Source organism: Allobosea sp. 05T422_2 (genome assembly GCF_056396265.1).
The window spans coordinates 1-40999 of record NZ_JBFTLD010000029.1; the positions used below are offsets into that span (position 1 = coordinate 1).

Genomic DNA, 40999 nt, shown 5'->3' on the forward strand with positions numbered 1-40999 from the left:
CCTTCGGCGTCCGCCCCGAGCATATCGCGGTCGGCGGCGAGGCGGGCGAAGTGCTCGGAGAGGTCAAGGTCCAGCTCGTCGAGCATCTCGGCGGCGGGACCGTGCTTTACGCCACCACGGCGGGAGGCGAGAATCTGACGATCTCGGCCGCCGGGCAATTGCGCGTCCGGCACGGCGAGAATGTGCCGCTGCGCATCGACCCGTCGATCTGCCACGTCTTCGACAGCCAGGGCATGGCGCTGCGCAGCTGAGCGAGGCGGCCGAGCCCGAGCTTCACACGCGCCGAGGACGAGAGGGAGATGGGCGTCGGCATCCACTGCTTCGGGGCAGGGCGTTTCAATGCGCGGCCGCTGCACCGCCGCCTTGGCCCTTCCTGGCGAACAGGACCACGATCGCGGCGAGGACCAGGATGATGCCGATGACGGCGAAGGTGTCGCTGAAGCCGAGCACCAGGGCCTGGCGCTTGACCGTCTTGCCGAGCGCGATGACCGCCTGCTGCTGCGCCGCCGCATGGTCGGAGATGCCATGCGCCATGAAGTAGTTCGTCATCTGGTCGAGGCGGGTGCGGACCTCCTCGCGGAAGGGCGTGACCGCCTGGCCGATGATGTTGGAGTGGAACTGCTCGCGCTTGGTGATGATCGTGCCGAGCACCGCGGTGCCGACCGCGCCACCGAGATTGCGCAGCATGTTGAACAAGCCCGACGCATTGGCGGCGTCCTTCGGCTGGATGCTCATCATCGCGATCGCCGTCAGCGGCGTGATCACCATGGACTGGCCGACGGCGCGCACGACATTGGGCCAGAACAGCTGGTCGCCGGAATAGTCGAGCGACATGTGGATGTTCATGAAGCAGGAGGCCGCAAACAGCGAGATGCCGACGAAGGTGATGTAGCGCACGTCGAAACGCTTCATCAGCATCGGGACGAGCGGGATCAGCAGGAGCTGCGGCAGGCCGGTCCAGGCCAGCACCTTGCCGATCTGCTCGGCATTATAGCCCTGCACCTGGCCGAGATATTGCGGCAGCACATAGACCGAGCCGAACAGGCCGAAGCCGACGAGGACATTGGCGATCGTGCCGACGGTGAAATTGCGGTTCTTCAGCAAGGAGAGGTCGACGAGGGGCTTCTTCACCCGGAGCTCGATCCAGATGAAGGCCGCCAGGAACACGACCGCGATCGCGGTGAGGCGGATGATGAAACTCGACTGGAACCAGTCCTCCTTGTTGCCTTCCTCGAGCAGGGTCTGCAGCGCCGACAGGCCGATCGCCATCGTGGCGATGCCCGCCCAGTCGCCTTCGCGCAATAGCCCGAGCTGCATGGGCTGGTTTTCCAGCGTGAAGGCGAGGGCGATCACCATCGCGATGCTCGGGATGGTGTTGATGAAGAAGATGGTCTGCCAGCCGTAATTCTCGGTCAGGTAGCCGCCGATGGTCGGGCCGATGGCGGGCGCGAAGGTCACGGCCAGCGCGAACATCGCCAGGCCCATCGGCTGCTGCGACTTCGGCAGGCGCGTCACCACCATGGTGAAGGCCATGGGGATCAGGACGCCGCCGGCAAATCCCTGCAGGCCGCGCAGCGCGATCATCTGGCCAAGTGTGGTGGCGAAGGCGCAGGCCATGGAGAACAGCGCGAAGGCGACCGTGCTCCAGATCATGTAGCGCTTGAACGAGAACACCCGGCTGAGAAAGCTCGTCAGCGGGATGACGATGATCTCGCCGATCAGGTAGGAGGTCGAGATCCAGGCGCCGTTGTCGACGCCGGTCCCGATGCCGCCCTCGATGTCGAGCAGCGAGGCATTGGTGATCTGGATGTTGAGGATCGCCATGAAGGCGCCGATCGCGCCGGCGATGATCGCGATCCAGGTGGAGAGGCTGGCCTTGTCCTGCGCGGGAAGAGCCTGCGGGAGGACGGCGGCAGTCGGCGTTTGGTTCGGCATGACCCAGCTCCTTGCAAGCCAGGCGCGCGTGCCGGAAGCATGCTCCTCAAGACCGGGGCGCGGCCTTGCGACATGCTCAGGATCGGCTAGCGCGCGTCCGCCACGACATCGGCGTTCGAGACCTTGGTGTTGATCGTCGGCACGACCGACATGCCCGGGCGCAGATCGCCCGCCAGGCCATGGCCGGCGTCGAGCACGATCTTAACCGGAACGCGCTGGACGACCTTGGTGAAGTTGCCGGTCGCGTTGTCCGGGGGCAGCAAGGCGAATTCCTGGCCGCTGGCCGGCGCGATGCTGTCGACATGGCCCTCGACCTTGACGCCCGGGAACATGTCGACCTCGACCTCGACCGCCTGGCCGGGCTTCACCCCGGTGAGCTGCGTCTCCTTGAAGTTCGCGACGATATAGGTGCCGGCGAGCGGCACGACCGCCATGAGCTGCGTGCCGGCCTGCACGTACTGGCCGATGCGCAGCGTGCGGTTGCCGACGACGCCGTCGACCGGGGCGGTGATCTCGGCATAGGACAGGTTGAGTTCGGCCTGGCGCTGCACGGCCTCGTCACGCGCGACGGTCGCCCGTGCCTGGGCGAGATCGGCCTTGATCAGGTCTACCTGCTTCTGCGCTGCGGCGAGCGCTGCCGTGTCGCGGTCGGTTGCGGCGCGGGCAGCCGCGATCTTGGCAACGGCGGCCTGCGCGTTCTGCACGGAGCCGTAGCCGGTCCTGGCCAGGTTCGTGTAGCGGTCATTGTCCTGCTCGGCGAAGGTCTGGTTGGCCTTGTCGACCTCGACGGTCGCCCGGGCRGTGTCGATCAGCGATTGCTGGGCGTCGAGCTGGGCCTGCTTGCTGGCGACGGCGGCGTGGGCAGCCGCGACCTCGGCCTTGGCCTGGTCCAGCGCGACGCGGAGGTCGCGGTCGTCGATCCGGGCGAGGACCTGGCCGGCCTTCACCGGCTCGTTGTCGCGCACCAGCACCGCTCCGATATAGCCCGAGATCTTGGGGGCGATCGTGGTGCTGTCCGCCTTGACATAGGCGTCGTCGGTCGAGACCTCGAAACGGCCGGTCGTCCAGTAATCATGGCCCCAGGAACCGGCGCCAAGCAGAGCGGCCAGCGCGACGCCAGCAAGCGCCGCCTGGCGCAGCCTKCGCTTCGGCTGAACGGGTGCTGCGGGGGAGGCTGCCGCTTCGGCCAGCTTCTCCGCGACGATCCCCGGCACTGCCTCGTTGGCGGGGATGGCGCGTTCGGCGGAAATCCGGTCCTGATGGGTGCTCATCGCTTCAACTCCTGCAGGGCTGGGCGATCAGCCGTTCCTGCAATATGGAAACTTGATGTTTTCTAAAATAGTCGCTACCTTTCCTGTGTCAACGATAATTTGGAAAACCGTCATGGTACAAATTCACGAAACGGTGAAGCGCTGCCGCGGACGGCCACAGACCCGGCCCGACGAGGAGACGATGCGCCTGATCGTCGAGGCTGCGGACCGTGAGTTCCAGTCGAACGGCTATGCCGGCACGAATATCAAGGCGGTGGCGGACCGGGCCGGCGTCTCGACCAAGACGCTCTACAAGCTCGTGCCGACCAAGGCCKGGCTCTTCGAGGCGACGATCCGCCTTCGCATCAGCCGCTTCCTGCTCGATCTGGACGACGAGGTCGGCGAGGAACTCGACCCGCGCGAGGCGCTGGAACGCATCCTGTTCGCCTTCGGCGTGCTGACGCTGAGCGCCGAGACGATCGCCATCAACCGGCTCGTCATCGGCGAGTGCGGGCGCTTCCCCGAGGTCGCGCGCGCTTTTTACCAACTGGCGATCGTGCCGGTGAACGGCGTCATCGAGGCCTGGCTGACGCAGCAGAAGGACAAGGGCACGCTTCGCATCGACGATGTCCATATCGCGTCGGGCATGCTGCGCGGCATGATGATCATGGAGCCGCAGCGCACCGCGATGATGGGGCAGCGCGCCGCACCGCATCGCGACGAGATCGCACTTCGCGCCCGGCAATGCGCCGAGGTCTTCTATAACGGCTGCAGGATGTGAGGCGCCKAGATCTGACGGAGAGGGGGGCTTGGCCGGGCCTGCCTGCCGGTCCCTGGACACAGAGTGCGCATGAGCGGCCGCGCGTCGCTCATTCCGTCGAGTCGAAGTCGTCCTCCCCGCCATTCAGCATCGCGGCCAGTGTGCGCAGGCCGGTATCGAGCTGATCCATCGTCGGGGAGGCCAGCGCCAGCCTGACGGCGTTGGGCGCATGGCCGGGGCTGACGGCGAAGGTCGAGGACGGCGTCAACGCGATGTCGCGCCTGGCTGCCGCCGCGACGAAGGCCTGCGAGCGCCAATGCGCCGGCAAGGTCAGCCAGAGATGATAGCATTTTCCGTTGGTCCGGATGTCGAAGCCGGAGAGACGGTCGGCCGCCAATCTCTGGCGCGCCCGCGCGTCGAGGCGCTTCAGTCTCGCAAGCGCGGCAACGGTGCCGTCGCCCAGCATCCGCTGCGCCGCCGCAAACGCAAATCCCGAGGCGGTCCAGCCGCCCGCGCGCACCGAGGCCGCCACGCTTTCCCGCAGGCGCGGGGGCGACGCGATGAAGCCAAGCGTCAGGCCGGGCGCGACCTTCTTGGAGAGGCTGTCGATGACGATGCAGGACGCGGGCGCCAACGCGGCAAGCGGTGGCTGATCGTCGAGGAAGCCGTAGACATTGTCCTCGATGACCGGAAGCGCGAGTTCCTCGACAACGCGCAGGAGATCGGCTCTGCGCGCCGCATTCATCGTCATGCCCAGCGGATTCTGGACCGCCGGCTGAACATAGATGGCCGAGAGCTGGGCCTCGCGATGCGCCGTTTGCACCGCGTCGGGCCGCAGGCCGTCTTCGTCCATCGCCAGCGGCACCAGCGAAATCCCGAGCCGGGCGGCGATGCTCTTGATGAAGGGGTAGGTCAAGGCCTCCACGCCGCAGCGGCCGCCCGCTGGAACGACCGCAGCGAGCGCTGCGGCAAGGCTCTGGCGGCCATTGCCGGTGAACACGAGCTGTTCGGGCGAGGCGGACCATGCGCCCTGCGACAGATACGTGGCTGCGACGCCTCTCACCGCCGGCGTCCMGATGCTGGTCGCCTGTCGCAACGCGGCATCCAGCGCGGCAGGATTGTCCAGGCCGCCCAGGCTCTTGGCGATCAGCGCGGTCTGGTCGGGAAGGATCGGGTAATTGAACTCGAGGTCGATCCGGCTGCCATGCGGCTCGCCTGGCGCCGCCACGCCACGCCTGGCATCGCCTGAGATGAAGGTGCCCCTGCCGACTTCGCCGACGACGAGGCCGCGGCGCAACAGCTCGGCATAGACGCGGCTCGCCGTCGAGACGGCGATCGCGCGGTCATAGGCGAAGCTGCGCTGCGGCGGCAGGCGGTCGCCCGGCTTGAGCGTGCCGTCGGCGATCTCCGCGGCGATCGCGTCGGCGAGCTTCAGATAATCGGATTTCGACATTATTGCACCGAGGTCAATGTTTCGATTGCTCGGAGCATTATGTCGGATCATTTTGTCCGCATCAACATGATTGAACCGGGAGCCGCGACGTCTTCGGGACTCAAAGCAGCAGGTGGCCCGCTCGGCGAGCGCTTGCGGCTGTGGTGTCGCCTTGCCCGGATCGAGCATTGGGAGACAGGACATGTCTGCAATTCCTTCAATCTCACCTTCCGTGACGCCCATTCCTGCAACCTTCGCCCGGCATGCGGTCGCAGGGACGCCCGGCGCACCGTTCCGGCTGCTCGGCGCCTCTTACCGCTGGATCGCGGGCTATTTCGTCCGCCGCGACGCGATTGCATGGCTTCGCGAATGTGATGACGCGGCATTGCGGGATATCGGCCTGGCGCGGAGCGAGATCGAAGACGCGGTCCGCGGCCTCGTCAGCCCTTCCGGTGGAGCGAGGAGGGGATGATGGCCTCCTCGGCCGCGATGGGCCCTTGCGCAGGCGGAGGCCGGCACGCGTCCTCCATGGAGGCCGCCACATGGACCTGACCTGGGCCACAATCCTGGTCGCCTTTGCCGGCGTCTTCCTGATTGGCTTCATGCGGGGAGCTTTTGGCGGCGGCTTCGCCATCATCGGCATTCCGCTGTTGTCCCTCGTGATGGACCCGGTCACCGCCGGCGGGCTGCTCGCGCCCCTGTTCATCGCGATGGAYCTCTATGCGCTGCGCTACTTCAAGCCCTCGACCTGGTCGAAGCCGGATCTCGTGCTGCTCCTGCCGGGGCTCGTGATCGGCATCGGGGCGGGCTTTCTGCTGTTCCGCTCTCTTGACCACCGGACCGTCACGCTCGCGATGGGGGTGATCACCCTGATCTTCGTCGGCCTCTGGCTTGTCGGAGGCGCTGAGGTGACGACCCGGCCGCGTTCGACGCCGAAGGCGATCACGGCCGGTCTCGCCTCGGGTGTCACGACCATGGTCGCCCATTCCGGCGGACCGCCGCTGGCGATGTATCTGCTGCCGCTCGGCCTCGGCAAGGAGATCTATGCGGGCACCACGAGCCTGTTCTTCACGGTCGGCAACGCGACCAAGCTGGTGCCGTGGCTGCTGCTGGTGAAGCCGAGCGCCCATGTCTGGACCTTGATGGCGCTTTGCCTGCTCGCCATTCCCATGGGCGTCGGGCTGGGCTGGCGGCTGCACGGCGCGCTCGACCAGCGCCAGATCTATCGCGCCTGCTACGCGCTGCTGGTCGTGACGGCGCTGAAATTGCTCTGGGACGGCATTTCTGGATTTTGGGGCTGAGCGCGACTGTCTGCACCTCGCGCTTTCACGGGGCCAGGCCGATGGCTGCCGCAGCCTTGCGGTAGCGCATCTGGGTATCCGCTTCGAACCTGAACGTAGTCAGGAAATCGTCGAGCCGGTAACCCGGGTTGAGGGCATGGATGCGTGCGACGTGGGTGCGCGCCTCCTCGATACGGCCGGCAAKCGCGAGGCAATGCGCGGCGATGGCCAGGATGTGCACATGCGCATTGGGGCGCGCGGCCGCCTTCACGCCCCAATGCGCCGCCTCCGCGAAGGCGCCCAGCCTGACCAGCGCCATCGCACGCGTGCCCAGAATGCCAAACAGCAAGGGATCATGCGGGCTCAGCAGACGGGAGTGGTCGGACGCCGCGATCGCGGTTTCGGGATCCCCCGCCTGGCAGTGGACGAAGGCGAGAGCGTAATGCCCGAGCGCGAAATTCGGGCTGAGCGCCACGGACCGTTCCAGCGCGCCGATGGCTTCGGCTTGATCGCCGGCGAGCCACATGGCTCGTCCCATCGACCAATGGGCGGCGGGATTCTGCTCGTCGATCAACAGGCTCTGTTCGGYGGTTTCGATGGCCCGTCGGACTTCGTCATTCCGTTCGCCCCAGCGCTGGAAGGCCCTTTGCCAATGCGTGAAGGACAGGCCGGCCTGGGCGCGCGAAAAGGTCGGATCGAGCTGCGCCGAGCGGCGGAAGAACGCCGCGGCCTGCTCATTTTCCGCGGCGGTGAAGCGGTACATGTGCCAGAGCCCGCGATGATAGGCTTCCCACGCGTCGAGCGACTCCGGAGGTCTCAGGATCGCGCGATTGCGCTCCGCGGTCTCGATTTCGGAAGCGATCGCCGAAACGATGCCGTTGCCGATCTCGTCGAGCACGGCGAGMCGATCGAGCGAAGAGGCCTCGAACCGGTCCGTCCAGACGATATGCGCACTCGCCGCCTCGACGACTTCGATGACGGCGGTGGTGGCGCGCTCGTGCCGCTCCAGCAGCCCGGTGACGACATAGCGGACGCCCAGCCGCTCGCCGATCTCGCGATATCCCAGCTGCTCCGGCGCAATCGCGAAGACCGAGCCGCGCGCGATGACGAAGAGCCCACGCAGGCGCGCCAGGCGGCTGATCACGTCATGTGTCAGGGCGTTGCCGAGATCGCTGGGGCCGATGCCGTTCGCGCTCACTTCCTGGAGCGGCATGATCGCAACGGAAATCCGGTGCTGCGCCGAAGGCTCTGTCGTCTCATGGCCGGCGGCCTCGGCGGCGACGGACGCGGGCGTMGTCCTCAACTCCCTCCAGGCGGCCGCGATGGGGGCAAAATCGATGCCGTCGGCCGCGAAACTCCTGGCGGTCCTCTCGAGGTGCCGGGTGCAGTCGTCGATCAGGCGCCGATCGTAGAGTTCGGCCAGGAACCGGGCGTGCGCGCCGATATCGAACGGCGAAAGCTCGATCCATCTGCGGGCCGCGGCCCAGCCTGCTGGCGTTCCCCTCGCTGTCCTGCGCGCCGTCTCGGCCACCAATGCGATTTCGAACGAGCGGAACTCGCTCCGGCGGCTCGCCACCCAGTGTTCGAACTCGATGCTCTGGGCGAGCTCGGTGCCTTCCAGGAATTCTTGCTCCGCCGCGGCAGTGAGCGACTGCAGCTCCGTGTCGCCAAGCCGCCCGAAGCCGGCTTCGGCAGCCGCAAGCAGGCGCAGGACATCGACATCGCAGCCCGCGAGATCGAGCGCGATGCCGTCATCGCAGGCTAAGACGCGACGATGAGCGGGGTCGTCGACCAGCGCTCGCAGCTTGCTGAGGCACCATCTCAGCTCGCCGCGCGGATCGTCGGGGACCTGCCATAACAGGCTGCAGAGGCGCTCGCGGGGAACCGGACGCGAAGCCAGCGCGAGATAGGCAAGCAGCGCCCGCACCTTGCGCGAGGGCGGAAGCGTCTCGGCCGCACCGGCGCGCAGGAGCTTCAGCGGACCGAGGAGCCGGAGCTCGAGCTCGGGCCTTGAAAAATCGGCATCGGAACCCTGCGATTCCATGCGCACTCCAACGGTGGCTCCCACGCGGAGTACCCCACCGCCATCCTAGCATCCCCTGACTATCCGCACAGCCGGAAGCTGCGGCGGCTGGGATGGCCACCGCCGGAAGTCAGTCATGAAGGAGGGAAACCATGCCTTCGATGGACATTTCGAGGACGACGCAAGGTCGGGGCCGCCTGTTCGAAACCGTGCTCGACACGATTGGCGACACCCCGGCCATCCGCATCAACAATCTCGGCGTCGATCACGCCACGATCTATGTGAAGGCCGAATTCTTCAATCCGGCCGCCTCGGTCAAGGACAGGCTGGCGGTGGCCATCATCGAGGAGGCCGAGCGCAGCGGCGCCTTGCGGCCCGGGCAGACGGTCGTCGAGGCGACCAGCGGCAATACCGGCATCGGGCTCGCCATGGTCTGTGCGCAGAAGGGCTATCCGCTCGTCGTCACCATGGCGGATAGTTTTTCGGTCGAACGTCGGCTGCTGATGCGGATGCTCGGCGCGAAGGTCGTGCTGACGCCGCGGGCGCAAAAGGGGTTCGGCATGTATCTGAAGGCCGTCGAACTGGCCGAGAAGAATGGCTGGTTCCTTGCCCGGCAGTTCGAGACCAAGGCCAATGCCGCCATCCACGAGGCCACCACAGGCCGCGAGATCGTCGGCGATTTCGCCGGCTCACGCCTCGACTATTTCGTCACCGGCTACGGTACCGGCGGTACGGTGGTCGGCGTGTCGCGCGTGCTCAGGCGGGAACGTCCGGAGACGAAGATCGTCCTGAGCGAGCCGGCGAATGCGCGGCTGATCGGCAGCGGCCAGAGCCAGCAGCGTGGTGCGGGAGGCGCGCCATCGGCTAGCCATCCCGCCTTCGAGCCGCATCCGATCCAGGGCTGGACGCCGGATTTCATCCCCGATGTGCTGCAGGAGGCGATCGACGAGCATTACTATGACGACGTGGTTCCGATTGCCGGACCGAAGGCGATCGAGTGGGCCCGGCTGCTGGCGCAAAAGGAAGGGATCTTCACCGGCATCTCGGGGGGAGCGAGTTTTGGCGTCGCCCGGGAGGTCGCTGCTACGGCGCCGGCGGGCTCCGTCATCCTGTGCATGCTGCCCGACACCGGCGAGCGCTACCTCTCGACCCCGATGTTCGACGCGATCGAACCCGGGATGGACGCGGACGAACTGGCATTGTCGCAATCGACGCCCGGTTTCCAGATCGCTGCCGAATAGCGCGGAGGAGACAGTCATGGACGCGCGTGTGGGACCATTGATGCAGACGGATCCCGACGGATATGGCGGGGAGGAAACGCTCGATCCGCAGGAATGGGACGCGGTTGCCGCGCTGGCGCATCGCGTCGTCGACGACGCGGTCCGCCATCTCAGGGATCTGCGCGAACGGCCGGTCTGGCGGCCGATGCCGGGCGAGGTCGAGGCGCTGTTCCGCGCCCCCGTGCCCGATCAGCCCAGGCCGATCGAGCAGGTCTACGGCCTGGTGCGCGACAGCGTGCTGGCCTATCCGATGGGCAATATCCATCCCCGCTTCTGGTCGTGGTTCATGGGGGCGGGCAATTTCTCCGGTGCGCTCGGCGACTTCATCGCCGCCGTTCAGGGCTCGAACCTGGGCGGCGGGAGCCATGCTGCTGCCCGGCTCGACCAGCAGGTCGTCGGCTGGCTGCGCGATATGGTCGGCCTGCCGTCTTCGGCCAGCGGCACTCTTGTCAGCGGCGGCTCGGTGGCGAACCTGATCGGGCTGACCGTCGCGCGCAACACGGCGGCGGGGATCGATCTGCGCGAGCACGGGGTCGCCGCGCTGGATCTGCCCTTGCGCTATTATGCATCCGATCAGGTCCATTCCTGCCACCGCAAGACCGTCGAGGCACTCGGGCTCGGCAACAAGGCCTTGCGCCGGATTCCGACCGGCCCCAGCTGCCGGATCGACCTGGATGCGCTGCAGGCCGCGATCGCGCAGGACCGCGCCGAGGGCTTTCATCCCGCCTGCATCATCGGCACGGCCGGCACCGTCAATTCCGGTGCTGTCGACGATCTGGCGGCGCTCGCCGACATCGCGGCCGATGAAAACATCTKGTTCCATGTCGACGGCTGCATTGGCGCCCTGCTGACGATCGCACCGAAGAACGCCTGGCGGGTGAGGGGTATCGAGCGCGCCGATTCCGTGGCGCTCGATCCGCACAAATGGCTCCACGCTCCGTTCGAGGTCGGCTGCGCTCTGATCCGTGACCGGGCAAGCCACAGGAACAGCTTTGCCGTCTCCCCGGAATATCTGCAGACCACTACGCGGGGCATCGCGTCTGGGGACTGGCTATACGAATATGGGCTGCAGACGACGCGCGGTTTCAGCGCCCTCAAGGTCTGGATGGCGCTGATGGAGCACGGCGTTGCGAAATTCGGCCGCCTGATCGACCAGAACATCGCGCAGGCCGCCTATCTCGCCGAGCTGATCCGGTCGCAGCCGGCCCTGGAGCTGGTTGCCCAGCCGGAGATCAATATCGTCTGCTTTCGTGTCGCTCCGGAGGGCCGTGACGAGGAGCGCGTCAAGCAGATCAATGTCGAGATCATGCTTCGCCTCCAGGAGACCGGCATTGCTGCCCTGTCCGACACGACGCTCCGGGGGCGGCACTGCCTGCGCGTGGCGATCTGCAATCACAGGACGAGGCTGGAGGATCTGGATCAGCTTGTGGCCGCCGTGCTGAACCTTCGAACGGGTATGGCAGAGCAGGCAGCCTGAGGGGCTGAGGTCAACGTCTCGCCCCCGCGAGCACTGTTGCACGGCGAAACGGGTTGAATCCTGCCGCAGTCGGTCCATGCTAGTCTCAGTTTTCGGGTCGGAAGTACATCACGGAAGGAAAACGTGCATGTCCACGAACCTCGATCAGATCCGCGACCAGCAGCGCGACACCTGGGATCGTTTTTCCGCCGGCTGGAAGACATGGGATCGCCTGGTCCTGAGTTGGCTTGCTCCCTTCGGTGCGGCGATGATCAGACAGGCCGATCTCCATGACGATTCCCATGTCCTGGATGTGGCTGCCGGCACCGGCGAGCCGGGGCTCTCGGCGGCGGCGCTGGTCCCGCGGGGGCGCGTGACCGTGACCGACCTCTCGCAAGCCATGCTGGCGGTAGCGGCAGAGAACGCTGCGCGTCGCGGCCTGCGGAATTTCGACACCAGACCGTGCGATGCCGGTGCGTTGCCCTTCGACGATGCGAGCTTCGACGCCGTACTCTGCCGCTTTGGCTTCATGTTCTTCCCCGACATCGATGCAGCGGCGCGCGAGTTCGCACGCGTGGCTAAGCCGAACGCTCGCATTTGCGCCGCCGTGTGGAGCGCCCCGGAGAAGAATCCCTGGGCAACGACCATCATGGGCACGATTGCGCGTCATGTTGAGATGCCGCCACCGCCACCGGGTTCGCCAGGCCTGTTTCGCTGCGCGCCGGAGGGCCTGATGCGTTCCGCCTTTGCCGCAGCGGGCTTGCACGACATCACCGAAGAGGAGGTGTCGGCCGAGATGGTTCACGAGACGCCGGAGCAATACTGGCAGTTCATGAACGACATCGCCGCCCCGGTCGTTGCCGGGCTCGCCAAGGCCGATGCTGAGACGGCGGAGCGGATCCGCAGCGAAGTCCTCGACCTGGCGCGCCAGTCCATCCGGGACGGCAAACTGCGCCTGATGTCGACTGCAAGGGTGATCGTCGGCTCGCGCTAGGACCCGGCGCGTGCGTTCACGACCAAGGCATCGGCGCGTGGCTGTCATTGGGGCGGGTCTGCGCCGGGGCGCGTGCGGACCGTCGCTATCGTCCCGACCAGGGCCAGGACGCCGGGAATGGGCCCCAAGCGAACGCCATTCCCGTGCTGTCGAGGAGAGGGATCGTGATCAGGCTGGGCGCGAAGGCGTCTCTGCGGCCGGCCAAAGCCGACGGCCTGGTCCTGCACTCGGCCCCGGCATGGTCATCGACACGGGCTCAGGCAGCGCCAGGCTCTGGAACCGATCCGCCAACCCGCCGAAGGGCTCGTCGCGCCGAGCCCTTCTCCATGCCCCGCCTGCGATCGTCAGGCGGCGTGGCTGCGGCGCGGCAGCTTCCAGTCCGGGCGGGCGAAATGGCAGGTGTACCCCCCGGGCTGGCGCTCGAGATAATCCTGGTGTTCCGGCTCGGCCTCCCAGAAGTCGGAGACCGGCACCAGTTCGGTGACGACTTTTCCCGGCCACAGGCCCGAGGCATCGACATCGGCGATCGTCTCCTCCGCCACTTTCCTTTGCTCTTCGGACCCGTAGAGGATCATCGAGCGATAGCTCAGGCCCATATCGTTGCCCTGCCGGTTCTTCGTGGTCGGGTCGTGAATCTGGAAGAAGAATTCGAGCATATCCCTGAAACTCGTCTTCTCCGGGTCGAAGACGATCTCGATCGCCTCGGCGTGGGTGCCATGATTGCGATAGGTCGCATTCGGCACGTCGCCGCCGGAATAGCCGACCCGGGTGGAAATGACGCCGGGGCGACGCCGGATCAGATCCTGCATCCCCCAAAAGCAGCCACCAGCCAGCACGGCCCGTTCAGTTGCGCCAGTCATTGCTCTTCTCCTTCTTCAGCCGATCGCATGCGAAACAGTGCTTCGTCTGGCAAGTAATCGCCAAGGGGGGTGATCGCCAGGGGGCGATCGCCATGGCTTTATCGCCAGAGATGACGTGCAAGGAGGGCGTGTCGATGGCCGTGCGCGTCCAGGTAAGGCAAATTCACGTCACGCTACGCGACCTGCTTCAGGGCCTGCTCCAAGTCGGCGATGAGGTCGGCGGGCTCCTCCAGGCCGACATTCAGCCGGACGATCCGGCCATCATAGCCGCGCTGGGTCCGCGGTAGCGGCGGGTAGGCCATCGCCAGGCTATGCGTGCCGCCCCAGCTGAAGCCCAGCGGAACAGGCGCAGCGCCTCGACGACATCTGTGACGCGCTGCGTATCCCAGCCCGGCTCGAACACCACCGAGAACACGCTCGCCGAGCCGGTGAAATCGCGCCGCCAGATCTCGTGCCCCGGACAGTCCGGCAGGGCCGGGTGGAGCACGAGCGCGACCTCGGGGCGCGCCTTGAGCCAGTGGGCGATCTCCAGCGTCGTCCTCTCCAGGCGGTCGAGGCGAACGGCCAGCGTCTCCAGACCGCGCAGGGCAAGCGCGCAATCGTCCGGTGATACCGCCATGCCGAGCAGGCGGTGTGTCGCGCCGATCCGCTCCTGCGCCTCCGCCGTCCCGACCGAGACGGTGCCGAGCAGGATGTCGCTATGGCCGCCGACATATTTGGTCAGCGCCTGCATGCTGACATCGACCCCATGCGCGAAGGCATCGAACAACACGCCCGCCGCATAGGTGTTGTCGAGCGCCACAGGTACGCCCGCCGCATGCGCTGTGGCGACGATGGCCGGCACGTCCTGCACCTCCATGGTGATCGTGCCGGGGCTCTCGCACCAGATCAGCCGCGTGTTTCGCCGGATCAGCGCAGCGATGCCGGAGCCGATCAGCGGATCATAGGTCTCGACCGTGATGCCGAGCCCGGCCAGCAGCTCATCGGCGAGTTCGCGGTTGGGCCCATAGGCGGTCTCGGGCAGGAGGGCGTGATCGCCCGCACGGCAGAAGGCGAGATAGATCAGCGCGATCGCCGCCTGGCCGCCCGGCACGACGAAGCTCGCGCGCGCGCCTTCGAGGTCGGCGATGCGCAGCGCGAGTTCGCGCGTCGTCGGCGTGCCGTAGAGGCCGTAGGAGTAGCCTTCGCCGCGCCAGTCGTCGCGAGCCTCGGCGACGCGCTCGAACAGCACGGTCGAGCCGCGATGAATGGCGGGGACGAGGGCGCGAAAATCCTGCGATGCGGCCACCCTGGGGTGCACGAGCTTGGTCCGCCAATGCCGGGCGGGATTGTCGTCGGTCATTGCGCCTCACCGAATCGCCGGGGTCGACAGCCCCCTGAGCCAGCAAGGGTGGGGGCCGCTCCCCGCCGCTGTCAAAGGGGACGGGGCGATCGCTAGGGGGCTCCGACACAACTTATCGCTGCATCGGGATCGAAATCGCCCTTCGCGCGTTAAACCTCTGCGCCACCAAGCGAGCGCGAGGAGTAGACGATGACGACGATGAGGCAGACAGCCGTTTCTTTCGCGGCCCTTCTGATGCTGGCATCACCCGCCTTGGCGCAGTCGCCGCCGCTCGGGCCTTCGACCGGCACTGTTCGCATCGAGCAGGTTTCCGCCGGTTTCATCGCCTCGGGCGAGGCGGGCGGCGGCACCTTGCGCTTTCAGGGCCGCTCCTATCCGATCTCGGTCGGCGGCCTTGGCATCGGCTCCATCGGCGCATCGCGCACGGTCGCAACCGGGACGGTCTACGGGCTGCGCAAAGTGTCTGATTTCGCCGGCGCTTATGTCCAGCTGAAGGAAGGCTGGGCGGTTGGCAGGCAGGGCGGCGGCAATGTCTATCTGCGCAACGACAAGGGCGTGACCCTGCGATTGGCGACGCGCCGGCAAGGGCTTCAGCTTTCGCTCGGCGCAGATGGCGTGCTGATCGGCTTCAAGCAGTAGAAGACCATCCGGCAACCAGTTCACCGGACCGGATCTCGCATCCGGTCCGACCCTTGCGTAGCAAGGGAGGCAGTTTCCGTCCAAAAGTAGAGGGATCAGGAATCCATCTGATCTCGGCTGCTCACGACGCGTCCGACTGGCTCGCCCGGACATTCCCCCTTGCGTCTGCGCCATGCGCCGGTCAGCGGGCTGATGTTTTAAGATAGTCTTCGACCCGGCTCAGCAACAGCGCGCAGCGTTGGAGCGTTGCTTCCGTGTCTCCAAGGTTCTCGCGGTCGAGCACCGCGAACTCCCTGATCATCGATCCCGGCGGGAATTGCTGCCAGCTGAGGTCAATGTGATACCAATCCTCGCCGACCGGCAGGCCGTTCCAGAAATGGGTTTCGTCACTTTCGCCCGTCCACACCATTCCCTTGATGATTTCCGTTTGCGGGTAATAGTGCTGCACGACCCGTGAGGTTGGGTAACACTGACCAAGGGCGGGATTGCCGGGCTTCACAGCCGCCTTGTACGAGGTTCGTCCGTCCCAGGACGCCTCTAAAGCCTCGCGAAGGCGCAACATTCGGTCCTGGAGCTTGGTCTGGTTCGGCATGGCGACTCCCATGGGTTCCGGCATCGGATCCTGCTGAGGTTCAAGCTCGCTCCGATGGATCTTGCGTCGCACGCGACCAGTCACGCTCTCAGTCCCGATGGCGCCTCACCCTCGCGCAACGCGGCTTCGTCACTCGCAACAGGAAGCGCGCGGAACAGGGCCGCGATCATGTGGACGAAGAAATCGCACATGCGCGGGTMGCCCGATTGCGCACGGCCTTCGGAGAGCCGTTCGACCCGGCGGTCGGCGACATGCATCAGGAGCGCTCCGAGCGCATATTCATAGCCCCAGACCATTGTCTCGCGTGAGCGGCCGGGCAGGGCCTGCATCATCGCATCGATCAGGCTATGCGCCAGACGGTCATAGACGCGCTCGATGATCGCGCTCGCCTCCGGCCCTGGATCCCAGGCGGTGCGGGCGACCAGCAACGAGAATGCGTCTGCGCCGGCTTCCCGCAGGCGAATGACCGGCTCAGCCCAGGCCCGGACCAGATCCTCGACCGCATGGGGATTGGCGCCGGAGATATCGACCGCGGCAATCCTGTCGATGCGCTCGGTGACGTAGCCGCTGCGATGCGCGAAGACCGCGGAGAACAGGTCCTCCTTGCGCCCAAAGTGATAGCCGACAAGGGCAAGCGGCACCTTGGCCGCGCCCGCGATGTCGCGGACCGAAACGCCGGAATAGCCACGTTCGGCGAACAGGGCCTCGGCCGCGCTGAGGATCGCGAGCCGCCGATCTTGCGCCGCCTCGGCCTTCCGCGAACGTTTTGCCTCGCCCGGTCCGGTCATGCCGCCCGCTCCATCAGCACTCCTCGTCGATGATCTTGTACGATCGTCCAAGATATCCTATCCCATTCCCGACGCCGGCAAGCCCGGCATGCGGCTGGCGGCGATGAACCTGATCGATCTGTCCATTCCCCTAGAAAACGACGTACCGGCCGATCCGCCCTTCCAGAAGGTCAGGATCGACTACCGCCATCACGGTGAGACGGCGACGGAAATCGCCGCTGCCTTTCCGGGTCTGCGCCCCGAACAGCTTCCGGACGGCCAGGGCTGGGCGGTTGAGCAGGTCAATATCTCGACCCATAACGGCACCCATGTCGATGCCCCCTGGCATTATCATCCGACGATGGATGGCGGCGTGCGGGCCGCGACGATCGATGAATTGCCGCTCGACTGGTTCATCAGGCCGGGCGTGAAGCTCGATTTTCGCGATATGCCGGACGGGCATGTCGTGACGCCGGACGAAATCGACGCCGAACTCCGGCGCATCGGCCATCGCCTGCAGCCCTTCGAGATCGTCGTCGCCAACACCCGCGCCGGCCAGCGCTATGGCGAGGCCGACTATATCCATTCCGGCTGCGGTTTTGGGCGAGCGGCCACGCTGCATCTCGTCCGGCAGGGCATCCGCGTCGTCGGCACCGATGGCTGGAGCTGGGATGCTCCGTTCAGCCATACCGCGCGCCGCTTCGCCGAGACCGGCGACGCCTCGCTGATCTGGGAAGGCCACAAGGCCGGCCGGGAGGCGGGCTACTGCCAGATCGAGAAGCTGCACAATCTGGAAGCGMTGCCGCCGACGGGATTCACCATCTCCTGCCTGCCGGTGAAGGTGAAGGGCGGCTCGGCCGGCTGGACCCGGGCTGTCGCCATTCTGAACGCATGACATCGCAGGCATAGGTCGAAACACAACGGCCGATCCCGGGGAGGGGCATATGGGCAAGGTCATCATMACCTGTGCGGTCACGGGCGGCATTCATACGCCGACCATGTCCGAGCACCTGCCGATCACGCCGGGCGAGATCGCCCAGCAGGCGATCGAGGCGGCGGAGGCCGGCGCCGCCATCCTGCATCTGCATGCGCGCGATCCCAGGGATGGGCGGCCGACGCCCAATCCGGCCGTGTTCATGGAGTTCCTGCCGCGGATCAAGCAGGCGACCGATGCGGTGATCAACATCACCACGGGCGGCGGTCTCAACATGACCGTCGAGGAGCGTCTTGCCGCGCCGCTGCAGGCCGCGCCCGAGATGTGCTCGCTCAACATGGGCTCGATGAACTTTGCGCTGCATCCGCTCGCCAAGCGCTACAGCAACTGGAAACATGGCTGGGAAGAGCCCTATCTCTCCGGCACGAAGGATTTCATCTTCCGCAACACCTTCGCCGATATCGAGCGGATCTATAAGCTGCTCGGCGAGGGGCACGGCACCAAGTTCGAGCATGAATGCTACGATGTGGGCCATCTCTACAACCTCGCCCATTGCCTCGATCAGGGCTGGTTCAAGCCTCCGGTCTTCCTGCAGCTGATCTTCGGGATTCTCGGCGGCATCGGCGCCGACATGGACAATCTGATGTTCATGAAGCGTACGGCCGACAAGCTGTTCGGCAAGGACTATCAGTGGTCCGTGCTGGCCGCGGGCCGCCACCAGATGCCGTTCTGCACGCAGGCCGCGATGATKGGCGGCAATGTCCGCGTCGGCCTCGAGGACAGCCTGTTCATCGGCCGCGGGCAGCTCGCCCGCAGCAATGCCGAGCAGGTCGCCAAGATCCGGCGCATTGTCGAGGAACTCGGAATGGAGATCGCGACGCCGGCGGAAGCACGCGCCACGCTCGGGCTGAAGGGCGGCGACCAGGTGAACTTCTGAGGCGCGCCATGGCGGGGACATCCAATCCGATCGACGGCTTCACGGTCGATCCAGCGGCGATCAGCTATGTCGGCGAGTGCCTGCAGCGCCCGGAATGCATCCTGGCCGAGCGCGACGGCACGCTCTGGTCAGCCGATGCGCGCGGCGGTGTCGTGCGCATCGTCCCGAACGGGCACCAGCGGCTGATCGTGCAGCAGGCGAGCCGCGGCTTTGCCGAGGCCGGAAACGACGAGGACCGCTTCGTCGCCGGCACCTTGCCGAACGGGCTGGCCTTTGCCCGCAATGGCGACATCCTGATCTCGAATTTCGGGACCGACCGGCTCGAGATCATGACCCGGGACGGGCAGACGCGCGTCCTGATCGACAACATCGGCGGCGAGCCGATCGGCAAGGTCAATTTCGTGCTGCGCGACAGCCGGGACCGGATCTGGTTGACGATCTCGACCCGGACGAAGAACTGGATGAAGGCGATGAGCCCCGCGATCCGGGACGGCTATGTCGCGCTCTATGATGGCGGGCGCCTGCGCGTCGTCGCCGACGGCTTCCATTTCACCAACGAGATCAGGCTCGATGCCGCCGAGGAGTGGCTCTATGTCGTCGAGACCTGCGGCCGCCGCGTGACGCGGCTGCGTGTCGGCGGGGATGGCAGCCTTTCGCAGCGAGAGACATTCGGCCCCAGCGATCATGGCGCCTTCATCGACGGCATCGCCTTCGACGCCCACGGCAATCTCTGGGGCACCCATGTCATGACCGACCGCATTTTTGCGATCACGCCCGACGGCGACCTGCGCATCCTGCTCGACGATGATCGCGGCAGCGCGGCGGGCAGGGCGCTGATGGCGGCCTTCGCCCGCGACGAGGCGACGCCCGAGCTGATGCTCGCCTGTGGCGGCRGCATCGCCCCCTGGTTCGCCAGCATCACCTTTGGCGGTCCCGATCTGCGCACCGCCTATATCGGCAGCCTGAKGGGCACGCGCATTCCGACATTCCGGTCACCTGTTGCCGGATTGCCGCTGGCTCATTGGCACGGGAACGATCGACCCGCCTGACGGTCGACGGATTGGGAGGATTTGGAATGCGGATCAAGTTCGTAGCAGCGACGGTCGCGCTGGCGCTCGGGTGGCCGGGTCTCGCGGCCAAGGCGGAGATCTCCGACGGAGTCGTCAAGATCGGCGTCCTCACCGACATGTCCGGCGTCTATTCCGACATCACCGGCAAGGGATCGGTGCTGGCGACAAGGATGGCGATCGATGATTGCCTTGCGGCCGAATGCGCCGGCATGACGATCGAAACCGTCTCGGCCGATCATCAGAACAAGGCCGATGTCGCCTCCGTGATCGCGCGCGAATGGATCGACCAGCAGAAGGTCGATGTCCTCGCCGACATGTCGAACGCCTCGCTCCAGCTCGCCTTGCCGCCGCTGCTGAAGGAGAAGAACCGGGTCGGCCTGTTTCCGGGCGGCACGGCGCGGCTGACCGGTGACGCCTGCCAGCCCGATCATATCGTGCAATGGATGTGGGACACCTATGTCCAGGTCTCCGGGGTCGCGAATGCGCTGACGAAGCCCGGCTCGAAATGGTATCTGGTGACGGCGAATTATGCGCTGGGACACCAGCTCGAAGCCGATACCAAGACCCTGGTGACGGCCAAGGGCGGGAACTATCTCGGCTCGGTCCGGCATGCCTTTCCCGCAACCGAATTATCGTCGCAGCTCCTGACCGCGCAAGGCTCGGGCGCCGACATCATCGCGCTGGCCAATGCCGGTGGCGACACGATCGCCGGGATCAAGACGGCGCGGGACTTTGGCGTCGGCCAGGGCGCCCAGAAGCTGGTCGCCTTCTTCATGACCGTGATGGATGTGAAGAGCGTCGGCCTCCAGGGCGCGCAGGGCACCGTGCTGACGGAAGGCTTCTACTGGAACCTGGATGATCGGACGCGCGCCTTCTCCGAGCGCTTCAAGGCGAAGAACGGCACCGTTCCCTCGGCCATCCATGCCGGAATCTATTCGGCGGTCCGGCATTATCTCAAGGCGGTCGCAGCCGCGAAATCGGACGATGCCAAGACGGTCATCGCCAAGATGCGCGAGATCCCGATCGAGGACGATGTCGTGCGCAACGCGAAGCTGCGCGAGGACGGACGCATGGTCCATGACTTCTACGTCTTCCAGGTGAAGAAGCCGGAGGAGTCGAAGGGCGACTGGGACTTCTACAACCTCGTCGCGACCATCCCCGGAGACCAGGCCTTCCGCTCGCTCGCAGACGGCGCCTGCCCGGCTCTCAAGAAATAGAGAGGCGTCGCCGATGGTCTGGGGTTGGGGATGTCATCGCCCTGGCCTCCAGGCCAGCAGCGACGCCGCCGCGCGCGCCGCCGGTTTCGTGGAGACCGGGACGGGGTGTTTGGTGACGCTGGAGTCGGCGCCTGTACCACCTTCCGGCTCATCGCCATCTATGTCATGATCACCATCATTGACTTCGCGCATTGCTTCGACATGACGCAATGGAGCCGGCGGCTCGAGCGGAGGCTGCATGTCGCTCCTTGATCTGAATGACGTGGTCAAGCGCTACGGCCAGCACACGGTCTTGAATGGCGTGTCGCTCACCGTCGCGAAGGGGGAGATCATCGCCGTCATCGGCCGCTCGGGCTCGGGCAAGAGCACCTTGCTGCGCTGCGTGAACGGGCTGGAGCCTATCCAGGGCGGCACCATCTCCTTCAACGGCACCGTGGTCAACGATCCCGGCACGGATCTGCGCAAGCTGCGCCTGCATGTCGGCATCGTGTTCCAGAGCTTCAATCTCTTCCCGCATCTCAGCGCCGAGGAGAACATCACGCTAGCGCCCAATGTGGTGAAGGGGGTGCCGCTGGCCGAGGCACGGCGCCTGGCCGAAACCGTGCTGCGAAAGGTGGGACTGGCCGAGAAGATCGATCCCTATCCCGATCAGCTCTCCGGCGGTCAGCAGCAATGTCTGGCCATCGCGCGTTCGCTGGCGATGTTGCCGCAACTCATCCTGTTCGACGATCCGGAGCTGGTCGGCGAGGTGCCGAAACTGCTGGAGGAGATGGTGCGCGACGGCATGACCATCATGCTGGTGACCCACGACATCGGCTTTGCCTGCAAGGTCGCCAACCGCGTGGCGTTCATGCACCAGGGCCTGATCTGGGAGGAAGGTCCCGCGGCCGCGACACTCGCCCGGCCTCGCACGCCAGAGCTCGAGACGTTTCTAAGCGCAGTCCTATTGCATTGAGCTCACCGCCGGCAGGAGCAAATTAAGCGGGTCGAACGTCGGCTTAAGGGGGGCAGCTGCTGGCGAGGGCGGAGATCGAGGGGCATGAGGATGCATGTCAGTCGGGAACCGCGGGCCTTAGCGAGCGAGTTTCGCGACCGACCGCGCCGGGCCTCACATCGTTCCCAGCAGGGCGGTAGCGGCCAGCAGCGCCCCGGTCAGGATGTTCGCCAGGAACAGCCCGAAATTCACGTCGGGGCGGGMAAGGTCGATCCGCCAGGTCTGCCAGGCCAGATGCGCGGCGATCAGCAGCATGCCGATGGCGTAGGGCAGCGACATGCCCAGCAGCCAGCCACCAAGCGACCAGGCTGCAAGCGTCAGCGCATAGAACAGCCCAACCCACGCCTTGCCGTGCCGCCCGAACAGGATCGCCGTCGATTTCAGCCCGAGGCGGCTATMGTCCTTTACGTCGACATAGGCATAGACGGTATCGTAGCCGATCTGCCAGGCGATGGCCCCGGCCCACATCAGCACCGCGCCGGGCGGGATTTGTCCCGCGACCTCGGCCCATGCCATGAGCATGCCCCAATTGAAGGCCGCGCCCAGGACGGCTTGCGGCCAATGGGTGAAACGCTTGCAAAGCGGGTAGATGAACACGAGCGGGAGTACGCAGAGCGCGACCAGAGCTGTGTATGGGGCAAGGCCAAGCAGCAGCGCAGCCGCCAGCGCGAGCTGGACGCCCAGAAAGACGAAGGCTTGTCGCGTGCCGATCTGCCCGCTTGCCAACGGCCTGAAGCGGGTTCGCTCGACATGGCCGTCAAAGTTCCGATCGGCGATATCGTTGATGGTGGAGCCGGCGCTTCGCATCAGCAACGCACCGAGCAAGAAGATGGCCAGGAGCCCGAGGTCGGGAACGCCATGGGAGGCCTGGATCAAGGCGGCCCAACAGGGGAACAACGTGAGCCATATGCCCACGGGGCGATCGAGCCGCGCCAGCCGCGTATAGGGCCGCCATGCGGCCGGCAGCCGGCGGTCGACCCAATCGCCCTGATGGATGTCGCTTAAGTCCGGACGGCTTGCCGTTGTCATGACCAGATCTATGTCCTGTCGCGAACTTCCGATGAACGCGACAGTCTTGTCCGCGATTCCAGCACCATCGCAGAGTGGAATTTGTGCGCCAAGGATCGGCGTCGGCACCGGGGGCGACGCGGCGCGCCATCCGCTTCCGACAAGCGCTCCAGCAGCATGTCGCCTATCTCCGGCGGCGCCTGTCATATCCTGAGAAGAAGCGGTCGATGGTCCGAGACCTCGGGATGCTCGACCACCGTGAATTCGATCACGTCGATGCTGCTGCGCACGAGCATATAGTCGGCGTAGCGACTGGCCTTCTTGTAGTGCGAGGTTCGGGTGTCGGTGCATCCGGTCGCCGTGACGAGGTCGTGCAAGCCGATCTCGGCCAGGATGTCGAACGTCCGGCTGCCAGGTTCGACATTGAAATCGCCGCAGACGACCAGGCGCTCCCCCGGCGGCGCGACATTCGCGATCAACCGCGCGAAGCGCGTCGCCTGCTCCAGGCGCTCTTGTGTGTCCAGCTTGCCCGCGAGGTCGCGAAGCCCATGCATATGCGCGATGGTGATCGGCCACCCCCGTTCGAAATCGAAAAGTCGGATGACGTGAGCGTTGCGCGACCTGGGATGGTCTCCGTAGCCATCCCAGGAGAACGCCTTGTGCACGAAGCCTTGCGCCTGCCCGATGATCGGATAGGCCGATCGCACGAATGTCGCGAGGCCCCATTGCGAGGGCACGGGTTTACCGTCGTCCCAGAGAATGCCCTGCGCCGCCGGGAAGAACATTGCGGTATGGTCGGGCAGAGCCGCGCCGATATCGCGGAAGAAGTTTGCACGCTGGGGAAGAACATGGTCGCCGTCGCGGTAGGTCAGCCAATCCTTTGACGACGAAGGCGTATGCACGACTTCCTGCAGGCACAGGATGTCGGGTAGAGCGCTGCGGAGATAGGCGTCCGATGCGGAGAGAGCGCGGATCACGCGGAAATCCCGGACAATGACTAACGCCTTGTCGCGCTGCGCGGCAATTGCCGCCACGTGCTGCACGGTCGGTCGTGCGGCCGTTGGGGGAGGCGCGTATCGGAAGGCCCGATACGCGCCGGTCTTCTCAGTTGATCGACTTGATGCTGCCGAAGATATCGTCGAGCGCCTTGGCGTGCGTCTCGCGCTCTTCGTCATTGCCCCAGACGGTGATCATGATCATCCGGCCGCTGCCGGCCGGCATCAGGATGAAATCGACTGTCGTCGGGCCATTCGCGTCAGTGGTGCGGAACTGGAAGACAGTCGAGGAAATCCCGTTGATCGGGACTTCTGCCTGGATCGGCTTCACCTGCTTGATCTTGTTTTCCTTCATCCAGGATTCGTTCGTGGCCATCATCTTGTCGATCTCACGGGCATGCGCGAACTCGACCGAGAAGAAGATCGCCTCGTCCTGCGGGCGCGCGGAGTAGCCGAACTCGATCTCCTGCGTCTTCCAGTTGTTCGGAACGGTCAGCGTGATGGCCGGGTTCTTGTCGGGAACCGCGAAATTCTTGGCGGCGGCAGGCACGACGCACAGAAGCGCGGCGGCGAAAGCCGCAAAGCAGAGACGGGCGATAGACATGGGAGAGTTCTCAAGAGCCAGGTGACACATGTGACCTGCAGCCCGCTCGTTTCCTCTGCGCCACCAATGGCGCTGACGCAATGCCGATGGACCGGCCGTGCCGCGTAAACCTTAACCGGCCCGGCATTCGCCAGGGGATCGCGGGCGAAGGAGCATTTCACTGCCCATTATAGGGAGGGTTCTTCAGTCGGCGATCGAACGAATGACCCGCGCCGGATTGCCACCGACAAGAGTGTTCGAAGGAACGTCCCTGGTGACGACCGAAGCCGCCGCGACGACCGAATTCTCTCCGATCGTCACGCCGCCGATGATGGTCGCACCGGCTGCGATCCAGACATTTCTCCCGATCGCGATGGGCTTTGCGGTGACGCCGGCGCGCCGTTGGGACGGCTCAAGGGGGTGGCCGGTCGTGATGATGCTCACATTCGGCCCGATCAGCACGTCGTCGGCAATATCGAGCCCGCCGAGATCATAGAAGGTGCAGTTCTGATTGACGAAGACATTGCGCCCGACACGGATATTGACCCCATTTTCCGTATAGAACGGCGGTATCAATACGAAGCTGTCGTCGACCTTCTTGCCGATGAGATCGCTGAACAAGGCCCGGACTTCATCGGCATCGTTATAGGTCAAACGGTTGAGGGTGGCGGTGATCGCCATCGCCCGCTTGACGTTTGCCGACATCGCCGCCGATTCCGGCGTTCTCCTGGGAATGAACCTGGTGCGATCAGCATTCGCCATTCGGTATTGTCCTCCGGGCGCGGCCAAGCGAGGTCCCGGTGCATGACAGCGCCGCCGGGATTCGCTGAGGGTAGCTGCAAATCGCCGGGATAAGCGTCCAAACGTCCAGGCGCGTCCACTCCCAGGCAGGCATTMACCTTTGGTTTTCCAAGGCCGTCCGCAGCATGTCGTAGGTGGGCGCCAGGTCACGAAGGGCGGTCGCCGCAACGGCGTCGTTGCCGACAACCAGCGGATATTGCATCGCGCCGATCAGGCGCGCCTGCCTGTCGGCAATCCGCGCGGCCTCGGCATAGCCGGCGCGCGCCAGGCAGGCTGCGGCATCGACCGCGCGGCGGGCGCCGACCCTGACCGCGAAATGGACCATATGGCCGCGCAGCGCCTCGTCGCATCGCGCCTCGATCCGTGCCGCCAGGGCTTCGGCTGCTTCGCCATTGCCGAGGCTTCCGGCCGGCATGCCGAGATCGCCGTCCATCGACAGCCAGCGGATCGCCGCGCGAACGGACGCACGGATCGTCTCCACCTCGCTGACCTCTGCGACGCGCCTGAAGGTGGTTCGCATGGTGTAGGGCGCGCCATAGATCAGCGTGCTGGCGCTCCAGGCGGCCATGAAATCGGCGACCGGCAGGGTGGCATAGGGATAGCCTTGCGGATCATGCATCACCACACGCTCGTCATCCGCTTCAAGGACGACGACATAGTGGTCCGCCTCGATCGGTCCACGCATGCCCGGCTGGTGCCGCAGATGCCCCATCTCGACCGGGCCGATCCAGACTGGTCCGCCAGCCAGCGCCGCCTTGAGGCGGGCGAGGGCCTCCTCGGCTTCGMCGCCCTGCGTGACCGTCGATGTCCAGCCGAGCGACGAAAGCGCGTCCYCAAAGCCCTTCTCCGGGTCCCAGCCATAGGGATCGAAGAATGGCAGCGTGCCGCCGATCAACTGCATGCCGAACGGACTGCCGATGGCGATCTCGATCACCGCGGTGGAGGGCGCGTCGGCCCCGAACATCATCGCGAAGGAATTGGCGTAGCAATAGGGGCCGGAGCCCGTGTAGGAAAAATGCGTCATGGCGGGCTCGCTTACAGGGTGATCGGATAGGCGACGTCGAAACGTGCGCCGCCGGTTCCGGGATAGGTTTCGCAGGGGCTGTCGCTGCAGCTCAGATCGTTTCGTGCGTCGAGCCACGCCTCGATCGCGTCGTAGACGCGCAKGACGAGCGGGAAATCTTCATAAGCCCTGGGCACCGGCAGATAGGCCTCGCGCCGCGCCGGCTGCAGCCATAGGCGCAGGTCGCCGGCAGGTTCCAGGCTGCCCTCATAGGCGATGGCGACCTCGACCAGACCTTCGCTGTCGCGGCTGACGAGGCTGTGGCAATGCACGCTCATCGGCCCGTCGCCCGGCAGGCCCGAGCCCCGCAGATGGGCGCGGATATCGGCCTCGGCGCTGGCGACGAAATTGTCGAGGGCCTCGACGCCGACGTGGCGCTGGCGGGACACGACCTTGCTGGCCTCGATCTCGCGCAAGCTTATCGCCGTGGCCAAGGCGGGTTCACCACCGTCGGCGTGTCGGGCAAGCGCCCGAACACCCTCGGTCTGCTCTGCCAGAAGCTCGTTCTGCGCGCTGAGCCATGCCTGCAGTTCGACGGCGCGCGCCTCGGGTGCAAGCGCGACAAGCTGCCCGACACGCGCCACCGGCAGGCCGAGCCGCCGCAGCCTCGCGATCAGCCGCGCCGGTGGCGCCTGCTCGGGGGCGTAATAGCGGTACCCGGTCTGCGGATCGACGTAGGCCGGCACGAGCAGGCCCTGTTCGGCATAGAGCCGCAACGCCTTCGGAGACAGCCGCGTGGCGGCGCCGAAACGTCCGGCAAGAAGATAGGAATCGCTCATGAACCCATCTCTAGAGTCAGCCCTTGGGGCGAGGTCAAGCGCCGAAGGAGCCTTCGCCATGGCGGCCCGACCTCGGCCTTCCAGTCTCCGGGCTGGCGATGTCATCGGGCTTCATGGCACGATCCGAGCCTTGCCATTCAGACGTGGAGCGCCTGATGACCAATGCCAGCGCCGGGAACCCCGTTGCCGACGAGGCTCCGACTCATCCCGAGGAAATCAGATCCGAGTTCGACCTGCGTGTCGGCAAGCACATCACCCTGCAGGGACGGGCGCGGATCACTCCGGCTGGCTTGATCTGCTCCGGGCTCGCGGTCGCCATGGTGACGTTTGCTCTGGGCTACCTTGCCCGGTCGCTCCCAGCGCGGCGGCGGTGAGCCTTCGGACCGGCATGGTCCATCGCCCCTGCGCCCGTTCATCCGGGCTGTCCTGGTCAAAGCGGCCGACAGCCAACTCCGACCCATCGCGGACGCTCGCAGGCCTTGCCCTGATCGACTGGCCTGCCGCATCCGGCGAGCGCTATAAGGCGCGGCTCGAGAGGATGAGGACAGCGATGTTCACCGGCATTGTTCAAACCGTAGCGCGGGTTGCAGCCATTGAGGACGACAATGGCATCCGGACCTTCACGCTCGATTTCCCCGCAGGGTTTACCGAAGGGCTCGCCATCGGGGCCAGCGTCGCCGTGGATGGCGTCTGCCTGACGGCAACGACGATCATATCCACTGAGCGGGTGCTCTTCGACGTCATGCTCCAGAGCCTCGCGGTCACCACGCTGGGGGATTGTGGGCCGGGCAGCATGGTCAATGTCGAACGGGCGGCGAAGGATGGCGCAGAGATCGGTGGGCACCCTCTCTCGGGCCATATCGACTTCGCAGCGCGGATCGACCTCATCAAGGAATACGGAGGCAACAAGGCCATCCGGTTCTCCATCCCTCGGCCCTTCGAGCGGTACATCTTCCCGAAAGGCTACATCGCCATCAACGGATGCAGCCTGACGGTCTCGGAGTGCAACAAGGCCGAGGGCTGGTTCGAGATCTGGATTATCCCCGAGACGCGCCGGGTGACGAATCTCGACGCCAAGCGAGAGGGTGACGCGGTCAATGTCGAGATCGAACGGGGGACTCAGGTGGTTGTCGACACGGTGCGGGACACCGTCGCGGAAAGCCTCGGCGAGCTGCGCCCGTTGCTCGAAGCCCTGCTGAAGGAACGTGGCCTGGCTCTGGAGGACTTGGTGACGCCCTCGGCCCTGTTGCCTCCCCGTCACTGAGGGGGCGCGGCCTCCGCGCCTTGCGGAGCTCGTCCTGCCTGATCGCGAACCGCAATCGTCGGTCTTCACCTGAACCGGCCAGGGCCCCTGAAGGCGTTTGGGTGACTCAGACGCGGCCCCATGGTTCTGGTCCAGCTTGACCTCCGTTCTGGCCGATCGTGAGGATCAGACCAGGGGCGCACGGCATCCCGCACGGCGAGGAAGCGCAGCCCTTTGGACGGGCGCCTGACCTGCGGGACGACGATGGTCCTTCCGACCCGCGCGACCGGCATCCTCGCCCCCTAGCAATTTGCCCCCAATGCTCGCAGATTAGGTACTGGGTTGCAGCTGGGATCGAACCATGACTGCCCACAGCGCTCAGGTAACKAGACCGCCCGCTGCCCTGCCGGTCGCGGCCACGCTCGGCGCTCTCGGCGTCGTCTATGGCGATATCGGAACAAGTCCGCTCTATGCCTTGCGGGAAGCGGCGAGGGCGGCGACCCAGGGCGGCAGCCTCAGTCAGGATGCGGTGCTCGGCATCGTCTCGCTCATCCTGTGGGCGCTGATCCTGATCATCTCCATGAAATACGCGCTGCTGATCCTGCGTGCCGATAATCGCGGCGAGGGCGGCATCGTCGCCATGCTGGCCCTGCTCTCGGCCCGCAACGCCGAGCCGGGGAGCTGGCGCGCCTATCTCCTGATCGTCGGCCTGATCGGTGCGGCGCTGCTTTACGGCGACGGCGCCATCACCCCGGCCATCTCGGTGCTGAGCGCCGTCGAAGGCCTGAAGCTCGACGCGCCGGCGCTGCAGCATGTCGTGGTGCCATTGACCGTGGTCATCCTGATCGGCCTGTTTGCCGTCCAGAAGAAGGGCACAGGCTTCATCGGCGCGATCTTCGGTCCGGTCATGCTTGGCTGGTTTATCATCATCGCGCTGCTTGGCCTCCACGGCATCGCCCAGGCGCCCGGCGTGCTTGTGGCGCTGAGCCCGCTCTACGCCGTCAATTTCCTGATCCACCAGGACTTCCATGTCAGCTTCGCCATTCTCGGCGCGGCATTCCTGGCCGTCACCGGCGGCGAAGCCATGTATGCCGACATGGGACATTTCGGCCGCCTGCCGATCAGGCTCGCCTGGTTCGGCATTGCCCTGCCGGCGCTCGTGCTGAACTATTTCGGTCAGGCCGGACTCCTGATCACCGACAGCGCCGCGCTGGATAATCCATTCTACCAGCTGGCGCCGGACTGGGCGCATTACCCGCTGGTCGCCCTTGCCACAGTGGCGACCGTGATCGCCTCGCAAGCCATCATTTCCGGGGTGTTCTCGCTGACGCAGCAGGCGATCCAGCTCGGCTTCCTGCCCCGCATGCATATCGAGCACACGGCAAGCCACGAGATCGGCCAGATCTATGTGCCGCTGGTGAACTGGCTGCTGGCGGCGGCGACGCTCGGCGCGGTGATCGGCTTCGGCTCGTCCGATGCGCTGGCAGGCGCCTATGGCATCGCCGTCTCCCTGCTGATGGCCATCACCACCCTGTTGGCCGCGCTCGTTGCGCTGCACTGGGGCTACCCGCCGGTGATCGTGATTGCGGTCAACGGCTTCTTCCTCGTCATCGACTGCATCTTCTTCGCCGCGAACACGACCAAGCTGTTCGAAGGCGGCTGGTTCCCGCTCCTGCTTGCGGCCGCTGCCGCCTTCGTGATGCTGACCTGGCGCAGCGGCGTCAAACTGGTTGRGCGCGCCCGCCGCAATCTGCGCCAGCCGGAGGAGGAGCTGATCGAGAGCGCGGTCGCGACCTGCTGCTCGCGACTGCCCGGAACCGCCGTCTTCATGGCCTCGGCTCCCCATGGCGTGCCGCTCGCGCTGACGCAGTTCGTCAAGCACAACCGCGTCCTGCATGAGCGCATCCTGCTGGTCACGGTCGTCATCGCAGAGGTCCCCCGCGTCGAGGAGGATGGCCGCGTCGAGGTGATCGAACTCCATGAGAGCATCACCCGGATCATCCTGCATTTCGGCTTCATGCAGTATCCGAGCATCGCCGACGGACTTCGGATGGCCTGCGAACAGGGCAGGCTGCCCGGAGTGGACCCCACCCAGATCACCTATTTCATCAGCCGGGAGACGATCATCCCGACCAAGCAGATCGCCGGCATGGCGGTCTGGCGGGAAACGCTGTTCGCCTTCCTCCAGCGCAATGCCGAGCGCTCGGCTGCGTTTTTCGGCGTGCCGACCAAGCAGGTGGTCGAGCTCGGAACCGAGATCGAGATCTGACGGGCATGGGCAAGCGACTGCCCATGCCCGTCAGCAGCGGACGAGCTGCGGCTTTGCACTGACCGCGTCCTGCTCGCCCTCRCTGACGGTGCGCCAGAATTGCTCAACGACCGGACGGGAATTCGACAGGGATCGGTAGAGCCGGATATCGACCGTCAGGTCCCAGCTGGCATCGGCGGCGCGCACGAGTTGCCCGCTGGCAAGATCGAGCCGCACGATGCTCTCCGGTATCCAGGCCAGCCCCCAACCGGCCAGAGCCATCGCCTTCAGGCCCTCGGACATCGTGTTCTCGTGGATCGTGATGCGTTCGAGCGCTCGTCTCGCGAAGAGATCCGCCAGCACGTGATGGAAGAACGATCCGGCGCCATAGGCGAGGTGCCGCGCCGGGGTCGCTCCCGGCTCGATCCGGTGAAGCGGGCGACCGCTGGCATCAGGGGCTGAAACGGGGACGACGCGCTCGTCGCCCAATCGCATATGGATGATGTCGGTGTCGCCGATGAAGACCGGCACCGCGCTATGCGAGTAGATCAACAGAAAATCGCTGCCGCCTTCCCTCAGCGAGGTCACGAGGGAATCGATCCCGTTATTGTCCGCGCTCACTCTCGTCCGCAGCCCGCCGAAGCGGGGCTCGATGCGCCGCAGCCATTGCGGGAAAAAGGTCAGCGACAGCGTGTGGAGCGCTGCGAAGGACAGGGTGTTTGCACGCAAACCCTGCTTCTCCCGCAGCTTGTCCCTGGCGCGATACAGGTCCTGCAACAGCTCCTGCGCGGTCCCGCGGAAATTCTCGCCGGCCGAGGTCAGCCGGACCGGATAGGAGGCCCGATCGACGAGGGGCAAGCCGACCCAATCCTCGAGTTGCCTGATGCGGCGGCTGAAGGCGGACTGGGTGACATGGCGTTCGGCAGCGGAACGGGAGAAGCTTGCCGTGCTCGCAAGGCTGAGGAAATCCTCCAACCATTTGACCTCCATGGCGTCCTCCCTAACGCGACAGGGTCGCAGCGCCCGGCCGCGTCCAGGGCGATGCCGCGTCGACATCCACCTCCGTCCGCCCCACGGCCGGGCTAGTCCGCATCGAGGCCGACCAGCGCACGATCATAGCCGGCACTGGCTGCGATGAGCCTCTGCGTGTAGCCGCTATGGGCGCGCGCCGACATCAGGTCGGCGACGCCGAGCTCCTCGATCAGCTTGCCCTGGTTCATCACGGCGAGCCGGTTGCACAGATTGGCGACGACGGGCAGGTCGTGGCTGACGAGGACGCAGGTGAGGCCCTGTTCGACCTGGATGTCGCGGAGCAGGTTGAGAACCTCGGCCTGGACGGAGACGTCGAGAGCCGAGGTCGGTTCGTCGAGAAACAGGATGCGGGGCTCGAGGATGAGAGCCCGCGCGATCGCCACGCGCTGGCGCTGGCCGCCGGAGAGCTGGTGCGGGTAGCGGTAGCGGTAGCTCTCGCCAAGACCGACCTGGGCAAGCACGCGGGAGACGCGCGGGCCGATGCCGGCGATGCCGTGCACCACCAGCGGCTCCGAGAGAATGGTGTTGACGGTGTGCCGTGGGTGCAGGGAGCCATAGGGATCCTGGAACACCATCTGGGCCATCCGGTAGAACGCGAGATCGCGCACCGGTCCCACGGTCTTGCCGGCGATCCTGATGGTCCCCGACCATTGCCGGTTGAGGCCGGCAAGGCACCGCAGGATCGTCGTCTTGCCGCAGCCGGACTCGCCCACGAGCCCGTAGACGGTCGCTTCGGGAATCGAGAAGGAGACGTCGTCGACGGCGACGGACTGGTTTTCACCCGCGCCGAAGGCGACGCGCAAATGGCTGACTTCGATCATGCTTCCGCCGGAATGGGTTCGTTGCGCCAGGACGGGTCGCGCTCCAGCACCCGCAGGCGCTTATGGCCGTCCTCGAGCCGGGGCAGTGAGGCCAGCAGCCCGCGCGTATAGGGATGTTTCGCCTGGTGAAGGTCCGCGGCGGGGCATCGCTCCACGATGCGCCCGGCATACATGATCAAGACCTCGTCGCAGAAGGTCGAGACMAGGTTGAGGTCATGGCTGATGAACATCAGGCCGATGCCGCGGGTGGTGACGAGCTCGTCGAGAATGGCCAGGACCTGGAGCCGGACGGTGACGTCGAGCGCCGAGGTCGGCTCATCCGCGATGATCAGCTCGGGCTCGGGAATGAGCATCATGGCGATCATGATGCGCTGCCCCATCCCGCCCGAGACCTCGTGCGGGTAGAGCGCGAAGACGCGCTTGGGATCGCGGATGCGGACCGCCGCCAGCATCTCCAGGGCCCGCTCGTTCGCTTCGGCGCGGGAGGCGCGATGATGCACGCGAAAGGCTTCGGCGATCTGATGCCCCACCCGCATGACTGGGTTGAGCGAGTATTTCGGGTCCTGCAGGATCATCGAGACGCGCTTGCCGCGAATCCCGAGCATCTCGTTTTCGCTCAGGCCTGCGAGCTCGGTCTCGCCCAGTTTCATCGACTTGACGGTGGAGGTCGCTCCCGACGGCAACAGGTTGAGGATCGCCCGCCCGGTCATCGACTTGCCGGAGCCGGACTCGCCGACGATGCCGACCTTGTTCCGGCCGACCTCGAAGCTGATGCCGCGCACGGCTTCCACCAGGCCGCGCGGGCCGGGAAAGCCGACGCGCAGGTCCTCGACCGTGAGGATGGGGCTCTTTTGGGTCCCGGACATCGTCCTCTCCCTCACGAGCGCGGGTTCAGCATGTCGCGCAACCCGTCTCCGAACAGGTTGAAGGCGAGGCTGACGGTCAGGATGGCCAGGCCGGGCATGGCGGCGAGATACCAGTGCTCAAGCAGGTATTGTCTCGCCGTCGAGAGCATGGCGCCCCATTCCGGCGTCGGAGGCTGGGCGCCCAGGCCGAGGAAGCCGAGGCCGGCCGCGGTCAACGCGACGCTGGCCATGCTCAGCGTCACCCGCACGACGACCGAGGGCAGGCACATCGGCATGACGTGCTTGAAGATGATCCGCGGTGTCGAGGCCCCCATGACGCGGACGGCATCGACATAGTCGCTGGAGCGGATCGTCAGGGTTTCCGCCCTGGCGAGACGGGCGATCCCCGGCCAGGAGGACAGCGCGATGGCGATGATCGCATTGTCCAGGCTCGGGCCCAGGGCGGAGACGAAGGCCAACGCCAGGATCAGGCTCGGGAAGGACAGGAAGATGTCGGTGATCCGCATCAGCAGCGCTTCGACCCAGCCTCCGAGATAACCGGCCGTCGCGCCGATGCACAGGCCGATCGGCCCGACGATCACCGCAACGAGGCCGACGATGTAGAGCGTGGTCCGGGCGCCATAGACGATGCGGCTGAAGACATCCCGGCCGAGCTCGTCCGTTCCGAGCCAATGCGCGGCGCTCGGGCGCTGAAGCCGTTCGGCCAGGACCTGGTCGAAGGGCGAGTGGGTGGCGATCCACGGCGCCATCAGCGCGACCAGCCCGATCACCAGCAGGACGACCACGCCGATGACGGCGAGGGGGTTCGCGGCCAGGCGCAGCCAGGCGAGGTAGAAGCTCTGCATCCAGGCCTGGAAGCCCGATTGCGGTGCCTCGGCGAGAAGCCAGGATYGCAACGAAGCGTTGCGCTCGAAGGAATGAGCCGTCATCGGGTGCGCGGATCCAGGAAGCGGTAAAGGAGATCGGTGATCAGGTTCAGGCAGATGAAGACCAGACCCACGATCAATGTGCAGGCGAGAACGGCGTTCATGTCGCCGATCATCAGGGCGGTCGTCAGGTACTGACCGAAGCCGGGCCAGGCGAAGACCGTTTCGGTGAGCACCGCTCCTTCGAGCAGCCCGCCATAGGAAATCGCAATGACCGTGGCGAGCTGGACCAGCACGTTGCGGAAGGCATGACCCCAGACCACGCGCCGCCGCGAGAGCCCTTTGACCCGCGCCGTGGTGATGTATTCCTGGCTCAGCTGATCGAGCATGAAGCTCCGGGTCATGCGGCTGATATAGGCCATCGAGGAATAGCCGAGCAGGAGAGCCGGCAGGATGATGTGCCGCGCGGCGCTGACGAACACGTCCCAGTCGCCCGCCAGTGCTGAATCGACGAGCAGCAGCCCCGTCCGCTTCGGCACGGCGTCGAGATAGAAGATATCCACCCGGCCGGAGCCGCCGACCCAGCCGAGCCAGGCATAGAAGACGATCAGCCCCATCAGGCCGAGCCAGAAGATCGGGACGGAATGGCCGATCAGCGACAGGAGCCGCACGGCGTGGTCGATCGGTTTTCCCCGATAGACCGCAGCGGCGACGCCGAAGGGGATGCCGAGCCCGCTGCCGATCACGATGGCGACGGTGGCAAGCTCGACCGTCGCGGGAATGACATGTCTGAGATCGTCGGCGACGGGATTGCCGGTGAAGATCGCCCGCCCGAAATTGCCGCTCAGCATGTCGCGCAGGAACATGACGAACTGGATGTAGAGCGGCTGGTCGAGCCCGAGCTTGATGCGAACGTTCTCGTAGACGCTGGCATCGGCCTTCTCGCCGACAACCGCGGCGATCGGGTCGAAGGGCAGCACGCGCCCGATGAAGAAGGTCAGGGCCAGCAGGCCAAGCAGGGTGAGCGCGACGGAGAGCCCGCCGCGCAGGGCCGGCGCTGCCCAGCGCGGCAGGCGCAGGCGGGCGTTTCGGCGCGGCGCGAGATCGGTCAGGGAGCTCACGCCTCACTCCTTCTCGATCGTGTCGTAAAAGAACTCCGAGCCGTTATATTCGAAGCGCTTGACCCGCTTGTGCAGGGCCATCGCGCCCAGCCGCTGGAAGATGCCGATGATCGGCGCCTCGCGCATGTGGCGGCGCTGCAGCTCGGCATAGAGCGCGGTGCGCTTGGCGGGGTCGCGCTCCACCTGCGCGGCCTCGACCTGCTGCTTGAACCAGGCGTCGGGCGCCCATGCGGCACGCCAGGCCAGGAAATTCGTCGCCTTCGCGGCATCGCTGTTGTCGGGGTTATACGCCATCCGCAGCGCCATATCGTTGGCATCGGGATAATCGTAATCATAGACCGCCATCAGCATCTGGAAGTCGCGGCTGCGCATCAAGGTGTAGAGCTGCGCCGTCGCCATGGTGCGAATATCCAGCGTCACGCCGACCTTCGCGGCATTCTGCTGGAAGTTCTGCGCAAGATCCGGAAACGGGTAGTTCGTCATCGTCAGGACGGTCTTCTTGAAGCCGTCGCCATAGCCTGCCTCGGTGAGGAGGGCCTTTGCCTTGGCGATGTCCAGCCGATAGGGGTCCTCGCCCTTCGGCAGCGCCCCGAACACGCCGGCCGGCACGAAGCTCTGGCGGATTTCGGCGCGCCCCTTCTGCACGGTCTCCTTCAGCCCCTGATAATCGATCAGGTAGCGAAAGGCCTCGATGACCTTCGGGTTGCTGAGGATCGGGTCCTTCTGGTTCAGCGCGAGATAGACGCTGTCGAGGCGCGGCTGAAACTGAAAGCGCAATTCCGGATTGGCCACCATGGCCGCCAGCGACGAGGCTTCGACCGATTTGGCGTAGTCGATGTCATTCTTCTCGAGCAGGAGCCTCTGCGCGCCCGGTTCTGGTCCGGCGAGGTGAGCCCCCAGTCGCGCATCAGGCTCGCGCTGACCAGGTTGAGCTTGATCGACCGGCGCATGGCCCAGGCGATGCCCGACGAGGTGACCGGATTGCCAGACGGGAAAACCATGCCGCGCCGCAGCGCGAACGTCCAGGTCTTCCCGTCCGGGGAGCTCGACCATGTCTCGGCGATGCCGGCGACGACTTTCGAAGGATCCTTGTGATCCAGCGAGAGCAGCGGCGTGCACATCTGCCGCAACAATTCGTTGGGAAACGACTCGTTGGCTGCAGCCGGATCGAACGTGATGAAGGTGGTGAGGTCGCTCGCCATGACGAATACGTCCTTGGGCGTCGCGGCCTGTCCCGGAGCCACGGCAAGGCCGAGCAGGAACGAGCCCGCGAGAGCGGCTCGGGTCAATCTGCGTAACATAGCGAACGCTCCCCATGCGGATCGACATCAGCGGAAGGGCCGCCTCGATCACGATATTCTTGAGGGCAGGATGTTTGAAAAGACGAGCGGTATCAAGATAACAGTTATGAGTTAATTGCATAGACTCAATACATTTTCGAATACATTGCAATAAGTATTCGATACGCCCCGCATATTTGCGATCTCGCTTGACTCTCATACTGCAAGATACTTCAGTTTGGAAAATTATCTAGGGATGGAACGCGAATATGTCTCTGTTTGCATCGAGCGTCGCCTCTGTCGGGGATTGGATGCTGCCGTTGAAATGTGCCGTTGCGGCGTCGACCCTGGCGCTGGGGCTTGCCCCTCCGGCTCAGGCGCAGCCGTCAAACCCCTGGGAGGCGGTCGAGCATCCCCGGCCGGGCCGGTTGCCCGTCGATCGGGAGCGCCCCGGCGAGCAGGCCTGGTTCGTCCCGGTGGGCCGGGATGCGCAGGGGGCCGAGATCCTGCTGCCGGCGCGCGTGTTCAGTCCGGTCGGGCCCGGCCCGTTCCCGCTCGCGGTCGTCAGCCACGGCTCGCCCGCGAATGCGGCTGCGCGCAAGACCATGGCGCCGCCCGAATACCGGGCAGGGGCGGAGTGGCTGGTCTCGCGTGGCTTCATGGTCGTGTTGCCGCTGCGTCGCGGATATGGCCCGCGCGGAGGCGAATGGGCCGAGGCCTACGGACCGTGCAGCCAGCCGGACTACGTTCGCGGCGGGCTGGCGACTGCGGATGATATCCAGAATGTCGCGCGCTATTTCGCGACCCTTCCCACGATCCGGGCCGACCGTATCCTGCTCGTGGGCCAATCGGCSGGGGGCTGGGGCTCGCTGGCCGCAGCGAGCCGCGGCCCCGAKAGCGTGCGCGCCGTCATCAATTTCGCCGGTGGCCGCGGTGGCTATGCCGGCGGCCGGCCGAACAACAATTGCGCGCCGGACAGCCTTGTCGACGCGGCGGCGACCTTCGGCCGTTCATCGAAGATCCCGACCCTGTGGATCTATGCCCGGAACGACCGCTTCTTCGACAGCGCCCTGACCGCCCGCATGGCAGGGGCCTATCGCTCCGCCGGCGGCGATGCCGAATATCATCTCCTGGACGCATTCGGCGAAGACGGGCACAGGCTGTTCCCGACGCCGGAGGGCCGCGCACTCTGGCAGCCCTATGCCGACCGGTTCCTCGATCGCATCTGGGGGGCGAGCGCAAGGCCTTGATGCGACGCTTGGGGCGCCGGCCGCAACGGGTATCTGGCCCGTCCAGGAGGCTGGAATGGGCAGCCACGTCCCGGCTGGACACATGAAGGTGGCCACACGCCTCATGGCTGGACAGAGGGGGCCGCACCAAGGCTTCCACGTCCGGGGTCTCGCGTCTGGCACACAGGCTTCGCGCAGTTTTCGCCTCTCGCGACTTCCCCTTTCCAACTGTCGGGAAGTCTCGCTGCCACAAGGCGAAGCAAGCAKGGCCTAGTCGCTATTGCCCATGTTTGGCAAAGGCCGTCCAAGCAAAACTGGGGCGAAAGGGGAGACCTCTGCCTTCCCTTTCGCACGCTTGTGGGCGGCGTTGGATCGGCCGCCCATCGTTCAATCGTCGCTGATGACAGCGATGACATCGATCTCCACGAGGCAATCTCTCGCGAGCATGCCGGTCTGCACCCGCGTGCGAACCGGAAAGTTGCGCTTGAAGAACCGGGAGTAGATCTCGTTGAAATTGTTGCCGGTGCGATAGTCCGCGTCGCCGTTCCGGGCATCGGCCACAAAGACGACGACCTTGACGACGTCGTCGATCGTGGCGCCGGCCGCTGCCAGAGCCCTCTCCATGTTCTGGAGCGCAAGTTCGGCCTGTTTCTCAAAGCCTTCGGCCCAAACGCCATGGTCGTCCCAGCCGACCTGGCCCGCCAGGAAGACCAGTGTCCCCTTCGCCTTCACGACATCGGAGAAGCAGGGCCATTTTTCGGGATGGCCGGGCAGGGTAATCGACTCGCGCATGTTCGGTATCCTCTGTTCATAGGTTCGCGGAATGCCCATTTGCGGGCAACTAAGGTGCTACGCGTAATGCTTTACGATTGGATTCAAGAAAGCCCCGGGCAAGAGCTCGCTCCGCTATCTCTGCAGTTTTTGCATTGGCCAGGTATCGGACAGCCGATAGCCGGCCGGGAATGGGTCCGTGGGGTCGAGCATGTGCTGATGGATGCCGGTGATCCAGGCACGGCCCGAAATCACCGGGACAATCGCTCGCTTGCCGCCCAGGCCCGCTTCCGATTCCAGCAGGCAATCGAACTCGGTATCGACAATCGACCGCCCGACAAACCGTTCGCCAACAGCCAATTCGCCGCGTGCGTTAAGGACCGCCATCCGCGCCGAACACCCCGTTCCGCACGGCGATCGATCAATCTTGCCCGGCTGGATCGCCACGGCGCTTGTGCCGTGCATGACGCCGTCCCTTCGTGTCACCGGCTCGGTCATCTGGCAAAAGGAGATATGGTCCCAGCCGTTGGTCGGATGAGAGAAACCCAGCTGTTCGTTGGCTGCATTCGTGACGCGTACGCCAATCTCGGCAATGTCACGGGCTTGGTCCGGCCGGATTGCGAGCCCGAGCGACGGCGCATCGATGATGACGAAGCTGTCGCCGCCCCAGGCAATGTCGACCGCCATCGTGCCGATGCCAGGGATCTCGAGTTGCGCATCGAGCTTGTCCACGAAGGAGGGATGGTTCCGGACCCGGATGCGCTCGGCCTTGCCGTCCCTGCATTCGGCCTCGACTTCGATCAGCCCTCCCGGAGGTTCAAGGATGAGGCGTGTGATTGGTTCCTGCATCGGGACGATGCCGCTGTTGAGCAGGACGGTCGAAACGCAGATCGAGTTTGAGCCGGACATCGGTGGGGTATCGCCGGGTTCCATGATGATCCAGCCGGTATGGGCTCTGGGGTCCTTGGGGGGCACCAGGAGATTGACATGGCGGAATACGCCGCCTCGAGGCTCGTTGAGCACAAAGTTCCGCAATCCCTGATCGCGGGCGATGAACTGCGCCTGCTCCCAGATCGTCTCGCCCGGCGGCGGCAGAACGCCGCCCACGATGACGTCGCCGACCTCGCCCTCGGCATGACAACTGACAACATGAATAACGCGGTTGCTTTGCATGGGATTCCTCGGAAGATCACAGGGTTTCTCACCAGGTCGCCCCGATGGGGCCGCGCGACCCATTAGGAGGCGGTGTTCAGGCGCATCTGCTGCTCGGGAGCCTTCAAGGTACGGTAGACAAGGCGGGCCGCGACAAGATCGGCCAATGACGATCCGACGGCCTTGAACACGGTCGTCTGCTCGGCGGATTGGCGCCCGAAAGCGGAGCCCCTGCACAGTTCCGTCAGTGTTGCCCGCACGTCGGAAGCGGTGATGACCCCCGCATCAATCGGCTGAATGAGATCGCCGGACTCGTGCAGCGCGTCGCTTGTATCGACATAGATCATCGCAGCCGCCATCAGGCGATCGTCCGCTTCACGCATTGTCGGCGTGAAGCTGCCGATCAGATCCACATGCGTACCCGGGCGAACCCAATCACCGCGAAGGAGAGGGTGCGTCGACAACGTCGCTGCCGAAATAATGTCGGCCTCGCCGACCGCATGCTCGAGATTGTCGACGACGGTTGCTTGAAAACCATTGGCGGTGAGGTTGGCTGCCAGACGGCGCGCGCCGACGCCATCGATGTCCCAGACCGCGACCTTGTCGATCGGTCGAACGGCTCGCATCGCTTCGGGGACGAGGCTGGCAACCCGACCGGAGCCGAGCAGCAGGAGGCTTCGTGCGTTCTCACGCGACAGGAACCGGGCGCCCAGCGCCGCTGTCGCGACGGTTCGGCGGGCTGTAATGGTGTTCCCGTCAATGATCGCCAGTTGCTGGCCCGTCGAGCCATCATAGAGCACATAGGTCGAGGCGAGTCCCGGCAGTCCCTTCGCGGCGTTGCCGGGGTATACGGTCACGATCTTGACGCCGAGAAGGCTGTCTGCGTCGCCATCATGGCTCCACGCCGGCATCAGGAGCAGCGTGGCTTGCGGCTGCCCGGCCCGATCGATCGCGTGGTGATGGCGCAGCGGCGCCTGACATCCCGCCGCAAAACCGGTTGCCAATGCATCTATGAGATGACGGTAGGCGAGAGCCGAAGCGGTCTCGGGGGCTCCGATTATCGTAGGTGAGGACATTGTGATCTCCCTTGCTCGCGGCAATGCACGGCCGTCGCCCGACTGCATGAGTCCAATCAGGCCGGTTTTGCTGTGATGTCTTTGTCGGCTATCGCTTGATTGCGTTCAGAAACGCCTTGGTTCTGTCGTTTCTTGGAGCGTTGAAGATCTCGCCCGGAGAGCCGTCTTCGACGATCTTTCCTCGTTCCATGAAGATCACGCGATCAGCAATGTCACGGGCGAAGCCCATTTCATGCGTCACAACCAACATCGCCATCTTGGTCTCGTGGGCGAGATTATGGACAACCTCGAGGACCTCACCGA

General features: G+C 65.5%; 39 protein-coding genes and 3 pseudogenes. 17 read left to right on the forward strand and 25 right to left on the reverse strand.

Translation table 11 applies throughout. The annotated features are described in order from the left end of the window. A partial coding sequence (locus AC1DJT_RS07955) for a TOBE domain-containing protein (RefSeq protein WP_476833862.1) occupies positions 1-251 on the forward strand: 251 nt, incomplete at its 5' end. An 85-nt stretch (positions 252-336) separates the two neighbouring features. On the opposite strand, the gene AC1DJT_RS07960 is transcribed toward AC1DJT_RS07955, so the two are convergent. After that, complete coding sequence (locus AC1DJT_RS07960) at positions 337-1935, reverse strand: MDR family MFS transporter (RefSeq protein ID WP_476768869.1); 1599 nt, start codon at positions 1933-1935, stop codon at positions 337-339. A gap of 86 nt (positions 1936-2021) precedes the next feature. Then, entirely contained in the window at positions 2022-3206 is a 1185-nt protein-coding gene (locus AC1DJT_RS07965) for an HlyD family secretion protein (protein WP_476768870.1), read from the reverse strand. Between the two features lie 112 nt (positions 3207-3318). Between AC1DJT_RS07965 and AC1DJT_RS07970 the strand changes: the two genes are divergently transcribed. Continuing rightward, positions 3319-3966 carry a TetR/AcrR family transcriptional regulator gene (locus AC1DJT_RS07970; RefSeq protein ID WP_476833863.1) on the forward strand — a complete coding sequence of 216 codons (648 nt, stop codon included), beginning with the start codon at positions 3319-3321 and terminating at the stop codon, positions 3964-3966. Between the two features lie 88 nt (positions 3967-4054). Here the strand turns inward: AC1DJT_RS07970 and AC1DJT_RS07975 are convergent, their stop codons facing one another. Beyond that, positions 4055-5398: an aminotransferase-like domain-containing protein gene (locus tag AC1DJT_RS07975; RefSeq protein ID WP_476833864.1), complete on the reverse strand. Its 1344-nt coding sequence runs from the start codon at positions 5396-5398 to the stop codon at positions 4055-4057. A gap of 181 nt (positions 5399-5579) precedes the next feature. On the opposite strand from AC1DJT_RS07975, the gene AC1DJT_RS07980 reads away from it, so the two are divergent. Together AC1DJT_RS07980 and AC1DJT_RS07985 are read left to right on the forward strand one after the other, a co-directional pair. Continuing rightward, positions 5580-5849 (forward strand): YjiS-like domain-containing protein, encoded by a 270-nt coding sequence (locus AC1DJT_RS07980; RefSeq protein WP_476832439.1) that lies wholly within the window; start codon positions 5580-5582, stop codon positions 5847-5849. 70 nt (positions 5850-5919) lie between these two features. Beyond that, a complete protein-coding gene (locus AC1DJT_RS07985; protein WP_476769142.1) occupies positions 5920-6678 on the forward strand; it encodes a sulfite exporter TauE/SafE family protein in 759 nt (252 codons plus the stop codon). A 25-nt stretch (positions 6679-6703) separates the two neighbouring features. Here AC1DJT_RS07985 and AC1DJT_RS07990 read toward each other — a convergent pair whose 3' ends face one another. Further along, positions 6704-8701: a transcriptional regulator gene (locus AC1DJT_RS07990; protein ID WP_476833865.1), complete on the reverse strand. Its 1998-nt coding sequence runs from the start codon at positions 8699-8701 to the stop codon at positions 6704-6706. 131 nt (positions 8702-8832) lie between these two features. Between AC1DJT_RS07990 and AC1DJT_RS07995 the strand changes: the two genes are divergently transcribed. From AC1DJT_RS07995 to AC1DJT_RS08005, 3 genes are all read left to right on the forward strand, one after another. Continuing rightward, on the forward strand, positions 8833-9921 hold the full coding sequence (locus AC1DJT_RS07995; RefSeq protein WP_476769144.1) for a PLP-dependent cysteine synthase family protein: 1089 nt from the start codon (positions 8833-8835) through the stop codon (positions 9919-9921). Between the two features lie 16 nt (positions 9922-9937). Next, the gene (locus tag AC1DJT_RS08000) at positions 9938-11437 is read left to right on the forward strand and encodes a pyridoxal phosphate-dependent decarboxylase family protein (RefSeq protein WP_476833866.1); all 1500 of its coding nucleotides are present in this window, start codon (positions 9938-9940) and stop codon (positions 11435-11437) included. 127 nt (positions 11438-11564) lie between these two features. After that, on the forward strand, positions 11565-12410 hold the full coding sequence (locus tag AC1DJT_RS08005; protein WP_476769146.1) for a class I SAM-dependent methyltransferase: 846 nt from the start codon (positions 11565-11567) through the stop codon (positions 12408-12410). Positions 12411-12754: 344 nt separating this feature from the next. On the opposite strand, the gene msrA is transcribed toward AC1DJT_RS08005, so the two are convergent. Both msrA and AC1DJT_RS08015 read right to left on the reverse strand, forming a co-directional pair. Further along, positions 12755-13270 carry a peptide-methionine (S)-S-oxide reductase MsrA gene (gene msrA / locus AC1DJT_RS08010; protein ID WP_476769147.1) on the reverse strand — a complete coding sequence of 172 codons (516 nt, stop codon included), beginning with the start codon at positions 13268-13270 and terminating at the stop codon, positions 12755-12757. Between the two features lie 241 nt (positions 13271-13511). Continuing rightward, positions 13512-14612, reverse strand: coding sequence for a PLP-dependent transferase (locus AC1DJT_RS08015; RefSeq protein ID WP_476769148.1), 1101 nt, complete (start codon positions 14610-14612; stop codon positions 13512-13514). A gap of 189 nt (positions 14613-14801) precedes the next feature. On the opposite strand from AC1DJT_RS08015, the gene AC1DJT_RS08020 reads away from it, so the two are divergent. Beyond that, on the forward strand, positions 14802-15251 hold the full coding sequence (locus AC1DJT_RS08020; RefSeq protein ID WP_441491170.1) for a hypothetical protein: 450 nt from the start codon (positions 14802-14804) through the stop codon (positions 15249-15251). 181 nt (positions 15252-15432) lie between these two features. On the opposite strand, the gene AC1DJT_RS08025 is transcribed toward AC1DJT_RS08020, so the two are convergent. Beyond that, positions 15433-15843, reverse strand: a complete 411-nt coding sequence (locus AC1DJT_RS08025; protein WP_441506738.1) for a YunG family protein — start codon at positions 15841-15843, stop codon at positions 15433-15435. 80 nt (positions 15844-15923) lie between these two features. After that, the gene (locus AC1DJT_RS08030) at positions 15924-16631 is read right to left on the reverse strand and encodes a TetR family transcriptional regulator (protein ID WP_476833867.1); all 708 of its coding nucleotides are present in this window, start codon (positions 16629-16631) and stop codon (positions 15924-15926) included. A gap of 88 nt (positions 16632-16719) precedes the next feature. Here AC1DJT_RS08030 and AC1DJT_RS08035 point away from each other — a divergent pair, with 88 nt between their 5' ends. The 5 genes from AC1DJT_RS08035 to AC1DJT_RS08055 all read left to right on the forward strand — a co-directional run bounded on the left by AC1DJT_RS08035 (position 16720) and on the right by AC1DJT_RS08055 (position 21723). Beyond that, positions 16720-17505 carry a cyclase family protein gene (locus AC1DJT_RS08035; RefSeq protein WP_476833876.1) on the forward strand — a complete coding sequence of 262 codons (786 nt, stop codon included), beginning with the start codon at positions 16720-16722 and terminating at the stop codon, positions 17503-17505. Positions 17506-17554: 49 nt separating this feature from the next. Continuing rightward, the gene (gene kce, locus AC1DJT_RS08040; protein ID WP_476833868.1) at positions 17555-18481 is read left to right on the forward strand and encodes a 3,5-dioxohexanoate:acetyl-CoA acetone transferase; all 927 of its coding nucleotides are present in this window, start codon (positions 17555-17557) and stop codon (positions 18479-18481) included. Between the two features lie 8 nt (positions 18482-18489). Next, a complete protein-coding gene (locus AC1DJT_RS08045) occupies positions 18490-19530 on the forward strand; it encodes an SMP-30/gluconolactonase/LRE family protein (protein WP_476833869.1) in 1041 nt (346 codons plus the stop codon). Between the two features lie 26 nt (positions 19531-19556). Beyond that, entirely contained in the window at positions 19557-20768 is a 1212-nt protein-coding gene (locus tag AC1DJT_RS08050; protein ID WP_476769152.1) for an ABC transporter substrate-binding protein, read from the forward strand. Between the two features lie 238 nt (positions 20769-21006). Further along, entirely contained in the window at positions 21007-21723 is a 717-nt protein-coding gene (locus AC1DJT_RS08055; protein ID WP_476769153.1) for an amino acid ABC transporter ATP-binding protein, read from the forward strand. Between the two features lie 153 nt (positions 21724-21876). On the opposite strand, the gene ubiA is transcribed toward AC1DJT_RS08055, so the two are convergent. From ubiA to AC1DJT_RS08085, 6 genes and pseudogenes are all read right to left on the reverse strand, one after another. After that, the gene (gene ubiA / locus AC1DJT_RS08060) at positions 21877-22791 is read right to left on the reverse strand and encodes a 4-hydroxybenzoate octaprenyltransferase (protein WP_476833870.1); all 915 of its coding nucleotides are present in this window, start codon (positions 22789-22791) and stop codon (positions 21877-21879) included. 182 nt (positions 22792-22973) lie between these two features. Beyond that, entirely contained in the window at positions 22974-23765 is a 792-nt protein-coding gene (locus tag AC1DJT_RS08065; protein ID WP_476769173.1) for an endonuclease/exonuclease/phosphatase family protein, read from the reverse strand. Positions 23766-23874: 109 nt separating this feature from the next. Beyond that, the gene (locus AC1DJT_RS08070) at positions 23875-24369 is read right to left on the reverse strand and encodes a hypothetical protein (RefSeq protein WP_476769155.1); all 495 of its coding nucleotides are present in this window, start codon (positions 24367-24369) and stop codon (positions 23875-23877) included. Between the two features lie 183 nt (positions 24370-24552). Then, the gene (locus AC1DJT_RS08075) at positions 24553-25053 is read right to left on the reverse strand and encodes a sugar O-acetyltransferase (RefSeq protein ID WP_476832436.1); all 501 of its coding nucleotides are present in this window, start codon (positions 25051-25053) and stop codon (positions 24553-24555) included. A 196-nt stretch (positions 25054-25249) separates the two neighbouring features. Further along, positions 25250-26173: pseudogene (locus AC1DJT_RS08080) on the reverse strand (hypothetical protein); the annotation flags it as partial. A gap of 11 nt (positions 26174-26184) precedes the next feature. Further along, positions 26185-26991, reverse strand: coding sequence for a MerR family transcriptional regulator (locus AC1DJT_RS08085; RefSeq protein ID WP_476833871.1), 807 nt, complete (start codon positions 26989-26991; stop codon positions 26185-26187). A 155-nt stretch (positions 26992-27146) separates the two neighbouring features. Between AC1DJT_RS08085 and AC1DJT_RS08090 the strand changes: the two genes are divergently transcribed. From AC1DJT_RS08090 to AC1DJT_RS08100, 3 genes are all read left to right on the forward strand, one after another. Then, positions 27147-27365: a hypothetical protein gene (locus AC1DJT_RS08090; protein WP_476769159.1), complete on the forward strand. Its 219-nt coding sequence runs from the start codon at positions 27147-27149 to the stop codon at positions 27363-27365. Between the two features lie 176 nt (positions 27366-27541). After that, on the forward strand, positions 27542-28255 hold the full coding sequence (locus AC1DJT_RS08095; RefSeq protein WP_476769160.1) for a riboflavin synthase subunit alpha: 714 nt from the start codon (positions 27542-27544) through the stop codon (positions 28253-28255). Positions 28256-28595: 340 nt separating this feature from the next. Continuing rightward, positions 28596-30503, forward strand: a complete 1908-nt coding sequence (locus AC1DJT_RS08100; protein WP_476833872.1) for a potassium transporter Kup — start codon at positions 28596-28598, stop codon at positions 30501-30503. Positions 30504-30533: 30 nt separating this feature from the next. On the opposite strand, the gene AC1DJT_RS08105 is transcribed toward AC1DJT_RS08100, so the two are convergent. From AC1DJT_RS08105 to AC1DJT_RS08135, 7 genes and pseudogenes are all read right to left on the reverse strand, one after another. Next, complete coding sequence (locus tag AC1DJT_RS08105) at positions 30534-31472, reverse strand: LysR substrate-binding domain-containing protein (protein WP_476832435.1); 939 nt, start codon at positions 31470-31472, stop codon at positions 30534-30536. Between the two features lie 92 nt (positions 31473-31564). After that, positions 31565-32335 (reverse strand): ABC transporter ATP-binding protein, encoded by a 771-nt coding sequence (locus AC1DJT_RS08110; protein WP_441491186.1) that lies wholly within the window; start codon positions 32333-32335, stop codon positions 31565-31567. Next, the gene (locus AC1DJT_RS08115; RefSeq protein ID WP_441506749.1) at positions 32332-33201 is read right to left on the reverse strand and encodes an ABC transporter ATP-binding protein; all 870 of its coding nucleotides are present in this window, start codon (positions 33199-33201) and stop codon (positions 32332-32334) included. Before AC1DJT_RS08115 ends, AC1DJT_RS08110 begins: the two co-directional genes overlap by 4 nt. Positions 33202-33212: 11 nt before the next feature. Further along, entirely contained in the window at positions 33213-34130 is a 918-nt protein-coding gene (gene nikC / locus AC1DJT_RS08120) for a nickel transporter permease (protein WP_476833873.1), read from the reverse strand. Then, complete coding sequence (locus AC1DJT_RS08125; RefSeq protein ID WP_441491365.1) at positions 34127-35146, reverse strand: ABC transporter permease; 1020 nt, start codon at positions 35144-35146, stop codon at positions 34127-34129. Before AC1DJT_RS08125 ends, nikC begins: the two co-directional genes overlap by 4 nt. Before the next feature lie 45 nt (positions 35147-35191). Then, on the reverse strand, positions 35192-36241 hold the full coding sequence (locus AC1DJT_RS08130) for an ABC transporter substrate-binding protein (RefSeq protein ID WP_476833874.1): 1050 nt from the start codon (positions 36239-36241) through the stop codon (positions 35192-35194). Continuing rightward, positions 36163-36489 (reverse strand): annotated as a pseudogene (locus AC1DJT_RS08135) (ABC transporter substrate-binding protein); the annotation flags it as partial. The pseudogene AC1DJT_RS08135 and the gene AC1DJT_RS08130, both read right to left, overlap by 79 nt. A gap of 248 nt (positions 36490-36737) precedes the next feature. On the opposite strand from AC1DJT_RS08135, the gene AC1DJT_RS08140 reads away from it, so the two are divergent. Next, complete coding sequence (locus AC1DJT_RS08140) at positions 36738-37718, forward strand: alpha/beta hydrolase family protein (RefSeq protein ID WP_476833875.1); 981 nt, start codon at positions 36738-36740, stop codon at positions 37716-37718. Between the two features lie 366 nt (positions 37719-38084). Here the strand turns inward: AC1DJT_RS08140 and AC1DJT_RS08145 are convergent, their stop codons facing one another. The 4 genes and pseudogenes from AC1DJT_RS08145 to AC1DJT_RS08160 form a co-directional block, all read right to left on the reverse strand. Continuing rightward, positions 38085-38489, reverse strand: a complete 405-nt coding sequence (locus AC1DJT_RS08145; RefSeq protein ID WP_441506753.1) for a RidA family protein — start codon at positions 38487-38489, stop codon at positions 38085-38087. Positions 38490-38603: 114 nt separating this feature from the next. Next, positions 38604-39641: a trans-3-hydroxy-L-proline dehydratase gene (locus AC1DJT_RS08150; protein ID WP_476776231.1), complete on the reverse strand. Its 1038-nt coding sequence runs from the start codon at positions 39639-39641 to the stop codon at positions 38604-38606. 62 nt (positions 39642-39703) lie between these two features. Continuing rightward, positions 39704-40702: a bifunctional Delta(1)-pyrroline-2-carboxylate/Delta(1)-piperideine-2-carboxylate reductase gene (gene lhpI / locus AC1DJT_RS08155; RefSeq protein ID WP_476833877.1), complete on the reverse strand. Its 999-nt coding sequence runs from the start codon at positions 40700-40702 to the stop codon at positions 39704-39706. Between the two features lie 82 nt (positions 40703-40784). Further along, positions 40785-40999 (reverse strand): annotated as a pseudogene (locus AC1DJT_RS08160) (ectoine/hydroxyectoine ABC transporter ATP-binding protein EhuA); the annotation flags it as partial.

Bases quoted from the DNA above. Each gene is read 5' to 3' on its own strand.
- AC1DJT_RS08110 (WP_441491186.1), bottom strand. From the start codon at position 32,335: ATGATCGAAGTCAGCCATTTGCGCGTCGCCTTCGGCGCGGGTGAAAAC.
- msrA (WP_476769147.1), bottom strand. From the start codon at position 13,270: ATGACTGGCGCAACTGAACGGGCCGTGCTGGCTGGTGGCTGCTTTTGG.
- AC1DJT_RS08050 (WP_476769152.1), top strand. From the start codon at position 19,557: ATGCGGATCAAGTTCGTAGCAGCGACGGTCGCGCTGGCGCTCGGGTGG.
- AC1DJT_RS08005 (WP_476769146.1), top strand. From the start codon at position 11,565: ATGTCCACGAACCTCGATCAGATCCGCGACCAGCAGCGCGACACCTGG.
- AC1DJT_RS08055 (WP_476769153.1), top strand. From the start codon at position 21,007: ATGTCGCTCCTTGATCTGAATGACGTGGTCAAGCGCTACGGCCAGCAC.
- AC1DJT_RS08090 (WP_476769159.1), top strand. From the start codon at position 27,147: ATGACCAATGCCAGCGCCGGGAACCCCGTTGCCGACGAGGCTCCGACT.
- AC1DJT_RS08015 (WP_476769148.1), bottom strand. From the start codon at position 14,612: ATGACCGACGACAATCCCGCCCGGCATTGGCGGACCAAGCTCGTGCAC.
- AC1DJT_RS08130 (WP_476833874.1), bottom strand. From the start codon at position 36,241: ATGGTCGAGCTCCCCGGACGGGAAGACCTGGACGTTCGCGCTGCGGCG.
- AC1DJT_RS08150 (WP_476776231.1), bottom strand. From the start codon at position 39,641: ATGCAAAGCAACCGCGTTATTCATGTTGTCAGTTGTCATGCCGAGGGC.
- AC1DJT_RS08095 (WP_476769160.1), top strand. From the start codon at position 27,542: ATGTTCACCGGCATTGTTCAAACCGTAGCGCGGGTTGCAGCCATTGAG.
- AC1DJT_RS08020 (WP_441491170.1), top strand. From the start codon at position 14,802: ATGACGACGATGAGGCAGACAGCCGTTTCTTTCGCGGCCCTTCTGATG.
- AC1DJT_RS08070 (WP_476769155.1), bottom strand. From the start codon at position 24,369: ATGTCTATCGCCCGTCTCTGCTTTGCGGCTTTCGCCGCCGCGCTTCTG.
- AC1DJT_RS08145 (WP_441506753.1), bottom strand. From the start codon at position 38,489: ATGCGCGAGTCGATTACCCTGCCCGGCCATCCCGAAAAATGGCCCTGC.
- AC1DJT_RS07960 (WP_476768869.1), bottom strand. From the start codon at position 1,935: ATGCCGAACCAAACGCCGACTGCCGCCGTCCTCCCGCAGGCTCTTCCC.
- AC1DJT_RS07980 (WP_476832439.1), top strand. From the start codon at position 5,580: ATGTCTGCAATTCCTTCAATCTCACCTTCCGTGACGCCCATTCCTGCA.
- AC1DJT_RS08075 (WP_476832436.1), bottom strand. From the start codon at position 25,053: ATGTCGGCAAACGTCAAGCGGGCGATGGCGATCACCGCCACCCTCAAC.
- AC1DJT_RS07995 (WP_476769144.1), top strand. From the start codon at position 8,833: ATGCCTTCGATGGACATTTCGAGGACGACGCAAGGTCGGGGCCGCCTG.
- AC1DJT_RS08025 (WP_441506738.1), bottom strand. From the start codon at position 15,843: ATGCCGAACCAGACCAAGCTCCAGGACCGAATGTTGCGCCTTCGCGAG.